Annotated in this window: 57 protein-coding genes (2 of these 57 cut by a window edge); 37 read left to right on the plus strand and 20 right to left on the minus strand. The window is 67.0% G+C overall.

The genetic code is table 11. The features are described 5' to 3' along the window. Positions 1-334 carry the 5' portion of a metallopeptidase family protein gene (locus AU185_RS05500; protein ID WP_059099093.1) on the minus strand. 89 nt of this gene lie to the left of the window's left edge, so 334 of the gene's 423 nt are visible here — the first part of the coding sequence; its start codon is at positions 332-334; its stop codon lies off the left edge, out of view. A 156-nt stretch (positions 335-490) separates the two neighbouring features. Between AU185_RS05500 and AU185_RS05505 the strand changes: the two genes are divergently transcribed. The 4 genes from AU185_RS05505 (at position 491) to manA (ending at position 4709) form a co-directional block, all read left to right on the plus strand. Next, positions 491-910, plus strand: a complete 420-nt coding sequence (locus tag AU185_RS05505; RefSeq protein ID WP_059099030.1) for a DUF3499 domain-containing protein — start codon at positions 491-493, stop codon at positions 908-910. A 64-nt stretch (positions 911-974) separates the two neighbouring features. Further along, positions 975-2372, plus strand: coding sequence for a phosphomannomutase/phosphoglucomutase (locus AU185_RS05510; protein WP_059099029.1), 1398 nt, complete (start codon positions 975-977; stop codon positions 2370-2372). Continuing rightward, positions 2369-3478 carry a hypothetical protein gene (locus AU185_RS05515; protein ID WP_059099028.1) on the plus strand — a complete coding sequence of 370 codons (1110 nt, stop codon included), beginning with the start codon at positions 2369-2371 and terminating at the stop codon, positions 3476-3478. Before AU185_RS05510 ends, AU185_RS05515 begins: the two co-directional genes overlap by 4 nt. Before the next feature lie 4 nt (positions 3479-3482). Continuing rightward, positions 3483-4709, plus strand: a complete 1227-nt coding sequence (manA, locus tag AU185_RS05520) for a mannose-6-phosphate isomerase, class I (RefSeq protein WP_059099027.1) — start codon at positions 3483-3485, stop codon at positions 4707-4709. A gap of 10 nt (positions 4710-4719) precedes the next feature. Here manA and AU185_RS05525 read toward each other — a convergent pair whose 3' ends face one another. Together AU185_RS05525 and AU185_RS05530 are read right to left on the minus strand one after the other, a co-directional pair. Next, complete coding sequence (locus AU185_RS05525; RefSeq protein WP_059099026.1) at positions 4720-5679, minus strand: DUF808 domain-containing protein; 960 nt, start codon at positions 5677-5679, stop codon at positions 4720-4722. Positions 5680-5733: 54 nt separating this feature from the next. Continuing rightward, a complete protein-coding gene (locus AU185_RS05530; protein WP_059099025.1) occupies positions 5734-7104 on the minus strand; it encodes an FAD-dependent oxidoreductase in 1371 nt (456 codons plus the stop codon). Positions 7105-7159: 55 nt separating this feature from the next. On the opposite strand from AU185_RS05530, the gene AU185_RS05535 reads away from it, so the two are divergent. The 6 genes from AU185_RS05535 (at position 7160) to ahcY (ending at position 12742) form a co-directional block, all read left to right on the plus strand. After that, positions 7160-8629 carry an amino acid permease gene (locus AU185_RS05535; RefSeq protein ID WP_059099024.1) on the plus strand — a complete coding sequence of 490 codons (1470 nt, stop codon included), beginning with the start codon at positions 7160-7162 and terminating at the stop codon, positions 8627-8629. A 322-nt stretch (positions 8630-8951) separates the two neighbouring features. Further along, positions 8952-10109: an alkane 1-monooxygenase gene (locus AU185_RS05540; protein WP_231740291.1), complete on the plus strand. Its 1158-nt coding sequence runs from the start codon at positions 8952-8954 to the stop codon at positions 10107-10109. After that, a complete protein-coding gene (locus AU185_RS05545; RefSeq protein ID WP_059099022.1) occupies positions 10106-10267 on the plus strand; it encodes a rubredoxin in 162 nt (53 codons plus the stop codon). Before AU185_RS05540 ends, AU185_RS05545 begins: the two co-directional genes overlap by 4 nt. A 35-nt stretch (positions 10268-10302) precedes the next feature. Further along, positions 10303-10482, plus strand: a complete 180-nt coding sequence (locus AU185_RS05550) for a rubredoxin (RefSeq protein ID WP_059099021.1) — start codon at positions 10303-10305, stop codon at positions 10480-10482. Between the two features lie 47 nt (positions 10483-10529). Next, positions 10530-11168 carry a TetR family transcriptional regulator AlkX gene (gene alkX / locus AU185_RS05555; protein ID WP_059099020.1) on the plus strand — a complete coding sequence of 213 codons (639 nt, stop codon included), beginning with the start codon at positions 10530-10532 and terminating at the stop codon, positions 11166-11168. Between the two features lie 116 nt (positions 11169-11284). Continuing rightward, positions 11285-12742, plus strand: a complete 1458-nt coding sequence (ahcY, locus tag AU185_RS05560; protein ID WP_059099092.1) for an adenosylhomocysteinase — start codon at positions 11285-11287, stop codon at positions 12740-12742. A gap of 74 nt (positions 12743-12816) precedes the next feature. On the opposite strand, the gene AU185_RS25295 is transcribed toward ahcY, so the two are convergent. From AU185_RS25295 to AU185_RS05585, 4 genes are all read right to left on the minus strand, one after another. Next, positions 12817-13662 carry a hypothetical protein gene (locus AU185_RS25295; protein ID WP_156428040.1) on the minus strand — a complete coding sequence of 282 codons (846 nt, stop codon included), beginning with the start codon at positions 13660-13662 and terminating at the stop codon, positions 12817-12819. Between the two features lie 391 nt (positions 13663-14053). After that, entirely contained in the window at positions 14054-16636 is a 2583-nt protein-coding gene (locus tag AU185_RS05575; RefSeq protein ID WP_059156947.1) for a WXG100-like domain-containing protein, read from the minus strand. 66 nt (positions 16637-16702) lie between these two features. Then, positions 16703-16990 (minus strand): WXG100 family type VII secretion target, encoded by a 288-nt coding sequence (locus AU185_RS05580; protein ID WP_059099016.1) that lies wholly within the window; start codon positions 16988-16990, stop codon positions 16703-16705. Next, the gene (locus tag AU185_RS05585; RefSeq protein ID WP_059099015.1) at positions 16990-17292 is read right to left on the minus strand and encodes a WXG100 family type VII secretion target; all 303 of its coding nucleotides are present in this window, start codon (positions 17290-17292) and stop codon (positions 16990-16992) included. Before AU185_RS05585 ends, AU185_RS05580 begins: the two co-directional genes overlap by 1 nt. A gap of 265 nt (positions 17293-17557) precedes the next feature. Here AU185_RS05585 and AU185_RS05590 point away from each other — a divergent pair, with 265 nt between their 5' ends. Beyond that, complete coding sequence (locus AU185_RS05590; protein ID WP_059099014.1) at positions 17558-18814, plus strand: lipase family protein; 1257 nt, start codon at positions 17558-17560, stop codon at positions 18812-18814. Positions 18815-18834: 20 nt separating this feature from the next. Here the strand turns inward: AU185_RS05590 and AU185_RS05595 are convergent, their stop codons facing one another. Then, a complete protein-coding gene (locus AU185_RS05595) occupies positions 18835-19740 on the minus strand; it encodes a DUF1028 domain-containing protein (RefSeq protein WP_059099013.1) in 906 nt (301 codons plus the stop codon). A gap of 199 nt (positions 19741-19939) precedes the next feature. On the opposite strand from AU185_RS05595, the gene AU185_RS05600 reads away from it, so the two are divergent. Next, on the plus strand, positions 19940-20419 hold the full coding sequence (locus AU185_RS05600; RefSeq protein WP_059099012.1) for a YflT domain-containing protein: 480 nt from the start codon (positions 19940-19942) through the stop codon (positions 20417-20419). Between the two features lie 142 nt (positions 20420-20561). On the opposite strand, the gene AU185_RS05605 is transcribed toward AU185_RS05600, so the two are convergent. Beyond that, a complete protein-coding gene (locus AU185_RS05605; protein ID WP_059099011.1) occupies positions 20562-21278 on the minus strand; it encodes a DUF899 domain-containing protein in 717 nt (238 codons plus the stop codon). Positions 21279-21366: 88 nt separating this feature from the next. Between AU185_RS05605 and AU185_RS05610 the strand changes: the two genes are divergently transcribed. From AU185_RS05610 to lpqB, 4 genes are all read left to right on the plus strand, one after another. Beyond that, positions 21367-21999 carry a dTMP kinase gene (locus AU185_RS05610; protein WP_059099091.1) on the plus strand — a complete coding sequence of 211 codons (633 nt, stop codon included), beginning with the start codon at positions 21367-21369 and terminating at the stop codon, positions 21997-21999. 78 nt (positions 22000-22077) lie between these two features. Next, positions 22078-22764 (plus strand): two-component system response regulator MtrA, encoded by a 687-nt coding sequence (mtrA, locus tag AU185_RS05615; protein ID WP_059099010.1) that lies wholly within the window; start codon positions 22078-22080, stop codon positions 22762-22764. Between the two features lie 153 nt (positions 22765-22917). Continuing rightward, complete coding sequence (gene mtrB / locus AU185_RS05620; RefSeq protein ID WP_059099009.1) at positions 22918-24564, plus strand: MtrAB system histidine kinase MtrB; 1647 nt, start codon at positions 22918-22920, stop codon at positions 24562-24564. Beyond that, positions 24561-26318, plus strand: a complete 1758-nt coding sequence (gene lpqB / locus AU185_RS05625; RefSeq protein ID WP_059099008.1) for an MtrAB system accessory lipoprotein LpqB — start codon at positions 24561-24563, stop codon at positions 26316-26318. The genes mtrB and lpqB overlap by 4 nt, the downstream gene beginning before the upstream one ends. A gap of 14 nt (positions 26319-26332) precedes the next feature. Here lpqB and AU185_RS05630 read toward each other — a convergent pair whose 3' ends face one another. After that, positions 26333-29155: an MMPL/RND family transporter gene (locus tag AU185_RS05630; protein ID WP_082683748.1), complete on the minus strand. Its 2823-nt coding sequence runs from the start codon at positions 29153-29155 to the stop codon at positions 26333-26335. Between the two features lies 1 nt (position 29156). Beyond that, on the minus strand, positions 29157-29534 hold the full coding sequence (locus AU185_RS05635; RefSeq protein ID WP_059099007.1) for a hypothetical protein: 378 nt from the start codon (positions 29532-29534) through the stop codon (positions 29157-29159). Positions 29535-29669: 135 nt separating this feature from the next. On the opposite strand from AU185_RS05635, the gene AU185_RS05640 reads away from it, so the two are divergent. Continuing rightward, positions 29670-30878, plus strand: a complete 1209-nt coding sequence (locus tag AU185_RS05640) for a sensor histidine kinase (RefSeq protein WP_059099089.1) — start codon at positions 29670-29672, stop codon at positions 30876-30878. Next, a complete protein-coding gene (locus AU185_RS05645) occupies positions 30875-31537 on the plus strand; it encodes a response regulator (RefSeq protein ID WP_059099088.1) in 663 nt (220 codons plus the stop codon). Before AU185_RS05640 ends, AU185_RS05645 begins: the two co-directional genes overlap by 4 nt. Here AU185_RS05645 and AU185_RS05650 read toward each other — a convergent pair. Beyond that, the gene (locus AU185_RS05650) at positions 31534-32841 is read right to left on the minus strand and encodes a DUF2252 domain-containing protein (protein ID WP_059099006.1); all 1308 of its coding nucleotides are present in this window, start codon (positions 32839-32841) and stop codon (positions 31534-31536) included. The two genes, AU185_RS05645 and AU185_RS05650, sit on opposite strands and share 4 nt — an antisense overlap. A 52-nt stretch (positions 32842-32893) precedes the next feature. On the opposite strand from AU185_RS05650, the gene AU185_RS05655 reads away from it, so the two are divergent. From AU185_RS05655 to secA, 3 genes are all read left to right on the plus strand, one after another. After that, positions 32894-33523, plus strand: a complete 630-nt coding sequence (locus AU185_RS05655; RefSeq protein WP_059099087.1) for a ComF family protein — start codon at positions 32894-32896, stop codon at positions 33521-33523. Between the two features lie 317 nt (positions 33524-33840). Then, positions 33841-34476, plus strand: coding sequence for a ribosome hibernation-promoting factor, HPF/YfiA family (hpf, locus tag AU185_RS05660; RefSeq protein WP_502687790.1), 636 nt, complete (start codon positions 33841-33843; stop codon positions 34474-34476). Positions 34477-34591: 115 nt separating this feature from the next. Then, positions 34592-37450, plus strand: a complete 2859-nt coding sequence (gene secA / locus AU185_RS05665; RefSeq protein ID WP_059099004.1) for a preprotein translocase subunit SecA — start codon at positions 34592-34594, stop codon at positions 37448-37450. A gap of 80 nt (positions 37451-37530) precedes the next feature. Here the strand turns inward: secA and AU185_RS05670 are convergent, their stop codons facing one another. Next, positions 37531-38013: an Rv3235 family protein gene (locus tag AU185_RS05670; protein WP_059099086.1), complete on the minus strand. Its 483-nt coding sequence runs from the start codon at positions 38011-38013 to the stop codon at positions 37531-37533. 235 nt (positions 38014-38248) lie between these two features. Here AU185_RS05670 and AU185_RS05675 point away from each other — a divergent pair, with 235 nt between their 5' ends. The 5 genes from AU185_RS05675 (at position 38249) to AU185_RS05695 (ending at position 44492) form a co-directional block, all read left to right on the plus strand. After that, the gene (locus AU185_RS05675; RefSeq protein ID WP_059099003.1) at positions 38249-39658 is read left to right on the plus strand and encodes a WS/DGAT/MGAT family O-acyltransferase; all 1410 of its coding nucleotides are present in this window, start codon (positions 38249-38251) and stop codon (positions 39656-39658) included. Positions 39659-39719: 61 nt separating this feature from the next. Then, on the plus strand, positions 39720-41468 hold the full coding sequence (locus tag AU185_RS05680; protein WP_059099002.1) for a BCCT family transporter: 1749 nt from the start codon (positions 39720-39722) through the stop codon (positions 41466-41468). 21 nt (positions 41469-41489) lie between these two features. Continuing rightward, positions 41490-41990 carry a DUF6912 family protein gene (locus AU185_RS05685; RefSeq protein WP_502687791.1) on the plus strand — a complete coding sequence of 167 codons (501 nt, stop codon included), beginning with the start codon at positions 41490-41492 and terminating at the stop codon, positions 41988-41990. Positions 41991-42053: 63 nt separating this feature from the next. Next, a complete protein-coding gene (locus tag AU185_RS05690) occupies positions 42054-43190 on the plus strand; it encodes a ferredoxin reductase (protein WP_059099000.1) in 1137 nt (378 codons plus the stop codon). A 69-nt stretch (positions 43191-43259) separates the two neighbouring features. Continuing rightward, positions 43260-44492, plus strand: coding sequence for a fatty acid desaturase family protein (locus AU185_RS05695; protein WP_059098999.1), 1233 nt, complete (start codon positions 43260-43262; stop codon positions 44490-44492). A 62-nt stretch (positions 44493-44554) separates the two neighbouring features. On the opposite strand, the gene rsgA is transcribed toward AU185_RS05695, so the two are convergent. Together rsgA and aroA are read right to left on the minus strand one after the other, a co-directional pair. Then, positions 44555-45532: a ribosome small subunit-dependent GTPase A gene (gene rsgA, locus AU185_RS05700; RefSeq protein ID WP_059098998.1), complete on the minus strand. Its 978-nt coding sequence runs from the start codon at positions 45530-45532 to the stop codon at positions 44555-44557. Continuing rightward, positions 45529-46842, minus strand: a complete 1314-nt coding sequence (gene aroA, locus AU185_RS05705) for a 3-phosphoshikimate 1-carboxyvinyltransferase (protein WP_231740290.1) — start codon at positions 46840-46842, stop codon at positions 45529-45531. Before aroA ends, rsgA begins: the two co-directional genes overlap by 4 nt. Positions 46843-46893: 51 nt before the next feature. Here aroA and AU185_RS05710 point away from each other — a divergent pair, with 51 nt between their 5' ends. From AU185_RS05710 to AU185_RS05740, 7 genes are all read left to right on the plus strand, one after another. Further along, positions 46894-47652: an SOS response-associated peptidase gene (locus AU185_RS05710; protein WP_059099085.1), complete on the plus strand. Its 759-nt coding sequence runs from the start codon at positions 46894-46896 to the stop codon at positions 47650-47652. Between the two features lie 72 nt (positions 47653-47724). Then, a complete protein-coding gene (locus AU185_RS05715) occupies positions 47725-48324 on the plus strand; it encodes a TetR/AcrR family transcriptional regulator (RefSeq protein WP_059098996.1) in 600 nt (199 codons plus the stop codon). Beyond that, entirely contained in the window at positions 48321-49157 is an 837-nt protein-coding gene (locus AU185_RS05720) for an enoyl-CoA hydratase/isomerase family protein (protein WP_059098995.1), read from the plus strand. Before AU185_RS05715 ends, AU185_RS05720 begins: the two co-directional genes overlap by 4 nt. 92 nt (positions 49158-49249) lie before the next feature. Continuing rightward, positions 49250-49471 carry a hypothetical protein gene (locus tag AU185_RS05725; protein WP_231740284.1) on the plus strand — a complete coding sequence of 74 codons (222 nt, stop codon included), beginning with the start codon at positions 49250-49252 and terminating at the stop codon, positions 49469-49471. Further along, positions 49468-50328: an oxygenase MpaB family protein gene (locus AU185_RS05730; protein WP_059098994.1), complete on the plus strand. Its 861-nt coding sequence runs from the start codon at positions 49468-49470 to the stop codon at positions 50326-50328. Before AU185_RS05725 ends, AU185_RS05730 begins: the two co-directional genes overlap by 4 nt. Further along, positions 50325-50573 (plus strand): hypothetical protein, encoded by a 249-nt coding sequence (locus tag AU185_RS05735; RefSeq protein ID WP_059098993.1) that lies wholly within the window; start codon positions 50325-50327, stop codon positions 50571-50573. Before AU185_RS05730 ends, AU185_RS05735 begins: the two co-directional genes overlap by 4 nt. 27 nt (positions 50574-50600) lie before the next feature. After that, positions 50601-51359 (plus strand): YqjF family protein, encoded by a 759-nt coding sequence (locus AU185_RS05740; RefSeq protein ID WP_059098992.1) that lies wholly within the window; start codon positions 50601-50603, stop codon positions 51357-51359. A gap of 6 nt (positions 51360-51365) precedes the next feature. Here the strand turns inward: AU185_RS05740 and AU185_RS05745 are convergent, their stop codons facing one another. Together AU185_RS05745 and AU185_RS05750 are read right to left on the minus strand one after the other, a co-directional pair. Then, entirely contained in the window at positions 51366-52214 is an 849-nt protein-coding gene (locus AU185_RS05745; protein WP_059098991.1) for an SDR family oxidoreductase, read from the minus strand. A gap of 111 nt (positions 52215-52325) precedes the next feature. Next, complete coding sequence (locus AU185_RS05750; protein WP_059098990.1) at positions 52326-52814, minus strand: YbaK/EbsC family protein; 489 nt, start codon at positions 52812-52814, stop codon at positions 52326-52328. Between the two features lie 165 nt (positions 52815-52979). Here AU185_RS05750 and AU185_RS05755 point away from each other — a divergent pair, with 165 nt between their 5' ends. Continuing rightward, the gene (locus AU185_RS05755) at positions 52980-53738 is read left to right on the plus strand and encodes a sigma-70 family RNA polymerase sigma factor (protein WP_172800348.1); all 759 of its coding nucleotides are present in this window, start codon (positions 52980-52982) and stop codon (positions 53736-53738) included. Beyond that, the gene (gene rsrA / locus AU185_RS05760; RefSeq protein WP_059098988.1) at positions 53735-54040 is read left to right on the plus strand and encodes a mycothiol system anti-sigma-R factor; all 306 of its coding nucleotides are present in this window, start codon (positions 53735-53737) and stop codon (positions 54038-54040) included. The genes AU185_RS05755 and rsrA overlap by 4 nt, the downstream gene beginning before the upstream one ends. A gap of 26 nt (positions 54041-54066) precedes the next feature. Here rsrA and AU185_RS25870 read toward each other — a convergent pair whose 3' ends face one another. After that, the gene (locus AU185_RS25870; RefSeq protein WP_090355725.1) at positions 54067-54159 is read right to left on the minus strand and encodes a 50S ribosomal protein bL37; all 93 of its coding nucleotides are present in this window, start codon (positions 54157-54159) and stop codon (positions 54067-54069) included. Positions 54160-54316: 157 nt separating this feature from the next. On the opposite strand from AU185_RS25870, the gene AU185_RS05765 reads away from it, so the two are divergent. Both AU185_RS05765 and AU185_RS05770 read left to right on the plus strand, forming a co-directional pair. After that, positions 54317-54532, plus strand: a complete 216-nt coding sequence (locus AU185_RS05765) for a biotin/lipoyl-binding carrier protein (RefSeq protein WP_059098987.1) — start codon at positions 54317-54319, stop codon at positions 54530-54532. 41 nt (positions 54533-54573) lie between these two features. Next, on the plus strand, positions 54574-56061 hold the full coding sequence (locus AU185_RS05770) for a sensor histidine kinase (protein WP_059098986.1): 1488 nt from the start codon (positions 54574-54576) through the stop codon (positions 56059-56061). A gap of 107 nt (positions 56062-56168) precedes the next feature. Here the strand turns inward: AU185_RS05770 and whiB1 are convergent, their stop codons facing one another. Then, on the minus strand, positions 56169-56423 hold the full coding sequence (gene whiB1, locus AU185_RS05775) for a transcriptional regulator WhiB1 (RefSeq protein ID WP_014208822.1): 255 nt from the start codon (positions 56421-56423) through the stop codon (positions 56169-56171). A 246-nt stretch (positions 56424-56669) separates the two neighbouring features. Next, positions 56670-57315 carry the 3' portion of a diacylglycerol/lipid kinase family protein gene (locus tag AU185_RS05780; RefSeq protein WP_059098985.1) on the minus strand. Its footprint extends 323 nt past the window's final position, so only the last 646 of its 969 coding nucleotides appear in the window; its start codon lies beyond the right edge, outside the window; the stop codon is at positions 56670-56672.

Below are 57315 nucleotides of genomic sequence, written 5' to 3' on the forward strand. Positions count from 1 at the left end.
CTTCGAGTTCGACAACATCCTTGGCGCGCCGCTCGATCGGCTTGCGGAACAACACAATCCGCGCCCTTGTGGCGTTACCCCGAACATCGACACCAGCCGGGATCAGCCGGGCCAGCGCAATCGGCCCGTCGGCGATCACCTCCGGCGGCCACTGCACACTGTCGGGATCTTTCGGCGCGATCCGCGGAATCTCGTCGACCGCCACATCCAGCGCCGTCAGCCGGTCCTGCCAACGCCGTTCGATCGGCTCGTAAGCCTCGAGCACCGCCATGTCGAACCGCTCGGCGCGACTGCGCCAACCCGGCACCGTGGGAGGAAGCAACGGTCCGCGCATGTCGCGGCCCCGGCGCGAGCGCAGATATTGCCGCTTGACCACCGCCTCGGTGCTCCTCTCGTGCGGGTGAACAAGATCGTAACGGTTCGAGATCGGCCGTCGGCGGGCTGCGCGTGTCCGGCGACGTGCGGCGTGCGGCCACGATAGCCTTCCGCTGTGAACGTTCCCCGTCGCTGCTGCCGGCCCGGGTGCCCGCATTATGCGGTCGCGACGCTGACATTCGTCTACGCGGACTCCACCGCGGTGGTCGGGCCGCTGGCCACGGTGGCCGAACCGCACTCGTGGGACCTGTGCGTGGTGCATGCCGGTCGGGTCACCGCGCCGCGCGGCTGGGAACTGGTTCGGCACGCGGGTCCACTGCCGTCTCATCCCGACGAGGACGACCTCGTCGCGCTCGCGGACGCGGTCCGCGAGGGCCGCGACCTCGCTCCGCCGGTCAACGGGGTGGCGACCGGCTTCTCCGATCCGGTCACCGGCGCGCACGGCGGCTCCCTGATGGCACCGCCGGCCAGGCGTCCGGAGTCCAACGGCCGTCGCCGGGGCCATCTGCGGGTGTTGCCCGACCCCACTGACTAGTTCACGTGTACGCCTTCACGGACGGTTAGGCTGGCGCCAGCAGTACCACGTCACAAGGAGTTCTATGTCACGGCCCGCCGCGGCTGTTCATCGCGTCATCAAGGCCTATGACGTGCGTGGCCTGGTCGGATCCGAACTCGATGAGCGGTTCGTCGCCGACGTCGGCGGTGCCTTCGCCCGCCTCATGCGCGACGGCGCGTCGCAGGTGGTGATCGGTTACGATATGCGGGCGAGTTCGCCGGCGCTGGCAGCGGCCTTCGCCGACGGCGTGACTGGGCAGGGCCTCGACGTGGTGCGGATCGGACTCGCCTCGACCGACCAGCTGTACTTCGCCTCGGGTCTGCTGGACTGCCCCGGCGCGATGTTCACCGCCAGCCACAACCCGGCCGCCTACAACGGCATCAAGCTCTGCCGTGCCGGCGCGAAACCGGTGGGCAAGGACACCGGCTTGTCGAGCATCGCCGAAGAGGTCATCGCCGGTGTCCCCGGCTACGACGGTGCGCACGGCAGCATCAGCGACCGCGACGTATTGGGCGAATACGGCGAGTTTCTGCGCTCGCTGGTGAGCCTGGCGGAGTTGCGACCGCTGAAGGTCGCCGTCGACGCGGGCAACGGGATGGCCGGCCACACCGCCCCCGCGGTGCTGGGCCCGATCCCCGGGATCACGTTGTCGCCGCTGTACTTCGAGCTCGACGGCACCTTCCCGAACCACGAGGCCAACCCACTGGACCCCGCCAACCTGGCCGATCTGCAGGAGTACGTCGTCCAATCCGGCGCCGACATCGGGCTGGCCTTCGACGGCGACGCCGACCGGTGTTTCGTCGTCGACGAGAAGGGGCATCCGGTGTCGCCGTCGGCGGTGACCGCGCTGGTGGCCGCACGGGAACTCGGTAGGGAGATCGGCGCCACGGTGATTCACAATCTGATCACCTCGCGGGCAGTGCCCGAGCTGGTGACCGAGCGGGGCGGTACGCCCGTGCGCAGCCGTGTCGGGCACTCCTATATCAAGGCGCTGATGGCCGACACCGGTGCGATCTTCGGCGGCGAGCATTCGGCGCACTACTACTTCCGCGACTTCTGGGGCGCCGACTCCGGCATGCTGGCCGCGCTGCACGTGTTGGCCGCGCTGGGCGAGCAGGACCGCCCGTTATCGGATTTCATGGCCGACTACCAGCGCTACGAGGCATCCGGGGAAATCAACTTCACGGTCACCGATGCCGAGCGATGTGTGGACGACGTGCTCAAGGCGTTCGGCTCCCGGATCCACTCGATCGACCACCTCGACGGGGTCACGGTCGACCTGGGTGAGGGGATTTGGTTCAACCTGCGCATGTCGAATACAGAACCGCTGCTGCGGCTCAACGTCGAAGCCCGCAGCACCGAGGAGGTCGATGCGATCGTCGGCGAGATCTCCAGGACCGTTCGCGCGCAGGTTCCCTCCGAATCCGAGGCCGCGACGTGACTGCGGGTCCGCCGTCCTCGGCCGCGGTGGTGAACCTCGACGACGTCGACGGCCTGCTGCGCGCCGACCGCGACGGCCTGCTGCGCGCCGCTTCAACAGCCGGTGCCCAAGTGCGGGCCACCGCCGCCGCGCTGGACGAGGGAGAACTCGAATCGTTACGGGCGGACGGCCCGCCCCGCACCCTGATCTGGGTTGCCGGTCGCGGGAACTCCGAGACCGCGGGATCGGTGCTGGCCGCGGCGTTCGGCGCGTCGGTGGCGGCGCCGATCGTCGTCGCCGCGGAGGTGCCGCCGTGGATCGGTCCGTTGGACGTGCTGGTCGTCGCGGGCGACGATGCGGGGGATCCCGCGCTGGTGAACGCCGCCGCGACCGGGGTGCGACGCGGCGCCCGGGTGGTCGTCGCCGCGCCGTACGAAGGCCCGTTGCGCGACGTCGCGGCGGGCAGGGCCGTGGTGCTGGCGCCGCGGGTCTGGGTGCCCGACGAATTCGGTCTGGTGCGCTACCTCGCCGTCGGGCTGGCGACGCTGAGCGTCGTCGATCCGGCCATGCACGTCGACCTCGCGGCGCTGGCCGACGAACTCGATGCCGAGGCGCTTCGCAACAGCGCGGCGCGCGAACTGTTCACCAACCCGGCCAAGACGCTGGCCGAGCAGATGTCGGACCGCGATGTCGTGCTGTCCGGTGACAGCGCGGCGACGCTCGCGATGGCCCGGCACTGTGCCGCGATTCTGCTGCGCATCGCCCATCGAGTGGTCGCCGCGGTCGGCTTGGCCGACGCACTGGTGGCGATGCGCGGCGGCATGGGGGACACCTCGGCGGCCGACCGGGAACGGTCGATCTTCCACGACGAGCAGATCGACGGTCCGCTTCCACCGCGGGTGCGCACATTCGTGCTGACCACCGACGCGGAGCGGCCAACCGTCGTCGCCCGAGCCGTGGGCCTGGACGACGTCGACGTGATCAGCGCCCAGGACGTGCCCGAACTGCCGGAGGGAGCGGCCGTTCCGGATGCGTCGTCGGCGGCCGGACGTCTGGAACAACAGCTGGCGATGCTCGCCGTCCGGCTGGAGATGACCGCCGTGTACCTGAAACTAGTTCGAGGTTAGCCAAGTGCACCTGCTACGCGGAGCGGTGCGGACCTATGCCTGGGGTTCGCGCACCGATATTGCCGAGTTCACCGGAAGGGCTTGTCCCACAGCGCATCCTGAAGCGGAGTTGTGGTTCGGTGCGCACCCCGGCGATCCGGCCATGCTGGTGACCGAGGACGGGCAGCGCTCGCTGCTCGCCGCACTGCGCGACGATCCCGAGGGTCAGTTGGGTGCGGCGGTGTGTGCGCGGTTCGGCGACACGCTGCCCTTCCTGGTGAAGGTGCTGGCCGCAGACGAGCCGCTGTCGCTGCAGGCGCACCCCAGCGCCGAACAGGCGCTGGAGGGTTTCGAGCGGGAGAACAGACTGGGCATTCCCGTGTCGGCGCCGAACCGCAATTACCGCGATCCCAGCCACAAGCCGGAATTGATCGTCGCCCTGAGCCAGTTCGAGGCGCTGGCGGGTTTCCGGCCCGCCGCGGGGAGCATCGAGTTGATGCGGGCGCTCGCGGTCACCGATCTCGATCCGTACGTCAACCTGCTTTCCGGCCAACCCGACGCCGGCGGACTGCGCGCGTTGTTCACCACCTGGATCACCGCGCCGCAACCCGACCTCGACGTGCTGGTGCCCGCCGTGATCGACGGCGCCATTCACTATGTCCGGTCCGGCAGAAGAGAATTCGCGGCTGAAGCCAAGACGGTGCTGGAGCTCGGCGAACGTTATCCCGGCGACGCGGGTGTGCTGGCCTCGTTGCTGCTCAACCGCATCACGTTGAAGCCGGGCGAAGGAATCTACCTACCCGCGGGCAATCTGCACACTTACCTCAACGGCGTCGGCGTGGAGGTGATGGCCAACTCCGACAACGTGTTACGCGGTGGGCTCACCCCAAAGCACGTCGACGTGCCGGAGTTGTTGCGTGTTCTCGACTTCACGCCCGCCGCTGACGTGGTGGTCCGGCCCGAGGAGGTCGAGGACGGCATCGAGTCGGTCTACCGCACCCCGGCGCCCGAGTTCGCGGTGTCGGTGCTGCACATCGACGGGGACCGGACCGGCCACGAGATCGACGCGCCCACGCGACACGACGGTCCGCAGATCCTGTTGTGCACCGAGGGCTCGACCGTCGTGCACGCCAAGGGCGGCACAGTCACGCTGAACAAGGGATCGGCGGCGTGGGTGTCGGCCGACGAGGGACCGATCCGGCTCGCCGCGACGCAGCCGACGAAACTGTTCCGCGCGACCGTCGGAATCTAGCGCGCGCCGCTCAGTGCGGCGTGTCTTCCTTCGTGCGCCTGCCGAAGGGCAACACATGCATGATCGCCACGATCACGGCGCCGACGGCCAATCCGATGACGGCCGAGGCCGCGGTGTTGGTGAGCCACGCCAACACGCCGCCGACGCCCTGCACGGCGTGGTGGATGAAGTCCTCCGCGTGGTGCACCAGCCCGTACGGAGCGTGCCAACCCACGTCGTCGGTTCCGACGAGCAGGATGTGACCGCCCACCCACAGCATCGCGACCGTCCCGATGGTCGACAGCGCGGCGAGCAGTTTGGGCATCCCCACGACCAGTCCCCGGCCCACCTTCTGTGCGAACGATGACGAGCGCTGGGTGAGGCGCAGCCCGATGTCGTCCATCTTCACGATCAGCCCGACGACGCCGTAGACCGCAAGGGTGATGACGATCGCGACCACGATCAGGATGATCAACCTCGGCCAGAACCGTTCGCTGGCCACCTCGTTCAACGCGATCACCATGATCTCGGCGGACAGGATGAAGTCGGTGCGGATGGCGCCCGCGGCCATCTGTTTCTCGGCGTCCACGCCGATGGCGGCGGTGGGGACGGCGTGCTGGTCGTGCCCGCCGTGTTTACTCAAGCGGCCCCACACCTTTTCGGCGCCCTCGTAGCACAGGTATGTGGCGCCGAGCATCAACAGCGGGGTCAGGAGCCACGGCGCGAACTGGCTGAGCAGCATGGCGGCCGGCAGGATGAACAGCAGCTTGTTGCGCAGCGATCCGATGGCGATCCGTTTGATGATCGGCAGCTCGCGGTCGGCGGTGAGGCCGTGCACGTACTGCGGCGTCACCGCGGTGTCGTCGACGACCACCCCGGCGGCCTTGGCTGTCGCCCGGCCCGCTGCCGCGCCGATGTCGTCGACCGATGCCGCCGCCATCCGCGCCAGCACCGCAACATCGTCGAGAAGCCCGAACAGACCCGCGCTCATCGCGTCCTCGTCATGGCTACCAAATTACCGGGGCAGGTACCGCGCACCGGGTCCTCATGCCGATTGCGGGACCCGAACCGGTTTCTCGGCCGCCCGTTTCTCGGCCCACCACAACCGCATGTTGTGGCGGATGGTGCGACCGACAAGGCGCGGCGACGGAACCATGTAGAGGCTGTCGAGCAGGCTGAACCGGCGCAGAAACCACTCGGCCAGAACGGGGTCGGTCTCTGCCGCGCCGAGGAACTGATCGAACAGCCCGCCCACCGGCTTGTACCACCATTTCGACTTGCCGGTCGCGTTGTGCAGGGTGAGGTCGCCGATGGCCGTCATCATCCAGACCGGCCAAGTCGTCTTCGCCGTGGCTTTGGCCAGTCGGCCCGCGACATCGGCGATTCCCGATTCCAGCACCGTGCGCAGATTGCCGGCCTGGATAGCCGTCATGGTCATGCCTTGGCCGAAGGTCGGGTTGAAGCTGACGACGGCGTCGCCGAACGGGAAGATGCCCGCCGGGAAGCGTTCGAGATCGTCGTAGCGACGCCAACGACTCGTCGGGTACCGGTGAAACGCCATCTCGCCCAGCGGCGTCCCTTGACGCAGCGCGGCCGACACGTGCGCGGGCAGGATCTCGCCGGCCAAGTCGAGGATTTGCCCGACGTTCTGCGGCGGTGCCACCTTGCCGACGCCGAAGGTCGTGACGTTCCAGTTGCCGTCCTCGTAGAACAACATGCCGATGCCGAGCGGTTGCGCCCGCGAAGCCCCTGCGACCACCACCTTTTCGGCGAGCAGACCCTCGGGGACATGGAACTGGTGGCTGGCGTAGCCGATGCCGACGTCGACGGTTTCCTCGGCCGGACGTTCATAACCCCATTTTTCGAGCCACCCGGGCAGCCGGGTACCGCGGCCGGTGGCATCGACGACGAGATCGGCGACGACGGTCTGACCGGAATCGAGCAGCACGCCGGTCACCCGTTCGCGCGCGGCATCGTAGGTCGGCTCGGTGACGGCGGCGTGCACGATCCCGACGTTGTCGACGTTCTTCACCCGCTTGCGGATCTGCCATTCCAGTTGTGGGCGGCTCGGCACGTAGGCGGTGAACTCCTTCTGCAGCCGGTGCGCGGTGCCCAGGACATGGCCGGCGGCGCCGAAGTGGATGCAGTCCGGCCGGTTCTCCAGGATCGGCACACCGTCGGCCACCATGTCGGCGAGCAGCCCCGGGAAGAGCTTTTCGAACTCGTCGGCGCCGCGCGCCATCAACAGGTGGACATGGCGGCCCTGCGGTACCGCGGCGCGATTCGCCGGGCCGTCGGGCAGGTCGTCGCGCTCGTAAACCGTGACCCGCTCGCTGACGTCGGAGAGTACCCGCGCCGCACACATTCCCGCCAGACTTCCCCCGATGACGGTGACGTGTTTATAACTCCGCCCCATCGGGTGCACAGTACTAGCTACATTGCGGGCCACAGCCCAAACAGGAGGAAGCGTCATGGCTCGTCGGACCAAGTCGGTGGAGCAGTCGATCGCCGACACCGATGAACCGGACACCCGGTTACGCAAAGACCTGAACTGGTGGGACCTCACCGTGTTCGGCGTCTCCGTGGTGATCGGCGCCGGCATCTTCACCATCACCGCGTCGACCGCGGGTAACCTCACCGGCCCGGCGATCTCGGTCTCGTTCGTGCTCGCCGCGATCGCCTGCGGTCTGGCGGCGCTGTGCTACGCCGAGTTCGCCTCGACGGTGCCGGTCGCGGGCAGCGCCTACACGTTCTCTTACGCGACGTTCGGCGAGTTCGTCGCCTGGATCATCGGGTGGGACCTGATCCTCGAGTTCGCCGTCGCGGCGGCGGTGGTGGCCAAGGGGTGGTCGAGTTATCTGGGTGCTGTGTTCGAGTTCGGCGGTGGCACAGCGGATCTCGGTGCACTGCGATTGGATTGGGGTGCGCTGCTGATCATCGCGTTCGTCACGGTCATTCTTGCCTTGGGTACCAAGCTCTCCGCGGGGGTCAGCCTGGCGATCACCGTGATCAAGGTGGCGGTCGTGCTGCTGGTGGTCGCCGTCGGTGCCTTCTACATCAAGGCGGCGAACTATTCCCCGTTCCTGCCGCCGGCCGAGCGCGGCGAAGGCGGTAGCGGCACCGATCAGTCGTTGCTGTCCCTGCTCACAGGTGCCGAGGGCAGCAGCTACGGCTGGTACGGCCTACTGGCGGGCGCCTCGATCGTCTTCTTCGCCTTCATCGGATTCGACATCGTCGCCACCACCGCGGAGGAGACCAAGAACCCGCAGCGCGACGTGTCCCGGGGCATTCTGGCCTCACTCGCGATCGTGACCGTGCTCTACGTCGCGGTGGCGGCCGTGTTGACCGGCATGGTGCACTACAGCGTCTTGCGCGAGGCGGGGGAGAAGGCCAATCTCGCGACGGCCTTCAGCGCCAACGGAATCGACTGGGCGGCCAAGGTCATCTCGATCGGTGCGCTCGCGGGGTTGACCACCGTGGTGATCGTGTTGGTGCTCGGGCAGACCCGCGTGTTGTTCGCGATGTCGCGCGATGGGCTGTTTCCGCGCGCTCTGGCCAAGACCGGGCGGCACGGCACGCCGGTGCGCATCACGCTGATCGTCGGCGCTCTCGTGGCAATCACCGCATCGGTGTTCCCCATGGACAAGCTCGAGGAGATGGTCAACATCGGAACGCTGTTCGCGTTCGTTCTGGTGTCCGCCGGCGTGATCGTGCTGCGGCGCACCCGGCCGGACCTCGAGCGCGGCTTCCGGGCGCCGGGGGTGCCGTGGCTGCCGATCGCCTCGATCGTGGCCTGCGTTTGGCTGATGCTGAACCTCACGGCGTTGACCTGGATTCGCTTCCTCGTCTGGATGGCGATCGGTGTGGTCCTCTACTTCGTCTACGGCCGCCGTCACTCGGTGCTGGGCAGGCGGGAGTCGGAAGCGATCCCGGTGCGCTGACAGGGCTCGGCGGTCGCGTGCCGAGCGCTCATCCTGCAATCCGCGGTGGGTGCCGAGCGCTCATCCTGCTACGCAATCCGCGCCGAGCGCTCATCCTGGTACGGATTCGGGGGCTGAAACCGTACGTGGCTGCGCGCTCGCGGTCGCGCACGCTCTACGCCGCTTTACAAAATATGCCTCTGCGTCTAGACAGCCGACAAATGTGGCTCTATAGTCAAGTGGAGAACGTGATGGTACTCACTTCAGGAGGCACGTAGTGACCACGCAATTGCCCGAGCAGGAAGTCGCTCAGTGGCGCGACAGGAAGCGCTATCTGTGGCTGATGGGACTGATCGCACCGACGGCGCTGTTCGTGATGCTTCCGCTGGTCTGGGCGTTCAACCAGTGGAACTGGCACGTGGCGGCTCAGGTGCCGTTTTGGATCGGACCGATCCTGCTCTACATCCTGTTGCCCGCCCTCGACTTGCGGTTCGGGCCGGACGGGCAGAATCCGCCCGACGAGGTGATGGAGCGGCTCGAGAACGACAAGTACTACCGCTACTGCACCTACATCTACATCCCGTTCCAGTACGCCAGCGTGATCATGGGCGCCTACCTGTTCACGGCGTCGGACCTGAGCTGGCTCGGGTTCGACGGCGGTCTGGGCTGGCCGGCCAAGATCGGGCTGGCGCTGTCGGTGGGGGTGCTCGGAGGGGTGGGCATCAACACCGCGCACGAGATGGGACACAAGAAGGACTCGCTGGAGCGGTGGCTGTCGAAGATCACGTTGGCGCAGACCTGCTACGGCCACTTCTACATCGAACACAACCGCGGCCACCACGTCCGGGTTGCCACGCCCGAGGATCCCGCGTCGGCCCGCTTCGGTGAAACGTTCTGGGAGTTCCTGCCGCGCAGCGTGTTCGGCAGCCTGCGCTCGGCGTGGGAGCTGGAGGCGCAGCGGTTGCGTCGTGCCGGTAAGAGTCCCTGGCACTGGTCCAACGACGTGCTCAACGCGTGGGCGATGTCGGTGGTGTTCTACGGCGCGCTGATCGCCGTGTTCGGTTGGGGACTGATCCCGTACGTCGCGATCTCGGCGGTGTTCGGCTTCACGCTGCTGGAGACGGTGAACTACCTCGAGCATTACGGCCTGCTGCGGCAGAAGCGTGAAAGCGGCCGCTACGAACGCTGCGCGCCGGTGCACAGTTGGAATTCCGACCACATCGTGACCAACCTGTTCCTGTATCACCTGCAGCGGCACAGCGACCATCACGCCAACCCGACTCGGCGTTATCAGACGCTGCGCAGCATGGCGGGCGCCCCCAATCTGCCGAGCGGTTACGCGTCGATGATCGCGCTGACGTACTTCCCGCCGCTGTGGCGTCGCGTGATGGACCACCGGGTGCTCGAGCACTACGACGGCGACATCACCCGGGTCAACGTGCACCCGCGGGTACGCGACAAGGTGTTCGCGAAGTACGCGGCCACTGGAGTCTCCCAATGAGCACTTACCGCTGCCCGGGCTGTGGCTTCGTCTACGACGAGGCGAAAGGCGCTCCGCGGGAGGGCTTTCCGGCCGGCACGTCGTGGAGCGAGATTCCCGACGACTGGGCCTGCCCGGACTGCGCGGTGCGCGAGAAGGTCGACTTCGAACCCGTTTGAACCACAGAGCCAAATCCACGAGAAAAGGAAGGGTCATGGATTACAAGCTGTTCGTCTGCGTGCAGTGTGGATTCGAGTACGACGAAGCCAAGGGTTGGCCGGAAGACGGCATCGCCCCGGGCACCCGCTGGGACGACATCCCCGACGACTGGAGCTGCCCGGACTGCGGCGCGGCGAAGTCGGATTTCGAGATGGTGGAGGTCGCCCGGCCGTGACGGTGGTCTGGGCGAATGCCGGGGCTGGACCGACTAACGTCGCGCGTGTGAGTAGCCCGCGCCGAACCGCACAGCGGGTCCCGTACGCCGAGGCGTCGCGGGTGCTGCTGCGCGATTCGATTCTCGACGGCATGCGTGAATTGCTGCTCACCCGTGACTGGTCGGCGATCACGCTGTCGCACGTGGCCAAGGCCGCGGGCATCAGCCGCCAGACCATCTACAACGAGTTCGGCTCCCGCCAAGGCCTGGCGCAGGCGTATGCCTTGCGGCTCGCCGACCGGCTCGTCGACCAGATCGACGACGCCATCGAAGGCAACATCGGCGACGTCTACGCGGCGTTCTCGCAGGGATTTCGTGACTTCTTCGCCGAGTCCGCCGCCGACCCGCTGGTGATCTCGTTGCTGACCGGTGAGGCCAAACCCGATTTGCTGCAGCTCATCACCACAGACAGCGGGCCGATCATCACGCGCTGCAGCCAGCGGCTGACGTCCACCTTCATGGACAGCTGGGTGCAGGCCAGCGAGGAAGACGCCGGAGTGCTGGCCAGGGCCATCGTCCGGCTCGCCATGAGCTACGTGTCCATGCCACCCGAGGCCGACCACTTGACCACCGACGTGGTGGCGCGCGACCTGGCCAGATTGATGACGCCGTTCGCCGAACGCTACGGTGTTATCGATACCCCTTAGCTGTCAGAGCGCCCAGCGCCTGTCCCGCGAGCCCGCAGGCTAGGGGTTTCGCACGGCCGTCGCCGATGTGCCCGTCCGTGCGCCCATGAGCAATGACGAACGAAAAGGGGCTCTACATGACTGAGCTGAAGGCCGACTCCCGCAAGGGGATCGACTACAAGGTGGCCGACCTGTCCCTGGCTGACTTCGGCCGCAAGGAGATCCGGCTCGCCGAGCACGAGATGCCCGGCTTGATGGCGCTGCGCCGCGAGTACCACGACGTGCAACCGCTCAAGGGCGCACGAATCTCGGGATCGCTGCACATGACCGTGCAGACGGCTGTGCTGATCGAGACCCTGACCGCGCTGGGCGCTGAGGTTCGATGGGCTTCCTGCAATATCTTCTCCACCCAGGACCACGCGGCCGCGGCCGTCGTCGTCGGCCCCAACGGCACCCCCGAGGACCCCAAGGGCACCCCGGTCTTCGCGTGGAAGGGCGAGACGCTCGAGGAGTACTGGTGGGCCGCCGAGCAGATGCTCACCTGGGAGGGCGAGCCGGCGAACATGATTCTCGACGACGGCGGCGACGCCACCATGATGGTGCTGCGCGGCGCGCAGTACGAGAAGCAGGGCGTCGTTCCGCCGGCCGAGGACGACGACCCGGCGGAGTGGAAGGTGTTCCTCGGCGTGCTGCGCGAGCGCTTCGAGACCGACAAGGACAAGTGGACCAAGATCGCCGAGTCGGTCAAGGGCGTCACCGAGGAGACGACGACGGGTGTGCTGCGGCTGTACCAGTTCGAGGCCTCGGGCGAACTGCCGTTCCCGGCGATCAACGTCAACGACTCGGTGACGAAGTCGAAGTTCGACAACAAGTACGGCACCCGGCACTCGCTGATCGACGGCATCAACCGCGGCACCGACGTGCTGATCGGCGGCAAGAAGGTGCTGATCTGTGGTTACGGGGACGTGGGCAAGGGCTGCGCGGAATCGCTGGCCGGTCAGGGCGCACGCGTCGCGGTCACCGAGATTGACCCGATCAATGCGCTGCAGGCGCTGATGGACGGCTTCGATGTGGTGACCGTGGAGCAGGGCATCGCCCAGGCCGACATCGTGATCACCTCGACCGGCAACAAGGACATCATCACGCTCGAGCACATGCGTGCGATGAAGGACCAGGCGATCCTGGGCAACATCGGTCACTTCGACAACGAGATCGACATGGCTGCGCTGGAGCGGTCGGGCGCCAAGAAGCTCAACATCAAGCCGCAGGTCGACCAGTGGATCTTCGATGACGGCAAGTCGATCATCGTGTTGTCCGAGGGCCGGCTGCTCAATCTGGGCAACGCGACGGGTCACCCGTCGTTCGTGATGAGCAACAGCTTCTCGAATCAGGTGATCGCGCAGATCGAGCTGTGGACGAAGAACGACGAGTACGACAACGCGGTCTACCGGTTGGCCAAGCACCTCGATGAGAAGGTCGCGCGCATCCACGTCGAGGCGCTCGGCGGCACGCTGACCAAGCTCACCAAGGAGCAGGCGGAGTACATCGGCGTCGACGTCGAGGGCCCGTACAAGCCGGACCACTACCGCTACTGATTTGTTGCGTCGAGACTGCGGTCAGATCGCGTTCAGCACGAAAATCGCGATCTGGCCGCAGTTTCGGCTGTGCGCTATTGGAGCGACTCTAGGCAGTACAACCGCGCGGGACGAGGGTACGAGATCGGTTTCGTAGCGGTGGGGCATTGCGTCGCATCGGTAGTGTCATCGAACCGCTGGACAATCCTGATGGTCGCGCTTGACCCGGCGCAGTCTTCGCGGATGAAGGGTGCCTCAAACCTATTCTCCATATTGATCGCATAACATTCGCCCTCAACGAGATTGGCGAGAAAGCACATCGTCGCGTTGTCCCAGAACAGAGTGGTGTAGTCGGTGGCGTCGCGCCGCTTTCCGTCTGGACACTCGGCATCCGGTCCGCCGAGAGAGGCCAGCTCCATGGTCGCTGTGGGATCACTGCAATCGGTCGATGTCGGTGCGCCGTCACCGAATTCGTCCTGGGCGACACATTGGCCGACCGCGAGGCTCTCCCCGGAATCGAGGTGGCCGATGCCGGTCGACTCGTCAGCCGCGGTGCCCGACCCCGCGGCTCTGAGGCCGCCGACCAACAAAGACAAAACAAGGATCACCGCGCCCGTGATGATCAGCCCCATACCGCGCCGCTTGGGGCGGGGCGGAGGCCAATAACCAGCGGGCGGCGGATAGGCCGGCGCGCCCGGTGGCTGTGCGTACGACGGATAACCCTGCGGTCCGAAACCGGGCGGGGGCGGAAATTGCGGCGGCCCGAACTGAGTCGGAGGTTGCGGATGTCCGCCATATGGCTGAGGCGGCGGGGGCGGCTGTTTCTGCGACCGGGTCAGCTGAACAAGACCGATTATCAGAAGGATCAGACCGATGAGCGGAATCATCAGCGAGCCCATGGCGTAGCCGAGATCGTAGGCGTCGAGCGCGTTAACAGTCATGAAGTGCCCCCGGTATGTATTCAGACGTGGACGAGTTTGTGGTTATACGTGGAACAACGGTTCGCCAGAAGGGCTTTCATAAGACCGCTTGATATCTTCAACCGACGATTCTTTACGCTCATACGGGCGTGCCGCGGTCGGACCCCGGCCGCATGAAAAGACGATCGTCCTGCTCCCGTCGACGGCAGGACTCGATGAATTCGAGCGCAAGATCGGGGTCTCTGAGAAAGGACTCGTACTCATCATCACTTATTCTGTATGACTCGATATAATCAACCATCTGATTGGCGACAGGGATAGCGGCAAAGTGATCGCCCGTCTCTGTTTCAACGCCCAGAGAATACCGGTGCTCCCTCGATACAAACGCATTCTCAAATCTCACCTTGTCCTCCTATTCGGGTATGTCGGTCACCAAGTAGTCGTCGTCCGGAATATCGCGCCCGTCGACGACCGCTTCTGGCATGCCTTGCGGAAGCAATCCGCCGGGAATCCATTGATCGTTAGCCCCAGCTTCGTTCCCAGACGGAATACGAAGTCCGTGATTTTCGGGGTCGGGAATGTCGATACGTACCACTTCATATGACTCAAAATAACCTTCAGGCAATCCCAACGCCCTTTCAAGGGCGCGCCGATCTCCCGCCGTCTCATTCATAAGGGCGTCGAGCTCACTGGTCGGAAACACGAAGGTGGTGCCGTCTCGTTGCCCAATGCCATAATCCCGAAGGTTGTCAGCGGTCATGAACCGGCTTGCGCCGTCTTCGAAGAACCGAAGATGTTCCTCAATGTACTCGGGCGTCAGATATTCCGATGGGTCAGGTCGGCTGCCCTTTTCTGCCGCCAATATTTCGTTGCGTTGCGCGTCGCTCAATCCATGGTCATGTCGCTGAGATACGTCGTTATCTGCAAAGGCTTCACCCGAATGGTCGGTACCCAACGGGGGTCCACCATTATTTTCCGTGGAGCGTACTCCGGCTGGCCCATCGTCGTACGGAGATGAGCCTGTAGCGTCGGATTCCGGTGCCGCGCTAGACGGTGGATCAGCCATACCAGCGCCACTTCGGTTGCCCGAAGCTGAGTAATCGGAAGAAGCTGAATCCGGTGCGGGCGAACCTTCTGTTGTCGCAGGCGACGGCCCGATGCCTGCCGAACCTCCCTCCAGGGAGTTGCTCGGGGCCTGAGCCCCAGCCCCAACCGAGCTTGGGCTAGCGGACGATGCTGTCTGAGATGGAGCGGATGGCGCATCGACCTCTCCCAGCGCGCCGGCGCCGGGAAGCTCACCTGCCGGCAAATGTGCCGGAGGGTTAGACGCCGCCGAGGAATGCGGCGCTAACGGTTGATCGCCAGGCGCGCCACCCGACGACTGCGGCGAAGTTCCTACGGGCGTCGAAATTTGAGGTTCCTGCGATCGGTCAACCGGCGCTGACGACTGCGGCGCTGGTGACCGATCGCCGGGCGCCGAGTCCGGTGTCAGTGGCGCCGCCGCGCCGGGCGCAGACCGTGAGTCCGGAATGCGTGGTGCCTCAGGAGTACTCGTCGGGTTGGCAAGCTCGTCTGGAATGCGCGGCCCGCTGCCCGGAGTGGACATGGGCGCTGTTCGAACGTCATTGCCCAGTTCGTCGAGCGACTGCGTGATGTCGTCGACGCGCTGGGTGGCCGACGTGAAATTGCTGGCCCCACCCGGGCCGTCAACCGTCCTCCCGGGCGACGGCGCGTCGATGCCCGCGTCCACGGCAGCCTTGGTGCCGCGCGCCGCAGCACCACCCGGGATCGCGGCGGCACCGACATCGAAAAGAATCTTCCCGAGGCCGAAGCCCGACCGCTCCGACGACCAGTCCTCGGCGTGCACCACATCCGCGGCTTGGTCTTTGTAATGGTTGAACGCTCCAACGGGATTCGACATGATTCCCGTCGGGGTCGCATACAGGAGGCTTTCGCCCAGGCTCTCAGCCATCCCCGCCCAGGCGTCTTTGGCCCCCTCGGGGTCGTACGCGAACCGCAACGGATCGAGCTGTCCGAAGCTGTCGATCGTGTCGACCGCTCCCGCCAAAATGCCTTGGCGCAAAGTCAATTGGAAGTCCAGCGACGTCGCCAAGGCATTGCCCACGTCGTCGCCGAGGTACTTGGGGAACTCGCGCCGCGCCCACTGCTCCACTGAAACGATCGCGTCATCAACGGCGCCCATCGCGATCTGCAGCACGTCGCGCCGCGCCTCTGCCTGGCGTCCGTACCCGCCGAGCACCGTCTTGACGTCGTCGGCGACTTCCTTGAGCTCTTCGAGGGCGTCGCCGGAGAACACCGCTTTCAGACCGTCGAGGAATCCCGACGGTGAGACCCGGTCCAGCAGGTCCCGGATGGCGTTCTGCGTGTTCTCGACGTCATCGGCGAATTCCAGCGTCTGCGTCGCCAAATTCCCCGCCTCGGTGGCGATGTTGTTGAGGCTTTCCGTCAGCTTGGTGATGGCCGTCGTCATCGCGCCGCCCTCGGGAATCTGTTGGCTGCCAACAACTCCCGACGGTCCAGTGAGGTGTCCAGCGATGCCGCCAATAGCGGTCGCGAAGGTCTGCCACGCATTGCCGGTGCTGCGCAGCGAGGCCGGATCCCCGTCCGGCCACACATCGGGGATGAACGACTGGATCACCGACCACAACAACGGTGGCGGAACCCCACCGCCTTGTGCGGACGGTGCGGCGGGCGCACTGAATTCTGCAGGCGTATCGGGCGGAGCCAATGCGGTTGCAGCACCGCCGATTGTCGACGCTGCATCGGCACGCGAATAGTTCGTTGCCGACATCTGCACACCGAAACCCACGCTGCGACCCGCGTTGACCGCCTCCGCGCCCGCATCCAGCAGCCCCTGGGCCAGTTGCTGATAGGAATGCCCGAACACCGCTCCAGCCGGATCGGTTCCAGACCGCGCGCCACCGGACAGGCTCGCTGTCAATGTGCTCACCGCTGTGGCGATTTCGTCGCCCACCGAGCTGATCGACTCGCCGGCACCCGAAAGTACCTCCGGATCAACAGTTATCGGTGCCACGCGAACCTACGACCACATCTGGGTATTCATCCTCGCGGCCTCTGAATAGTTGCCGTGCGCTTGTTCGGCGATGTCGCGCAGCTGCGCCAACGCTGCACGCAACTCCTCGGCCCCGCTGTTCCACTGGGCTTGCGCCGACTGCTGCGCGCTGGCCGCGTCCCCGTGCCACGACAGCCCGAGCGACTCTGCCGACGCCCGGACGCGCGACAGCGACTGCTCGAGCTGACCATGAAAGGCCGACATCTGGTCGACGGACGCCAGCAACGCCGGCAGGTCCACGCTGAAGCTCGCCATCACATACCCGCCGAATCGATCGCGTCCCCGCCGGAGGTATCGGTCTGGTGGTACGCCTCGGCGGCGTCGTCGAGCAACGCCGCCATCTTGTCCAGGCCGCCCAGCAACTGCGCCGCGCCCTCGTGCCAGCGCTGCCACACGTCACCGAACGCCGAGCCGGCCTGACCGGTCCAGCCGGAACCGAGCAGGCGCGACAACTGCCCGTCGAGGCCAGACAGGCCTGACCGCGTCTCCTCTGCAACCGCGCGCAAATCGCCAGCTACCGCAGCGACGGTCGCCTCATCAACTTGCAACTCGCTCAAAATCGCCCCTCAACAGCACAAATGCCGGATCGACCACAGGTAGGGGAGGCCCGGCACGGACACAGCCAGCTAAACGCCACCAGTATCTCACACGCGGGCAATGGCTCTTGACACCAATTTGGTCGCCCCGCCGTTGTGCTCGCCCAGGCTCCGTTTCGGTGCTCGTCTTCGCGCCCCCGGCCGTTGCCGAACTGTTAACGTTCGCGCCGTGGGTCGGGGATTCCGGGTTGTCGTCGCACTGTTGAGCTTCTTCCTCACTACGGGAATGGCGACGGCGGCAGCCGACGACCCGACCATCGACGACCATCATCCGTACTTCAACGAGGACGAGTACCAGGCGTTCTACACTCCGCCAGATCCGTTGCCGCCGGGCCAACCTGGCGACGTCGTCCGCTCGGAGCCGTCCCGGCTGGTGTTGGAGCCATCGGGTCAACTCGGCATGATCATGGCCGACGGGACACGAATCATGTACCGCAGCAACGACGCTCGCGGAAACCCGAACGTCGTCACCGGCACCTACTTCGAGCCGCACGTCCCCTGGCCGGGGCAGGGGACGCGCCCGCTGATCGTCTACGGTCCCGGAACGCAAGGGCAAGGCGACCAGTGCGCACCGTCTCGACAGTTCAATCAGGGCATCCATTGGTCGCCTTACCTCGATTTGGCTTTCAACTACGAAGAGCTGTTCGTCGCGACGATGGTCGCGCGCGGCTTCGCGATCGTCATGACCGATTACGAGGGCTTGGGCACCCCGGGGCTGCACACCTATGCGAATCGGGTGTCGCAGGGCCACGCGATGCTCGACGCGGCGCGCGCCGCCAAGCGTTTACCCGGCACGTCGCTGACTCAGCATGGGCCCGTTGCGTTCTGGGGCTACTCGCAGGGCGGGGGCGCGGCGGCATCTGCAGCCGAGATGGCGTCGTCATACGCGCCCGAACTCCACGTGGTCGGCTCCTACGCCGGCGCGCCGCCGGCCGACCTCAAGGCGCTGTTCCCGTTCATCGACGGCAGCATGTTGATCGGAGCCGTGGGTTATGCGCTGAATGGGGTGATGGCGGCCTACCCCGAACACGAGGAAGCGATCAGGGCGACGCTGACCCCGCGCGGCGCTGACATGCTCTTCAAGGTGCAAGACCAGTGCGTCGCCGAGACGCTCACGAAATTCATGTTTCGACACCTGCAGCCCTACTTCAACCAGGACATATTCGCGCTCGTCGAAAAGGAGCCGTTCAAGTCGCTGTTCGACGAACAGAGGCTGGGGCGCATGAAACCCAATGCCCCGGTGCTGATCAACGCGAACCGGTTCGATCCGCTGGTTCCTTGGGCGCCGGCGATGCAGCTCGGTCGCGACTGGTGCGCCCAGGGCGCCGACGTCGAGGCGCGTACCAACGAGCAACCGCCGTTTCTGAACAAAGCGATGGTCAATCACGCGCTGCCGATGCTCGTCGACGGGGAACCGGCGATGCAGTGGATCGCCGACCGGTTCAACGGCAAACCGACCGCTTCCAATTGCGGGCGCTTCTAGAGCGTCGTGTCCGCGGGACGCTAGCGCTGTAGTTCGTCGAGCAACCGGATGACGGGCGTGTTCGGGGGAAGAAGCCGCACCTCGTCGAAGCGGCGAGCAGCTTCGAGAAACTGGGGTGCAGCCGACGACAACCCGGCCAGCACACGGGCGGCGTCGTCCTCACGGCCGGCCAGTGCCAACACAAGTGCGGTCCACAACGCGATGTCGGGATCCCGCAAGGGATCCGGAGCAGGTGCCCCGTCGAGTCTGGCGAGCGCGTCTTGGGTGTTGCCGCCAAGTGCGAGATCGAATGCTTCCACGGCATTGTGGTAGCGAGTATTGAGCGCGAGAAGCTGATCCAGCATGCCGAGCGGATCCTCGTGGTCGTCGACACGCAGATCGACCAGGCGGTCGTGCCACGGCCGACCGGTCGTGGTCGGATCGACTACGACCATCGCCGCTGAGCGCTTGCCGCGAATGTCACCGCCTTCGTCTTCTGCCGCATGTAGTGCCCGGGCCAGCCGCGCCGGCACCGATGCCTCCGTGTGCTCCCAAGCGTCGACCATGGCCTCCCAGACGGCTTCTGACACAACCATGTTCGCGAGGGCCACGCAGCCATTGCCCTCGAGGTGACCGGCCGCGGGGACACACGCTTCGCCGGTGTAGACAGCGATGTTGCCGCAGGTGTCGATCATTGCCACCTGGCGGCGTTCAGGATTCGCGTCCACGCTGCGCAACGCGGTCAGCGCCTCGCCTGCGGTCAGCCCCGAGCGCAGGATGTCCAGACCTAGTTCGCCGTACATGGGTTCACCCATCGACTGGGTAGCGATCGCCCCGCTGCCGGACATCGCCCACGGAACGCTGCTGCCCACCGCGAACGCCTGAGATTGGCAGGCGACGCCCATCAGGCCGGTCCGGGCGTCACGAGCGACGATGGAGTAGGTCATTCGGCGACCATACGGCGCACTTCATGCAGGGCACCATCGCTGTCGGCCGGTCGGCGGAGTTTCTCTGTCCCATGGGTGAAGCGGGATGGCGCGTCAACCGCGATGGACCGCTCGGCAATCTGCCCGTCCCCATGACGAATACGCGTTCACGGCGGCGGGTACCCGTTCGCGGTATCCACACGTCTGGAGGGACAAGACAATGACCACCCCACACCGCCCGTCCGATCAACCCGCCGCCGCGTCGGCCAGGCGCGAGGTCATCGCGTCGTTCGACAACTACCCCGACGCGCAACACTTGGTGGACCGCATGTCCGACGGCGGCTTTCCGGTGGCCCACGTCAGCATCGTGGGCGACGGGGTACGAACGGTCGAGCGCGTGACCGGCCGGATGACGAACGGGAAGGCCGCGCTGGCGGGCGCCGGCAGCGGTGCATGGTTCGGCCTGTTGATCGGCCTGCTCTTCGCGATCTTCGCGGTTGGTCCGTTATGGATATGGGTCGTCTTGATCGCGCTGGTCATCGGCGCGTTCTGGGGTGCTGTGTTCGGCTTCGTCGCCCATTGGTCCACTCGGGGCAGCCGGGACTTCTCGAGTATTCAGACCTTGGAAGCCCAACGCTACGACGTATACGTCGCTGCCGACCATGCTGCAGAGGCCGCACGTTACGTCACGCCGGCGTAACCCGCTGTGACCTAACTTTGCTCTACGCTCGGAGCACGGCGGCTCACGAATCTGCAACGGTTGCAACGACTTCGGACGCGACCGCCGCCGATCCGGCGGAACACGAGGTTTGACTGCGGGCGCAACGCCCGCGGAGCCGCTGCTACGCCGGATATTCGTCGCGCTTGCGCGGCCAGTCAGAGAAGTCCTCGCCACGCCCTTTCGGCGCCCGGTCCAAGAGTTGCCACGTCGCGTTAAGGGCCTCGGTGCCGCGGTCGTAGGTCGAGTACGTGTGGTAGACGACTCCATCCTCCAGCGCGAAGCAGCTCAGCGCCATCAACTCCATGACGTCGAGCATGCTCCCGCTACCCGACCCGTAGTCGCGGCGTGCCGTCGGAACATGCATGTACTCGAAGAAGTCGGCGTCGAAGTCGGTGCCGCCAGAGGACACCCACTCGATGTCCCAACCCATCCGCTGCTTGTACGCGGTGAGGACAGGCAGCGGCGACCGCGACGAGAGGATGAACGTCACGTCCCGGTGCGCCAGATGCGGCACCGCGCCGACCAGGTTGTCGGTTTCGAACGTGCACCCCGGGCAGCCCTCCGGAGTCTTCGGCCCATGCATGAAGTGCCGCACGATCAGCTGTGAACGACCGTCGAACAACTCGGCGAGCGTTCGCTGCCCGGCCGTGGTGTCGAACAGATACTGCTTGTCGACCCGCACCCAGGGCAGTGCCTGACGTTCCCGGGCGAGCTCAGTGGACCGTCGGGTCAGCTCCTTCTCCTTCGCCAGCTGCCGCTCGTAGGCGGCTCGCCACTGTTCGCGCGTGCTCACCGCGTGTGTCGCCGGACTGTCGCCGGCAATCCGGTTCCGTGTCATCTTTCTTCCTCCCGGATGTGTCGATGCTCATCTGAACAGACCATCGGTGCTGACGGAACTCATCGGCGGGTCCGGCTACGCTCGCCGCGTGCTCATCGTGATCGAGGGTGTCGACGGTGCCGGCAAGCGGACGCTGACCAACGGCCTGCGCACGGCATTCGAGGCCGCCGGCCGAACGGTGACCAGCCTGGCGTTTCCGCGCTACGGCCACTCCGTCGAGGCCGATATGGCCGCTGAGGCGCTGCACGGAGCCCACGGTGACCTGGCGGATTCGGTCTACGCGATGGCGGTGCTGTTCGCGCTCGACCGGGCGCGCGCCCGTGCCGAGATCGAGCGCCTGCAGGCCGCCTACGACGTGGTGCTCCTCGACCGCTACGTCGCGTCCAACGCCGCCTACAGCGCTGCGCGCCTGCACCAGGGTGCCGACGGGGAGGTCGTCGACTGGGTGCGGGTCCTCGAGTACGAGCGGCTCGCACTGCCGAGACCGGATGCCCAGGTGCTGCTGGCCGTCCCGACCGAACTGGCGGCAAGGCGGGCCGAACACCGCGCCAACACCGAGGCCGACCGGCCCAAAGACGCTTATGAACGCGACGGCGGGCTACAGCAGCGGACCTCCGACGTCTATACCGCGCTGGCCGCCGGTGGCTGGTGCGGCCGCTGGGAGACCGCCGGACCCGACGTCGATGCCGCTGCGCTCGCGGCGCAACTGGCCGGCCGATAGGCCGCACCGACCCTCTTCGCCGGTCAACTGCGAAACGCGCCGTGTGGTAGCCGGGGTTTATCGCAATTCGGTGACACCATGGACTCCATGAGGCAAAGGATTCTGGTTGTCGACGACGACCCTTCGCTGGCCGAGATGCTCACCATCGTGCTGCGGGGCGAAGGCTTCGACACCGCGGTCATCGGTGACGGCACCCAAGCGCTCACTGCAGTCCGCGAACTGCGGCCCGACCTGGTGCTGCTCGACTTGATGCTGCCCGGCATGAACGGGATCGACGTGTGCCGGGTGCTGCGTGCCGATTCCGGTGTGCCGATCGTCATGCTCACCGCCAAGACCGACACCGTGGACGTGGTGCTGGGGTTGGAGTCGGGCGCGGACGACTACGTGATGAAGCCGTTCAAGCCCAAAGAGCTCGTCGCCCGCGTCCGCGCCCGGCTGCGGCGCAACGAGGACGAGCCCGCCGAAATGCTGTCCATCGGTGACGTCGACATCGACGTGCCGGCGCACAAGGTCACCCGGCAGGGCGAACAGATCTCGCTGACGCCGCTCGAGTTCGACCTACTGGTGGCGCTGGCACGCAAACCGCGGCAGGTGTTTACTCGTGATGTGCTGCTCGAACAGGTGTGGGGATACCGGCACCCCGCCGACACCCGTTTGGTGAACGTGCATGTCCAACGCCTGCGCGCCAAGGTCGAGAAGGACCCGGAGAACCCGCAGGTGGTGCTGACTGTTCGAGGAGTGGGATACAAGGCCGGACCGCCGTGATCTCACACGGCTCGGCCGTGGCCGTGATCCCGCACGGCTCGGCCGTGGTCATGAGATTCACCGCCCGGCGGTGGCCGTGATCCTTCACCGCTCGGCGGTGACGATCTCCACCGCCAGGGTGGACCCCGTCATTTTGACCGCTCGGCGGTCGCCGTGATCTTCAGCTCGAGGCGACGCATCCATCGTCGATCGGCACCGCTGGTACGTGGCCTGGGCGCGCTGGGTCGGGCGCTGAGCCTCGCCTGGCGGCGCTCCCTGCAGCTGCGCGTGGTGTCGTTGACGCTCGGGCTGTCGCTGGCGGTCATCCTGGTGCTCGGCTTCGTGCTGACCAGCCAGATCACCGACCGCATTCTCGAGGTGAAGGTGCGCGCCGCCACCGAGGAGATCGACCGCGCCCGCTCCACGGTCAGCGGCATCGTGGGCGGCGAAGAGACCCGATCGCTGGACAGCAGCCTGCAGCTCGCGCGCAACACCTTGATCGACCGCACCGCCGACGCCGACCCTGGGCTGGCGGGCACCTTCGACGCCGTTCTGTTGGTGCCGGGGGACGGCCCGCGCGCGGCGACCGCGGCTGGGCCGGTCCAGCAGGTGCCCAACGCGCTGCGCGAATTCGTCAAGGCCGGCCAGGTCAGCTACCAGTACGCGACCGTGCACACCGACAGCTTCTCGGGACCTGCCCTGATCGTCGGCAGCCCGACGTCCTCGCCGGTGACGAACCTGGAGCTGTACCTGATCTTTCCGCTGAACAACGAGGAATCCACGATCGCGCTGGTGCGCGGCACGATGGCCACCGGCGCGGTGGTGCTGCTCGGCCTGCTCGCCGCGATCGCCTTGCTGGTCGCACGCCAGATCGTGCTGCCGGTGCGCTCGGCGTCGCGGATCGCCGAGCGGTTCGCCGAAGGCCATCTCACCGAGCGCATGCCGGTGCGCGGCGAGGACGACATGGCCCGCCTCGCCGTGTCCTTCAACGACATGGCCGAGAGCCTGCACCGCCAGATCACCCAACTGGAGGAGTTCGGCAATCTGCAGCGCCGGTTCACTTCCGACGTCAGCCACGAGCTGCGCACCCCGCTGACGACGGTGCGCATGGCCGCCGACCTGATCCACGACCACAGCGAGGACCTCGACCCCGCGCTGCGCCGGTCCATCGAGCTGATGGTCAGCGAGCTCGACCGATTCGAGACCCTGCTCAACGACCTGCTCGAGATCTCGCGCCACGACGCCGGCGTCGCCGAACTGTCCGTCGAGTCGGTGGACCTTCGGTCGACGGTGCAGAGCGCGCTGGACAACGTCGGGCACCTCGCTCAGGATGCCGACGTCGAGCTCATCGTCGACATGCCCGCGCGGGAAGTCATCGCCGAGGTCGATCCGCGGCGCGTCGAGCGCATCTTGCGAAACCTCATCGCCAACGCCATCGACCACGCCGAGCGCAAGCCGGTCCGGATTCGCATGGCCGCCGACGCGGACACCGTCGCGGTCACCGTCCGCGATTACGGCGTCGGACTGCGACCGGGCGAGGAGAAGCTGGTGTTCAGCCGGTTCTGGCGGTCGGATCCGTCGCGGGTACGGCGTTCCGGCGGCACCGGTCTCGGCTTGGCGATCAGCATCGAAGACGCCCGCTTGCACCAGGGCAGGCTGGAAGCCTGGGGCGAGCCGGGCAAGGGCGCGTGTTTCCGCCTCACGCTGCCGCTCGTCCGGGGGCACAAGGTCACGGCCAGTCCACTGCCGATGAAACCTGTTGCCCCCGAGGCGTCGTCGCGACGCACCCGCGATCGCGAACCCGCCCAGGAGTCCGTGTGAGGCGGCTGCTGGCCGTCGTGTGGCTGCTCGCGGTGGTGCTTGCCGGCTGCGCGGGCGTCCCGAGTTCGTCGTCGCCGCAAGCCATCGGCACGGTCGATCGCCCCGCCCCGCCCAGCCTGCCCAAACCGACGCCGGGCATGGACCCCGATGTGCTGCTGCGCGAATTCCTCAAAGCCACGGCCGACCCCTCGAACCGGCACCTGGCGGCACGCCAGTTCCTCACCGAATCCGCGTCTCGTACTTGGGATGACGCGGGCAGCGCGCTTTTGATCGACAACGTGGTGTTCGTCGAAACCCGTGGCCCCGAGCGGGTTTCGGTGACCATGCGTGCCGACATCCTGGGGTCACTGTCGGACATGGGAGTTTTCGAGACCGGGGAGGGTGCGCTGCCCGACCCTGGCCCGATCGAGCTGGTGAAGACGCCGGACGGCTGGCGCATCGACAAGTTGCCCAACGGCGTTTTCCTTGACTGGCAACAGTTTCAGGCCACTTACAAGCGCAACACCCTGTACTTCGTCGACCCGACGGGCAGCACCGTGGTGCCCGACCCCCGTTATGTCGCGGTGTCCGATCCCGACCAGTTGGCCACCGAACTGGTGAGCAAGCTGATCGCCGGGCCGCGTCCGGAGATGACCAAGACGGTTCGAAACCTGCTCGAGCCGCCGCTGAAACTTCGCGGTCCGGTGACCCGAGCCGACGGCGGCAAGACGGGCGTCGGCCGCGGATACGGCGGGGCTCGGATCGATCTGGACAATCTGTCCACCACCGACCCGCACAGTAGGCAACTGCTTGCCGCGCAGCTGATCTGGACACTGTCCCGCGCCGGTATCAACGGGCCGTACGTGATCAACGCCGACAGCGTGCCCCTCGACGAGCGGTTCGCCGACGGGTGGGAGACGTCCGACGTGGCGGCCACCGATCCGGGAGCGGCCTCCGGCGTCGCGGCGGGTCTGCACGCGCTGGTGGGCGGCTCGCTCGTCGCCCTCGACGGTCAGCGGGCGCCCCGAGTTCCCGGGCCGTTCGGGCAGATGCCGAACCAGACCGCGGCTGCGGTGTCCCGCACGGGGCAGGAGGTCGCGTCGATCGTCACGTTGCGCGCCGGCGCACCCGACATGGCGTCGTCGATGTGGGTGGGTGCGCTCGGCGGGAACGCCTCACAGGTGCTCGACGCCAGAGAGCTCTCGCGCCCGAGCTGGGCTCTCGACAACGCGGTGTGGGTGGTGATCGACGGCAACAACGTGGTGCGCGTCATCCAGGACGCCTCGGGCCAGCCGGCGCGCATCCCGGTCGACTCCACGCTGGTGTCGACCAAGTTTCCCGGCCCGATCACCGAATTGCAGCTCTCCCGCGACGGCACCCGCGCCGCGATGGTCATCGAGGGCCGGGTGATCCTGGCCGGCGTCGAGCAGACGCCGGGCGGTGGCTTCGCGCTGACCTACCCGCGGCGGCTCGGCTTCGGCCTACGCGACACGGTGGTTTCGCTGTCGTGGCGCACCGGCGACGACATCGTGGTCAGCCGGACCGATCCCCAGCATCCGGTGTCCTACGTCAACCTCGACGGCGTCAACTCCGACGGGCCGAGCCGCAACCTGCTGATGCCCGTCACCACCGTGGCGGCCAACCCGTCGACCGTGTACGTGGCCGATGCGCGCGGGATCATGCAACTGTCCGGCTCGGTGGCCGAGGACGACCCGGCGTGGGCCGAAGTGCGTCCGCTGATGGTGGCGGGTGCCGAACCCGTGTTGCCCGGCTGACCCATTCGAGACGCTCACGACCCTGGTGCAGAAATCGGCGAAGGTCGCGGGTTGACCAATCGCACGGTCGGCCACCAGAACCACCGGCCGAGCAGCGCCACCAGCGACGGCAGCACGAACGTACGCACGACGAGCGTGTCGAGCAGCAGACCCACGCCGATGGTGATGCCGATCTGCGCGATGCTCAGCACGCTGCTGCCGGCCAACGCGAACATCGTGATACCGAAGACGAGGCCCGCCGTCGTGACCACGCCGCCCGTGGCGCCGAATGCCCGCACAATCCCGGTGCCCGGCCCGGCATGCGCCTCCTCGCGAATCCGCATGGCCAGCAACAGGTTGTAGTCAGCACCGACCGCAACCAGCGCGATGAAAGAAATCGGCGCCACCGCCCAGTGCAGGTCGTGGTGCAACAGGTGTTGCCAGATGACGACGCTGGCGCCGAGCGCGGCCGCATACGACACCGCGACGGTGCCCACCACGACGATGCCGGCGACCGGACTGCGCAACAGCAGCGCAACGATTCCGAAGATGAGTGCCAACGTCACCGCCATCAGCATGGTCGTGTCGCCGTCGACCAGTCGCTGCAGATCGGCGGTCGCCGGACCTACGCCGGTGATGTGCACGGCAGTGGGTTTGAGCGTGCCTTCCTTGGTTGCCTCCCGGACGGCCGTCTCGATCTGCGTGGCCCGGTGGGCGCCGTCGCCGCTCCATTCGTGCCCGTCGCCGTAGACCAGAAGGTAGGTGGCGCGCCCGTCGTCGGACATCAGTTGGTCCAGCGCCGAACGCAGCGCCGGATCGGCGAGCGCGCGCTGCGGCATATAGAACCCGCCTGCTGCGCTACCCCGAAACGCGGTGGCGACCTCTTGCAGATAGTCGGTCAGCTCGCGCAACTGCGGACCCAACGACGTCGTCAGCGACGCGAGATCGGCAGTCGCGGCGCGGGCCTGTCGCAACTGGGCGCTCATCGCATCCACTGCCGGCGGCAGAGCCGTCAGCGCCTGAGTGGCATCGGCGGACCCATCGGTGAGTTTGGTTGCCCCGGTGGTCAATTGGGCCGAACTTCGGATGACGTCGTCGGCGGGTTGCACCACTCGGGCGACAACAGAACAGATCGGATTGGCCGGACAGTTCGGTGTCGATGACACGAAACCACGGAGCGGGTCGAGGTATCCCGACACCGTCGTGACGTTTGTCTGCAAACCCGACATTCCCGCCCGCATGTCGGCGGCTGCCGCCCCCATCCGGCGCAGCCCCGCGGCGCTGCCCTGCAGACCGTGTGACAGCTGATCGACCGCGGTGCTCATCGATGCCAGCGCATTGTCGAGCTCCGCTATGCCGCCCAGCCGTTCGGTGAGGCGATCGATCATGGCGGCGAATTGTTCACCGATGATGCCCGCCTGCCCGCTGAGCGTGGCCTCGTCGGGCACCGTGCCCGCCGGGCGACTCGCCGACTGCACCATCCGCACGCCCGGTATGGCCATGATCTGCCGGGTGATCCGCTCGACGGCGATCAGCCCAGCGGGGTTGCGGATGTCGTGTGGGGCGGCGACGTTGACAACCGTGGCCAGCAGGTGGTTGGCCCCGAAGTGGCGGTCGGCGGCGGCGTAGCCTTGGTTCGATTCGGTCTCCGCCGGAGTCGCCGCCGGCTCGTTCCACCCGATCCGCAGCCCCGCAACGGGAATGGCGGCGACGACGATCAGTGCGGCACTGGCGATCAGGATCGGAGCGGGCCAACGTGCCACGTGCACACCGATCCGCCGCCACCGCCGTGCGCTCGTTGAGGGGCGGGGTTCCAGCCGGGCACGGCGGCCGGCGAGCGCGATCAATGCCGGGGTCAGCGTCATCGACGCCAGCATGGCCACCAGAACGCCGACTGCACAAGGGAGTCCGGTGCTGCGAAACATCCCGATCTCCGCGAAACTCAGACTCGTCAGCGCCGCTGCGATGGTCAGCGCCGAACCCACGATGACGGGCGCGACCCCCCGGTAGGCGTTCACCAGTGCGGCCGTCGACGGATCACCACGCCGCCTGCCCTCGTGATAGCGCCCGATCAGAAAGATCGCGTAGTCGGTGCCCGCGCCCAGCATCATCGCGGCCAGCAACGCAACGGAGAACAACGACACCTCGGCGAGTCCGGCGTCGCCGAGTGCGGCCACGATCGGTCGCGCCACCGCGAGGGCGAGGCCCACCGATATCAGCGGAATCGCGGCGCCGACCGGTGATCGGTAGACGATCAGCAAGAGAAGCAGAATCAGCGCGACGGTCGCCGCGGTGATGCCCAGCATCTGCCGGTCGATCGCGCGGAACTCATCGGCGATGGTGGCACCGGGACCGGTGACGTAGACCCGCAAGCCGTCCGGCGGGTCGAGTCCCGTCACGATGCTGCGCAGTGCGTCTACGGCGTCGGCCGCTCGAGAGGTCCCGAGCATCCCCGATAGCCGCGTCATGACAGTGACTGCGCGACCGTCCGCGCTCTGGGCTCCGGCGGCCGTTGCGGGGTCGGACCACAGGTCGGTCACCGCATACACATGCTCGTCGTCGGCGCGCAGGCTTGTGACGAGCCGGTGGTAGAACTCGCGATCGTCGGCGCCGAGGGGTCGTTCAGCCTCTAGGACAACGTAATTGAGGTTGTTGCTGGGTCTCTCGCCGAGCAGCGTGGCGCCTTGCACCGCGGCGACCGAACTGGGCGCCTGGGCGGGCATGAAGGAACGGGAGTGAGTTTGCACCACCCGTTCCAGCTGCGGCACCGCGAGGTTTGCGGCGCCCGCGGCGACGACCCAGACGACGATGACCCAGATGGCGTAGCGGCTCGTGAGATGTGCCAGCCGCTCCGCCACCTCAGGCCACCGTCTGAGCACTGCCCGGAACGGTGTAGAGATCGACGATGCGCTGCTCACCGTGTTCGAGGGCACGCACCCGCACCGATCGGCGCGCCGCCGCATCGAGCAGCGCCCGCAATCCGGGATGGGCGGCGGCCAGGTCGGCACGTGCTTGTGCGGCCGAAATGTCGTCATGGGCGGCTTGATCCAGCTTCGCCGTCAGCATCGTGATCCACCGGTGGCGCAACGAGAGCAACAGGCCCTCTTCGCCGCCGAAGAGCCGATCCACCTCGGAAGCCCTGCCGTTCAACACAAGAGCACCCTCTGGATCGGTGCCGGCGTGGTCGATCATGTCGGCCATGAAGGCCATGCGTTCGTGCAATGTTGACCATGTCATGGCTTCGACGCTACGAAGGTGCGGTGTCTTCGCGCGTCGTGCCAGGGGCCGGTTCTCGTCTCCTACCAGGGTCGGAAGCCGGGTACCTACCGCGGGATGATGTACCAGGTAGGTGGGGTCTTCTACGATCGAACGATGCTGCGCGCGGCGACGGCCTACGTGCGAGAGTGGATTCGCCGAAGGGGTGAGCTGGTCCCGCTCGGTTTCAATTGGGCCTTCGTGATCTTCACCGATGTCAGCATCGTCGGCATCGTGTTGATCGCGGCGCTGCAACGGCCGGCCACGGATCTACCGGCGACGCTGCTCGCGATCGCGGTCGCCGTCGCACCGTTCGCCCTTTTCATTCTCCTCGGCGCCCAGACAACGTTCAAAGCTCCGGTGCTTTGTGCTTCCGGGACAGCGGCCACCGCGATCTTCCTGTTTGCCACCTCGACGCCGGTCCCCGCCGACTTCTCGCCGCTGCTGCTGGTGCTGACGGTCGGGGTGGTCGGGGCGCTCACGAACATGCTCGGTGGTCTCGTGGCGACCGCAGTCGCAGCCGCGGTGCTCGTCACCGCGTCGGCGTTGGACCGACTCGACGTCATCGCGCTGTATCTGAGCTTTGTCGGAATGGGTTGGCTGGTGGGCTTTCTCATGCACACCCAGCAGCAGCTGATCATCAAGCAACAGCAGGCACAGGATCAGCTCGCCGAGCACGCCGCGGCCGACGAGCGGCGGCGCATCGCGCGCGAGGTGCACGACGTCATCGCGCATTCCCTGTCGGTGACGCTGCTGCACACCACCGCGGCCCGTCGCGGACTGCAGCAAGACCGGGATGTCGATGACGCGATAGACGCTCTCGAGCAGGCCGAACAACTCGGCCGCCAAGCGATGGCCGACATCCGCCGCACCGTCGGCCTGCTCGACGGCGCACCGATGAAGCCCGCACCGGAGCCGGGTGCGATCGAGATCCCAAGCCTTGTCGAGGAGTTTCGACGCGCGGGACTTCAGGTGGACCTTGACGTCGATGGCAGGCTGGATCGGGCGTCGGCAGCGGTGGGTTTGGCGCTGTACCGGATCACCCAGGAATCGCTTGCCAACGTCGCCAAGCATGCCCCTGACGCAAAATCTACGGTCTCTCTGGCGATCTCGCGAACCTCGGCGGCGTTGACCGTCGTCAATCAACTGCCTGTCGCAGTCGCCACCCCGGCGGGCGAAGGGCGGGGGCTGCGGGGAATGCGCCAGCGCATCGAATTGCTGGGCGGGCGCATCGAAATCGGACCGTCGCAGGACGGGTGGACAGTGCACGCCGACATCCCGCTCGATGAAGTAAGTGGTTGGCGTCCACCCTGGTGTCCATCGTGACCGGGGACGTCGCACCGATCGCGGTCCTGCTGGTCGACGACCAGGACCTGGTGCGGTCGGGCCTGCGCCGCATTCTGCGCCGCAAGGACGGCTTCGTGATCGTCGCGGAATGCTCCGACGGCGACGAGGTGCCCGCCGCCGTCGCCCGCCACAGTCCCGACGTCGTCGTCATGGATCTGCGGATGCGGCGCGTCGGCGGAATCGAGGCCACCCGGATGCTCTGCGCCGGCGGCGGTCCACCGGTGCTCGCGTTGACCACCTTCAACGACGACGAACTGCTTTCGGGCGTGCTGCGCGCCGGCGCTTCAGGTTTCGTGCTCAAGGACTCGTCGGCCGAGGAGCTGATTCGCGCCGTCCGGGCCGTCGCCCGCGGGGACAGCTACCTCGACCCGGCGGTGACCGCCCGGGTATTGGCGACCTACCGCAGTGCCGCCCAGCCGCCGCGCGGCACCGCGCTCGCGGAGCTGACCGCACGCGAGGCCGATGTCCTGACCCTGATCGCCAAGGGCCGCTCCAACTCCGAAATTGCCGAGGAGCTGTTCATCTCGGGCGTCACCGTCAAGAGCCACATCGGCCGCATCTTCGTCAAACTCGGTCTGCGGGACCGCGCCGCGGCCATCGTCTACGCCTACGACAACGGGATCGTCGCCCCGCGTTAGGTCGACGACACCCCCGGGATGCGGCCTTCCCGGAACGCCTCGACGAAATGCCGGTGATCGTCGCGCACGGTGGCCGCGTACTCGAGCCCGAACCTCACCATGTCCGAGGCGAATTCGTCGACTCGGTCGCCGATGGCCGCATCGATGGCGTCCTCGGTCTGGAACTCGACCACCTTCTGATCGCTGTCGACGTCACCGACACAGTGCACCTTGGCCACCGCCCGGCCCAGCTGCTCGATCACTTCGGCCAGTTCGTCCGGCTCGGTCAGCTCGCTCCAGTCCAGATCGGCTTCGTAGGGCGATATCTCGCTGACGACGAAGCCGACGCCGTCGATGTCGGTGTAGCCGAGCAGCGGATCGGCGTGTGCCTGCAGCGCGCGTTGAGACACCGCGGTGCGGTGGCCGTGATGGTGGAAGTGCTTCCCCAGGCTGCTGGCGTCGACGACGCGACTGGGCGCAGCGACGTTGCCCTGCTTCATCGACAGCACCGCGTCATTGTCCAACGCCTGGTTGAATCCTTCTATCAGCAGCGTGTAGGTGGGCAGGCCGGCGCTGCCGATTCCGTGGCCGGTCTTGCCGATCACGTCCTTGATGTCGTAGGTGATGCCTTGAAAGCGCTTGGTTTTCGGGATGGTGTCGAGATACGTGGCGAAGGCGGCCTCCACTTTTTCGCGTTCGGCGTCGTCGAGCCGTCGCACGCCTGCGGCGTCCCGGAAGCGTCGGTCCCAATCGTCGACCGCGGTGAGACGGTCCAACATCTCGGCCCTGGTGGACAACCGGGCGCTCTGCAACGCCGACAGCACGGCACCGCGCGCGGTGTCGAGATTCAGCGAGAAGCTCGAGTCGTCGTCGGCGCCGAGGAACCACCGCACCTGGTCGACGTAGGAGCGCACGAACGTGTCGATGAGACTGCTGATCTGATGATCCGACAGCGCCTTCTGCCAACACATCAGCGCCACGCTGGCGGCGAAGCGCATCACGTCCCAGGTGAAGTGCCCGATGTAGGCCTCGTCGAAGTCGTTGACGTCGAAGATCAACTTGCCTGCGCCGTCCATGTAGGTGCCGAAGTTCTCGGTGTGCAGATCGCCTTGTATCCACACGCGGCTCGTGCGTTCGTCAGCCCACCGATCATCGCGGCGCGCCACGTCGGCGTAGAACACGCAGGCGCTGCCGCGGTAGAACGCGAACGGATCGGCCGCCATCTTGCGGAACTTCGTGCGGAACGCATCCGCGTCGGCCTCCATCAGATCGGCGAACGCCGTCGACAGGCAATCAACGATGAACGACTCCCGCTGGTCTTGCATGACCGACGGAGTACCCCATCTCGATGTCACCGATAACCGCCACACTGCCGACATGCTGGATCTGGTGCTACCGCTGCAGTGCGGTGGATGCGGCGCCCCGTCGACGCGGTGGTGCGACGCCTGCGCCGCGACGTTGACGGTCAGGCCCGAGGACCCGCACGTCATCGTGCCGCGAGTGGACCCTGGCGTACCGGTGTATTCGCTGGGGCGCTACGCGGGACCCCGGCGGTCGGCCGTCATCGCGCTCAAGGAGCACGGCCGCGTCGACTTGTTGCAACCGCTCGCAGCAGCGCTCCGGGCCGGTCTCGTTCACCTGCTCACGTGGGGACTGGTCGACACCCCGCTGACGGTGGTCCCCGCACCCACCCGAAGGTGGGCGGCCCGGCGGCGCGGCGGAGACCCGGTCACCCGGATGGCAAGGACGGCCACGGATGACCTGCCGGGCGTGGCCGTCGTCCCCGCGTTGCGGACCCGCGCGTTCGTCGCCGACTCGGTGGGCTTGTCCACGGCCGACCGCCAGCGAAACATCGCGGGACGGGTCAAGGCGGTCCGGCCGGTCACCGGCGAGGTGCTCGTCGTCGACGACATCGTCACCACCGGCGCGACCGCCACCGAATCGGTCCGCGTGCTGCATACCGGTGCGGCACACGTGACGGCAGTGTTGGTTGTGGCCCACGCCTGACCGGCCGCCTGCCCGCCCCATATCAGACCGATGTGAAGAACTGAAAACAGGTCGGCGGATTCACTGGCACTACCGGGTGAACGCGGCTACCGTCGGCTTCAACACCCGTGAATGACTCACGGCCGGCGCTCAGGATCGAGGCGCCACCATCGCCGACGCGGTAGGAGGTGAGTAGACGACACCTTGCACCGGCGAGCGGCAAGACATGCAAAGCGCCGTCGGTGCGGATTCCACGACAACCCGGGCACGCTGACGCGTGCGGACCGCGAAGAAACGAGTTGCCAAGCATGTCAAGCCAATCCCTGGACTCCCGCACGATGGTGATCGAGGACGAGACACCCGAACCCCGACCGCGCGCCGAGGTTGCAGTCACCGGCCGCAACGTCGAGATTCCCGACCACTTCCGCAACTACGTCGCAGAGAAACTGTCACGCCTGGAACGATTCGACCGCACGATCCATCTGTTCGACGTCGAGCTCGACCACGAGCGGAACCGACGTCAACGTAAAAACTGTCAGCACGTAGAGATCACCGCCCGCGGCCGCGGCCCGGTGGTCCGTGCCGAAGCCTGCGCGGACAGCTTCTACGGCGCGATGGAGTCGGCGGTGGACAAGCTCGCCGAACGGCTGCGCCGTGCGCGTGACCGCCGAAAGATCCATTACGGCGACAAGACCCCGGTGTCGGTCGCCAAGGCCACCGCGGTCACCCCGCCAACGGACTCACAGACCACGGCGACGTCCGAAAACGACGGCGCGGCGCTCGACGAGCATGCCCCCGGAGGGATCGTGCGAGAAAAGGAGCACCCGGCCACGCCCATGACCGTCGACGATGCGTTGTCGCAGATGGAGCTGGTCGGCCACGACTTCTTCCTGTTCCACGACAAGGAGTCCGACCGGCCGTGCGTGGTGTACCGCAGGCACGCCTATGACTACGGTCTGATTCGGCTCGCCTGAGCCGGGGCTTGATTCGGGTCGCCTGGGCCGGGGCTTGGCCTAGCTCGGCCGGGTCCGGCCGCATGTCACCTACCATGGGTTGAGCTCAAGACTTTCAACCCATAGGGGAACTAGCGTGCTGCAAAAGTTGCTGCGTCTCGGCGAGGGCCGCATGGTCAAGCGCCTCAATGGAGTGGCCGACTACGTCGACTCCCTGGAAGGCGATATCGAGAAGCTGACCGACGCCGAGCTGCGGGCCAAGACCGCCGAGTTCAAGAAGCGCGTCGACGACGGCACGAGCCTCGATGACCTGCTACCCGAGGCGTTCGCCGTCGCCCGCGAGGCGGCTTGGCGCGTGCTGAATCAGAAGCCGTTCAAGGTGCAGTTGATGGGCGGCGCGGCACTGCACTTCGGAAACGTCGCGGAGATGAAGACCGGTGAAGGCAAGACCCTCACCAGCGTGTTGCCCGCCTACCTCAACGCGCTGTCGGGCAAGGGCGTGCACATCGTCACCGTGAACGACTACCTGGCCCGGCGCGATGCCGAGTGGATGGGACGTGTGCACCGGTTCCTCGGCCTGGAGGTCGGCGTGATCCTGGCGCAGATGACCCCGGACCAGCGGCGGACCGCCTACGGCGCCGACATCACGTACGGCACGAACAACGAGTTCGGCTTCGACTATCTGCGCGACAACATGGCGCACTCCCTTGCCGACCTGGTCCAGCGCGGCCACAACTTCGCGATCGTCGACGAGGTCGACTCCATCCTGATCGACGAGGCCCGCACCCCGCTGATCATCTCCGGCCCGGCCGACGGCGCGTCGAACTGGTACACCGAGTTCGCGCGCCTGGCCCCGCTGATGGAGAAGGACGTCCACTACGAGGTCGACATCCGCAAACGCACCGTCGGCGTGCACGAACTGGGCGTCGAGTTCGTCGAAGACCAACTCGGCATCGACAACCTGTATGAGGCCGCCAACTCGCCGCTGGTCAGCTACCTCAACAATGCGCTGAAGGCCAAGGAACTGTTCCAGCGCGACAAGGACTACATCGTGCGCGACGGCGAGGTGCTCATCGTCGACGAGTTCACCGGCCGCGTACTGGTCGGCCGCCGCTACAACGAGGGCATGCACCAGGCCATCGAGGCCAAGGAGCACGTCGAGATCAAGGCCGAGAACCAGACGCTGGCCACGATCACGCTGCAGAACTACTTCCGGCTCTACGACAAGCTCGCAGGCATGACCGGCACCGCCCAGACCGAGGCGGCCGAACTGCACGAGATCTACAAGCTCGGCGTCGTACCGATTCCGACCAACAAGCCGATGATCCGCGCCGATCAGTCCGACCTGATCTACAAGACCGAAGAGGCCAAGTACATCGCGGTCGTCGACGACGTCGCCGAACGGTACGAGAAGGGCCAACCGGTGCTGATCGGCACCACCAGCGTGGAACGCTCGGAGTACCTGTCGCGCCAGTTCACCAAGCGTCGCATCCCGCACAACGTGCTCAACGCGAAGTACCACGAGCAGGAGGCGTCGATCATCGCCGAGGCCGGCCGGCTGGGCGCGATCACCGTCGCCACCAACATGGCGGGCCGCGGCACCGACATCGTGCTCGGCGGCAACCCGGACTTCCTGACCGACAAGCGGCTGCGCGAACGCGGCCTGGACCCCGTCGAAACGCCCGAGGAATACGAAAAGGGCTGGCACGAGATGCTGTCCCAGGTCAAGGGCGAATGTGCGCAGGAGGCCGAAGACGTCATCGCCGCGGGCGGCCTCTACGTGCTGGGCACCGAACGACACGAATCGCGGCGCATCGACAACCAGCTACGCGGCCGCTCGGGCCGCCAGGGCGATCCGGGCGAGTCGCGGTTCTACCTGTCGCTGGGCGACGAGCTCATGCGACGGTTCAACGGCGCGACGCTGGAGGCGCTGCTGACCCGGCTGAACCTGCCCGACGACGTGCCGATCGAGGCGAAGATGGTCACCCGCGCGATCAAGAGCGCGCAGACCCAGGTCGAGCAGCAGAACTTCGAGGTCCGCAAGAACGTCCTCAAGTACGACGAGGTGATGAACCAGCAGCGCATGGTCATCTACGACGAGCGGCGGCGCATCCTCGAGGGGGAGAACCTGGCCGAGCAGGCCCGCAAGATGCTCGTCGACGTGATCACCGCGTACGTCGACGGAGCGACCGCCGAGGGCTACGCCGAGGACTGGGACCTCGAGCAGCTCTGGACCGCGCTCAAACAGCTCTACCCGGTCGGCATCGACCACCACGACCTGATCGACTCCGATGCAATCGGTGAGCCCGGCGAGCTGACCCGCGAGGAACTGCTCGAAGCACTGATCGCCGACGCCGACCGTGCCTACGCCGAGCGGGAGAAGCAGATCGAGGCGATCGCCGGCGAGGGGGCGATGCGCCAGCTGGAGCGCAATGTGCTGCTCAACGTGCTGGACCGCAAGTGGCGCGAACACCTCTACGAGATGGACTACCTCAAGGAGGGCATCGGCCTGCGCGCGATGGCGCAGCGCGATCCGCTCGTCGAATACCAGCGCGAAGGCTACGACATGTTCATCGGCATGCTCGAGGGCCTCAAGGAGGAGTCGGTCGGCTTCCTGTTCAACGTCGCGGTCGAACCCGCGCCGCAGCCGACGGTCGCCCCGGTCGCCACACCGGCCGGACTGACTGAGTTCGCCGAGGCTGCCGCCGCTCAAGCGCAGGACGGCGGCCAGGGAAGCGTCGCGACCAAGGAGCGGCCGGTCCCTGCTGGAGCTGGATCGCCGGCTCAGCCGGCGGCCCTGCGCGCCAAGGGAATCGGCGACGAATCACGACCGCTGACCTACAGCGGGCCGTCGGAGGACGGTTCGGCACAGGTGCAGCGTTCGGACAACGGCGGCGGCGCACCGCGGCGTCCGGTCGGTGGCGGCAGCCGCAAGGAGCGCCGCCAAGCCGAACGCCAGCGGGCCCGCGAAGAGAAGGCGATGCGCAGGCGTTAAGTCTCGAAACTGAGCTTGTGCTCGAGAAACCGATGAAACCTCGTGCACAGGCTCAGACTCGGCGGCTGAGAACATGGCGCTCAACCGATCTGCAGCGCGACAATGCGCCAGCGGTCGCCCTCGAGCGCGATCCGCGCCGCGATCGCCCGAATGCGCTGCCCGCGGCTGTAGGTGCCGAACACTTCGGCGGCCGGGCCTCCGTCATCGACCATGCGCAACCGGATACGGCGCAGCGTGGCGGCCGCCGAATGCGGGCAACGGGTCATCGCGAGCACCGTTTCGATCAGCGCGGGCGCCAGCAGCGGTCGCAACTGGGCCACCGGGCGACGCCGGTCGATCACCTCGAGCACCCGGCGCAACGCCGCGTCGGCGAAGGCGACCGCGGCTCGCGACGGGGCGGGTTCCCGGACGGGCGCAATCGGTACCGGCCGCTGCGGATGCACCGCCCGCCCACCGGGCCCGCCAGACTGCCTGCGGCGCAGGGCTTTCGGCATCGGCGGCGGACAGGCGCCGATTCCCACGGGCGCGGGTTCGCAGTCGACGACGGGCTCGATGACCCCGATTCGGACCCCTGCCCGTCGGGCGGATGGAGCTTCCCCGGCGGGGGTACGCGATGGTGGCACCACAACTTCTCCAGCAAGTCGACGAGATGGGACGCGTCCACTGGAGAGTCGCAGACCCCATCATGATCGCACGGTTCGCAGGAGGTCCGGCGCACCCGTGATGCGCACCCCCGGGGTCGGGCTATAGCGTGGCGGGGTCTTTTCACGCGGACCACAGGGGAGGAGCGGCGTCGCGATGGTCACCCGGTTGTCGGCAGCAGACGCGTCGTTCTATCACCTGGAGAACACGTCGACGCCGATGTACGTGGGGTCACTGGCGATTCTGCGGAAACCTCGCGGCGGCTTGAGTTATGAAACATTGCTCGCCACGGTCGAACAACGGCTGCCGCAGATTCCGCGCTACCGCCAGAAGGTCCGCGAGGTCACGCTCGGCCTGGCGCGGCCGGTGTGGGTGGACGACCGTGATTTCGACATCACCTATCACATCCGCCGATCGGCGTTGCCGTCGCCGGGCAGCGACGCCCAGTTGCACGAGCTCATCGCCCGGCTGGGGTCGCGGCCGCTGGACAAGTCCCGGCCGCTGTGGGAGATGTACCTGATCGAGGGCCTGGCCAAGAACCGCATCGCGCTCTACACCAAGTCACATCAGGCGTTGGTGAACGGGATGACCGCGCTGGAGATCGGGCACGTCATCGCCGACCGCACCCAGAAGCCGCCGGAGTTCGGCGAGGACATCTGGATCCCGTTGCGCGAGCCCAGCGATCGGCAGTTGTTGCTCGGCGCCGTCGGCGAGTGGATCATGCGCCCGGCCGACCAGTTCGGTGCGCTGCGCTCCGCCGTCGTCGACGTCGCAACCAACGCGGGCCAGTTGGTCGATATGGGGCGCCGGTTCGTCGAGGTGGTCCGTACGGTCGCGCGCGGCACCGCGCCGAGCAGCCCGCTCAACACCACCGTCTCACGCAACCGCCGGCTCACGGTGGCCAGCGGACGACTCGAGGACTTTCGCACGGTGCGGGCCCGTTACGACTGCGATGTCAACGACGTTGTGCTGGCCGTGGTGGCCGGCGCATTGCGCAACTGGCTGATGAGCCGCGGTGAGCCGGTGACCGCCACGACGAGGGTGCGCGCGATGGCGCCGATGTCGGTGTATCCCGACGCCGAACTCGACGCGGCCGGTCCCGGCCAGGCCATCAGCGAGGTGTCGCCGTTCCTCGTGGACCTGCCCGTGGGCGAGGCCAACCCCGTGGTGCGGCTCTCTCAGATCGCGCACACCACCGAATCGGCGTCCACCGCCGCCAGCCTGGTCGACGCCAGGACCATCGTGACCCTGTCGGGATTCGCGCCGCCGACCCTGCACGCGATGGGCATCCGCGTCGCGACGACGTTCTCGGCCCGCCAGTTCAACCTCCTGATCACCAACGTGCCGGGCGCACAGCATCAGATGTACATCGCCGGCACCAAGCTGCTGGAGACTTACGCCGTGCCGCCTTTGCTGGCCAACCAGGTACTGGCGCTCGGGGTGACGTCCTACAACGGCATGGTCTACTTCGGAATCAATGCCGATCGCGACGCGATGAGCGACGTCGACGTTTTGCCGAGCCTGCTGCGAGAATCGCTGGAAGAACTGCTAGAGGCCGCTCAGTGACCCAGTTGTCGCCTTTGCGGGATTGACTCGCTCACCGCCACCGGGGTCGAATTGGCTCACCATGACCACCAGTGCCGAGAACGAGACGACCGGAAAAGTCAAAGCAGCGACGCGGCGGGCGTTCAAGTCGCCCACGGAGGATGTAGTCCCCCATCCCGTGCTCGATCAGCCGATCGAAGAGGAGGCCATCACCCGCTCGCGCGGAGTGGACTGGATCGTCTTCGGCGTCACCGCGGTCGTCGCGATCGCGTTTCTGGTGTGGGGCTTCCTCAGCACGCGAACCCTGGCCACCGCGTCGGACAGCGCCCTGACATGGGTGATGAACAACACGGGATGGTTGTTCGTGCTGACGGCCTCGGGGTTCGTGGTCTTCATCCTGTGGCTGGCGGTCGGCCGCTACGGCGCGATTCCGCTGGGCCGCGACGACGAGGAGCCCGAATTCAACGGGGTGTCGTGGGTCGCGATGATGTTCAGTGCCGGCATGGGTATCGGCTTGATGTTCTTCGGGGTGGCCGAACCGCTGTCGCACTTCGCGTCGCCGCCGCCCGGCACCGGCCGGCAGGGCGATCCCGAGGCCGTGCAGACCGCGATGGCCACCACGTTGTTCCACTGGACGCTGCACCCGTGGGCCATCTACGCGGTCGTCGGCCTGGCGATCAGCTACGGCGTCTACCGCAAAGGCCGGCGGCAGCTGATCAGCGCGGCCTTCGAGCCTCTGCTGGGCTCCCGCGCGAACGGGCGGTGGGGCAAGGTCATCGACATGCTTGCGATCTTCGCCACGCTGTTCGGTTCGGCCGCCTCGCTGGGCTTGGGCGCGTTGCAGATTCGCAGTGGTCTGCAGATCGTCGGCGGCATCGGGGAAGCCGGAAACGCCGTCCTCGTCATGATCATCGCGGTGCTCACGGTGGCCTTCGTGTTGTCGGCGGTATCGGGGGTCGCGCGCGGCATCCAGTGGCTGTCCAACATCAACATGGTCCTGGCGGTGCTGCTGGCCGTATTCGTATTCGTGGTGGGCCCAACGGTTTTCATCCTCAACCTGCTGCCGACATCGATGGGCAGCTATCTGGCCGACCTCGCGATGATGTCGGCGCGCACGGGTGCAGAGGGCGCCGAGGTCAACCAATGGCTGCAGTCCTGGACGATCTTCTACTGGGCCTGGTGGGTGTCGTGGACGCCGTTCGTCGGCATGTTCATCGCACGAATCTCGCGGGGCCGCACCATTCGTCAGTTCGTCACGGGTGTGCTGCTGGTGCCGAGCCTGGTGTCGCTGGTGTGGTTCGCGGTGTTCGGCGGCTCGGCGATCAGAGAACAGCAGGGCGGCGTCGACCTCGCGGGGGAGGGCAGCATCGAGGCGCAGCTGTTCGGCCTGCTCGAGCAGTACCCCGTCGCCACCGTCGCCAGCGTGGTGGTGATGGTGCTGGTGGCGATCTTCTTCGTCTCCGGTGCGGACGCCGCGTCGGTGGTGATGGGTTCGCTGTCCCAGCACGGCACGATCAAACCCAGCAGATCGACGGTGATCTTCTGGGGCGTCGCGACCGGCGCCGTCGCGGCGGTGATGTTGTTGGTCGGCGGGGAGGACGCCCTGACCGGCTTGCAGACCATCACGATCATCGTTGCGCTGCCGTTCGTGCTCGTGATGGTCGGTATGGCGGTGGCGTTGGTGAAGGATCTACGCCGTGACCCGCTGATGGTCCGCAGGGAGTACGCGGCGGAGGCCGTCGACACCGCCGTCATCCACGGTGTCATACAACACGGCGACGACTTCATCATCTCGGTGGAGAAGGATCCCGCGAGCGGCAAATCCCAGTAGTTCCCGACCGGCTAATCTCGCCTGGTGCGCGTGTACATCCCGGCGACCCTGGCCATGCTGCAGCAGCTCGTCGCCGACCGGACGCTGTACGCCCGCAGCGGCACCGCGTTCGCGGTGACGCCCGCGCTGCGCGAGTCCTACGCCGAGGGCGACGACGACGAACTCGCCGAGGTGGCGCGACGGGAAGCCGCGCTGGCCTCGCTGCGCTTGCTCGCCGGCGAAGGCACGTCCGGCCTGCCGCCGCGGCGCGCGGTGGTGGAGGCGGAGGTCGACGGGGCGATACCCCGGCCCGATCTCGACGACGCCGTGGTGCGGCTGCCCGGTCCGCTCGCATTCGACGACGTCATCGCCGCATATGTGGACAACGCCGAAGCCGAGTCCGCGGTCCTGCCCGCGATCGAGGCCGTCGACGAGGCGGACCTTGGCGATGAGGATGCGGACTTCGTCGTCGGTGACGCCCAGGACCACGACCTGGCCTGGTACGCGCCGCAGGAACTACCGTTCCTGCTCGAGCTGCTCTGAACGTTTCAGCTGTTCACGGGGGTAAAGTAGGTACGGAGGCGTAGGTTACGGTACCGTAGGTTCATGGCCAAGAACTACGTCAAGGTCTCGGCCAATGTCGCCGATACGGTGCGGCCGACCGTCGCCGGGGCCAAGCAGCATCCGGGACTGAACGCCTTGCGAACCATTGCCGGGCGTATCACGACGCCGCTGCTGCCCGACGATTACCTCAAGCTCGCCAACCCGCTCTGGTCGGCGCGCGAGCTGCGCGGGCGGGTGCTCGACGTCCGCCGGGAGACCGAGGACTCGGCGACGTTGGTCATCAAGCCCGGGTGGGGCTTCACGTTCGACTACCGCCCCGGCCAGTACATCGGGATCGGTGTGCAGATCGAAGGCCGCTGGCGGTGGCGGTCGTACTCGCTGACCTCGACGCCGTCGCGAACCACCCGCACGATCACGATCACGGTCAAGGCGATGCCGGAGGGGTTCCTGTCGACGCATCTCGTCGAGGGGCTCGCACCGGGCACGATCGTGCGGTTGGCCGCGCCCCAGGGCAACTTCGTGATGCCCGACCCGGCACCGGCGAAGGTGTTGTTCCTCACCGGCGGCTCCGGCATCACGCCGGTGATGTCGATGCTTCGCACCTTGGCTCGCCGCGACCAGATCACCGACATCGTCCATTTGCATTCGGCGCCAACGGAATCGGAGGTCATGTTCGCCGGTGAGCTGGGTGAGCTGGCCCGTGCGCATGACGGCTATGAGTTGCGGCTGCGCTCGACGCGCACACAAGGCCGGCTGGACGTCTCGCGGCTGGATGACCAGGTGCCCGACTGGCGGGAGCGCCAGACGTGGGCGTGTGGTCCGGCGGGCATGCTCGACGCCGCCCAGCGGGCGTGGTCGGCGGCCGGCCTCGAAGACCGGTTGCACCTCGAGCGCTTTGCGGTGTCCAAGGCCGCCGTGCACGGGCAGGGCGGCACGGTCGAGTTCGCGCGGAGCGGCAAGACGGTCACCGTGGACGCCGCGACGCCGTTGATGGATGCCGGCGAGCAGGTGGGCATCCGGATGCCGTTCGGCTGCCGGATGGGTATCTGCCAGTCGTGTGTGGTGGGCCTGGTCGAGGGGCATGTTCGCGACTTGCGCACGGGCGACGAGCGCGAGCCGGGGTCGCGGATACAGACGTGTATCTCCGCAGCATCGGGCGATTGCGTGCTCGATGTCTGAGGTTTACTGGCTGGTAACCTACGGGTACGTAGGTTACGTTAGCGTAGGCATGCGAGAGGAGGCTTGACGGTGGCAATCACTGACGTTCCCGAATTCGCGCATCTGACCGAGGCGGACATCGAGAGCCTGGCCGTGGAATTGGATGCGATCCGCCAGGACATCGAAGACTCCCGCGGTGAGCGCGACGCCCGCTACATCCGCCGCACCATCGCGGCCCAGCGTGCGCTGGAGGTGGCCGCGCGACTGATGCTGGCCGCAAGCAATCGTCGCTCGGCGTGGTGGGCCGGCACCGTCACGCTCGGCGTGGCCAAGATCATCGAGAACATGGAGATCGGCCACAACGTCATGCACGGCCAATGGGATTGGATGAACGATCCCGAGATCCATTCCTCGACGTGGGAGTGGGACATGAGCGGAGCGTCCAAGCACTGGCGCTTCACCCACAACTTCATGCACCACAAGTACACGAACATCCTGGGCATGGACGACGATGTGGGCTACGGCCTGATCCGCGTCACCCGGGACACCAAATGGAAGCCCATGAACCTGTTGAACCTGGTGTTCAACACGGTCTTGATGGCGCTGTTCGAATGGGGAGTCGGACTGCAGCACTTGGAGATCGGCAAGATCTTCAAGGGTCGCGACGACCGCAAGGCCACGTTCGTGCGGCTACGGGAGTTCGGCGTCAAGGCGGGCAACCAGGTGGCCAAGGACTACGTCGTCTACCCGGCGCTGACCTCGTTGTCGCCCGGTGCGTCGTTCAAGTCGACGATGAAGGCCAACGCGGTCGCCAACATCATCCGCAACGTGTGGGCGAACGCCGTGATCTTCTGCGGCCACTTTCCGGACGGTGCAGAGAAATTCACCAAGACCGACATGGTCGGTGAGACCAAGGGCCAGTGGTACCTGCGTCAGATGCTGGGCAGCGCCAACTTCGAGAACGGCCCGGTGCTGCGGTTCATGAGCGGCAACCTGTGCCATCAGATCGAACACCACCTGTTTCCCGATCTGCCGAGCAACCGGTATTACGAGATCTCGATCCGGGTGCGCCAGTTGTGCGACAAGTACGACCTGCCGTACACGACGGGTTCGTTCCTGCTGCAGTACGGCAAGGCCTGGCGGACCATCGCCAAGCTGTCGCTGCCGGACAAGTACCTGACCGACACCCGCGACGATGCGCCGGAGACCCGCAGCGAGCGGATGTTCGCCGAGTTGGAGCCGGGTCAGCGGCGTGGGCTGAAGTCGGCGATCGCTGCCGCGCGGGCCCGCCGTCGCGTGCGTCGTACCACAACGTCAGTCTGAGAGCGTCACCGCGCATATATAGCCACGACGACGCTCTCAGCGCGACATTGTGTCGGGACGACCTACGAGTGGAGCGCGGACAGCAGTCGCCGGGCCGCGCCGACACGGCCGACCGCCGGGCCGCTCAGCGCGTCGAGGGCGCATTCGGGATCGGCGGGCGGACCCATGTGCCCGCAGCCGCGCGGACAGTCCTTGATCGCCTCGGCCAGGTCGGAGAAGGCCAGCAGCACGTCGTCGGGTTCGATGTGGGCCAACCCGAACGACCGGATGCCCGGCGTATCGATCACCCAACCCCCCAAGCTCAGCGGCAGCGCCACCGACTGTGTCGAGGTATGCCTGCCCTTGCCGACGTCGGTGACCTCTCCGGTAGCCCGTTCGGCTTGCGGCACAAGGCGATTCACCAACGTCGACTTTCCGACCCCGGAGTGGCCGAGCAGCACGGTGACCCGGTCGACCAGTAGCGGGGCGACCACGTCGAGCGGGTCGTCGCGGCCCGCGGTGGTGACCGTCAGATCGAGGTCGGCGAACTGCGCCGCGAACGGTTCGGGCGAAGCGAGATCCGTCTTGGTCAGGCACAGGATCGGCTCGAGCCCGCCGGCGTAGGCGGCGATCAGCGCGCGCTCCACCAGGCCGGCACGCGGCGGCGGGTCGGCGAGCGCGACGACGATCAACAACTGGTCGGCGTTGGCGACGACGACCCGCTCGCTGGGATCGGTGTCATCGGCCGTGCGGCGCAACACTGTTCGTCGTGCACCGCGCCGCACGATGCGGGCCAGCGTGTCGGGCCGGCCCGACAGATCGCCGACGATCCCGACCTCGTCGCCGACGACGATCGGCGTGCGGCCCAACTCCCGCGCCCGCATCGCGATGACCCGGCGGTCCGGGTCGCCGCCGAGCGCGCAGCCCCACCGTCCCCGGTCGACGGTCACCACCATCGCCTCCTGCGCGTCGGCGTGGTCGGGCCGAATCTTGGTCCGCGGCCGAGAGCCCCGGCCGGGTCGCACCCGGACATCGGACTCGTCGTACTCGCGCCGACTCAAGCCGGGTCGACCTCCGTCGCCTGTCCGGCCAGCATGTCGGCCCAGAGCTGCGGGAAGCCGGGCAGTGTCTTGGCGGTGGTCTCGATGTCCTCCACCGCGACACCGGGAACCCGAAGTCCCACAATGGCTCCCGCGGTGGCCATCCGATGGTCGGCGTACGAGTGCCACAGGCCGCCGTGCAGCGGTCGGGCGGTGATCATCAGCCCGTCGGCCGTCTCCTCGCAATCTCCGCCGAGGGCGTTGATCTCGGTCGACAGCGCGGCCAACCGGTCGGTTTCGTGTCCGCGCAGATGCGCGACACCCGACAGTTTCGACACCGAGCCGGGGGAGGCCAGCGCGGCGAGCGCCGCAACCGCCGGTGTCAGTTCACCGACCTCGTGCAGGTCGACGTCGATGCCGTCGTAGACCTGGGCGCCGTGCACTTCGAGGTACGAGTCTGCGTGGTGGACAACCGTTCCCAGCTTCTTCAGGATCGCGATGATCACCTCGGCCGGTTGTGTGCTGACCCGCGGCCACCCGGTCAGCCGGACGGTACCGCCGCTGACCACGGCCGCGGCGAGGAACGGCACCGCGTTGGACAGGTCGGGCTCGATGACCCAGCGCCGGGCGGCGACCGGCCCCGGCGCCACCCGCCACCTGTTGGGCTCGCTGTCGTCGACGTGGACGCCGGCGTCGCGCAGCATCGCGACTGTCATCGCCACATGCGGCGCCGACGGCACCGACTCACCGGTGTGCACGATCGTCAGTCCGTCGCTGAACCCCGCACCGGAGAGCAGCAGGCCCGAGACGAACTGCGAGGACGCTGACGCGTCGATCTCGACGGTGCCTCCGGCGACCGCGCCGGCGCCGCGCACGGCGAACGGCAGGCCGTCGCCGTCGATGTCGACCCCGAGGCCGCGTAGCGCGTCGAGCAGCGGCGTGATCGGGCGGGCGCGGGCCTGCTCGTCGCCGTCAAACGTCACCGTCGCGCTGCTCAGGGCGGCGACGGGCGGAACGAACCGCAGCACCGTGCCCGCCAGCCCGCAGTCGATGCACGCTCCGTCGGGCGGCGCGAGTTCTCCGCCGACGCTCAGCTCGTCGCCCCCGCCGCCGACCGTCACGCCGAGCGCCTGCAGCGCGCCGACCATCAGGTCGGTGTCGCGGCTGCGCAGCGCGCCGCTGATCGTCGACTCACCGTTCGCGGTGGCCAGCGCGGCCAGCACCAACGCCCGGTTCGTCTGCGACTTGGAGCCCGGCACGGTGACCGTCGCATCCACCGGACTCGACGTCGACGGGGCCGGCCAGGCCGCCGGCTCTCGGTCTCCGCGCACGCTCACGGCTCCCATCTTCCCTTGTCGGCTTCGCGTGCCACCATGGGATTCATGTGTGGACGTTTCGCGGTGACCACCGACCCGGCGCTGCTGGCCGAGAAAATCAAGGCGATCGACGAAACGACCTCCGGTAAGGAGCCGACGCGACCCAACTACAACGTCGCCCCGACCACCACGATCAGCACCGTGGTCAAGCGGCACACCGAACCCGACGACGACGCCACCCGGCGGCTGCGGTCGATGCGCTGGGGGCTGGTGCCGCCGTGGGCCAAGTCCACCGAAGAGGGCGGCCCGGAGACCAAGGGGCCACTGTTGATCAACGCCCGCTCCGACAAGCTGACCACCTCGCCGGTGTTCCGCAGCTCGGCCAAGAGCAAGCGCTGCCTGGTTCCGATGGACGGCTGGTACGAGTGGCAGAAGAAAGGCGAAGGGAAGGGGGCGAAGATTCCCTTCTTCATGTACGCCGGCGACGGCGAGCCACTGTTCATGGCGGGGTTGTGGTCGACGTGGCGGCCCAAGGACGGCCCCAAGGATGCCCCGCCGTTGCTGAGCTGCACCATCATCACCACCGACGCCGCCGGTCCGCTCGCCGAGATCCACGACCGGATGCCGCTGACCGTCAGCGCACGCGACTGGGACCGCTGGCTGGACCCCGACGCGCCGATCGACGAAGGCCTGCTGCGCGGCCACGGCGACCTGGACCGCATCGAGGTCCGGGAGGTCTCCCGGCTGGTGAACAACGTTCGCAACAACGGTCCTGAGCTGATCGAGCCGGTGGAACCGCAGGCCGAGCAGGGCACCCTGCTCTGACGGTCCCGGGCGCCGCGCTCAGGCGCAGTCACACTTGACAGAGGATTCCTCGGTACAGATAGAGTAATCCTCGTGCCCTCGAGGAACCGGGCCGGACCCGATGCGCGGACCCGACTGCTCGACGTCGCGCGGCGCCGGTTCGCGGCTGACGGTGCGTTGTCGGCCACGCTGGACGAGGTGCGTCGCGAGGCGGGTGTCAGCGTCGGCGCGCTGTATCACCACTTCCCGGACAAGCTTTCGCTGGCGACCGCGGTGTTCGCCCAGACACTCGGCGAGTACCAGGAGGGTTTCGTCGCGATGTTGCGCCGGCATGACACCGCCGAAGGCGGCATTCGCGGCGGGGTCGCCCATCACCTGCGGTGGGTGGCCGCTCATCGCGGCGAGGCGGCCTTCCTCCTCGGCCCCCGGCTCGACAGTCTCGAACTTCGCGAGCGCAACGACGGGTTCTTCGCCGCGGTCCGCGACTGGTGGCGCCCGCATCACAGCTACGGGGCGCTACAGCCGATGCGGGACGGGGTGACGGCCGCCCTGTGGCTCGGCCCAGCCCAGGAGTACAGCCGGCACTGGGTCGCCGGACCGGCGAAGCGGATGCCTTCGGCAACGGTTGAGATCTTCGCGGATGCCGCATGGGCGGCGTTGCGCGCCAACAACATCGAGGAGGATGTGCCATGACCGACAGGGCCGATTCGCTGTACCGGACGATGGTCGCCGCCGGCGACGACGTCGACGCGCCGGTGCGGTTGCGCGTCGAGCGCAGTGACGACAGAGCGGTGGTCACGCTCGACGAACCGCAGCGGCTCAACGTGCTGTCGGCCCCACTGGTGCGGCAGTTGCGGTCCGCGCTCGTCGAACTGGACGCCGACCCCGACGTGCGCGCTGTCGTGCTCACCGGTGCGGACCCTGGTTTCAGCGCTGGAGGCGATCTGCAGATGATGGATGCGGCGATCGGCCAGCTCGACGCGCCCGAGGGCACAGCCGACGTCTGGCGCTGGATCCGCCGCGAATTCGGCGGCATCGCGAGGCTGATCGCCGGATCGGACACGATCTTCGTGGCGGCACTCAACGGAGCGGCGGCCGGCGTCGGGCTGGCCTGGGCGCTGACATGTGATCTCGTGATCGCCAGCGAGCGTGCCGTAATCGTGCCGGCATTCGGCCGGCTGGGGCTGATCCCGGAGGTCGGCACGAGTTGGGCGTTGACCCGGCGACTGGGTTATCAGGGGGCGCTCGCGTTCTACCTGCGCGGCGCGCACATCGACGCCCGCCAGGCCCAGCGCCTCGGTCTGGTCCAGGAGGTGGTCGAACACGATCGACTGCTGGCCGCCGCCGACGAATGGTGCTCGCGCATCTGCGCGATGCCGCCGCACACGGTCGCGATGGCCAAGCCGCTGCTCCGCGCGGCCGCCGACGCCGACTGGGCCGACGCGCTCACGCTCGAAGAGTTCGCCGAGCCGACGTGCTTCACCACCGCCGCCTTCGCCGAGAGCGTGCGTTCGATGCTGAAGTGAACCCGCGCCGCCTTCACATCGGCGAATCGACCTGCTCACGCCTGAATGGTCATTAACATAGTGACCGCATCGGGAAAGTGGAGGGAGTGAGCGTGCTCAGCGCAGTGAGGAAGGTCTTGACCTTCGAGATGACCGTCGCCGAGTGGATCGGCACCGCGCTCATGCTCGCCGCACCCTACCTCGTCGTCGGCGTGGGCTGGACGGCGCTGAACCTGGACCAGCTGGACGGTACGGGCCTTGCGTGGCTCGGCCAGCTCATCGCGGCGATCGCGTTCTGGCCGGCAATGGTCTTCTCGGCGGTGTGCCTCGCATGACCGACCCCTACCGCATCACCGTGCGCCGTCGCACCGCGCGATGGGACACCGAGCCGGTCACCGCCGCGGAGGCGATGGACTTCTGGGCCTTCGCCGCGGGCGCGGCCAACGTCGTCATGCAGTTGTCCTGGCCGGAGGTGGGTTACGGCGTCGCCGAGAGCAAGGTCGATTCCGGAAATCTGCTCAAGCATCCGTGGAAGCGGGCGAGGACGACGTTCCAGTACCTCGCCGTGGCGGTGCTCGGCACGCCCGACGACCGCGCCGCGTTCCGGGAGGCGGTCAACTCCTCACACCGGCACGTCAAGTCGACCGCCGAAAGCCCGGTCCGGTACAACGCGTTCGACCGTGATCTGCAGATGTGGGTCGCTGCTTGCCTTTTCGTCGGTCTGGAGGACACCTATCAGCTGCTGCGCGGTGAGCTGACGCCGGAGCAGGCCGATCAGTTCTACCGTTCCGCGTGGCCGCTGGGTACCACGTTGCAGGTGACCGAGGAGCAGTGGCCGCCGACCCGTGCCGAGTTCGACGACTATTGGCGGCGCGCATGTCAGCGGGTTTCGATCGACGATCGGGTGCGAGATTATCTGCTCCACATGGTGAACCTGCGCATGATCAACCCGCTGCTGGCGCTGCCGTTCCGGCCGCTGCTGAAGTTCCTCACCACCGGCTTCCTCGCGCCGGTGTTCCGGGAGCAAATGGGGTTACGGTGGAGCGGCTTCAGACAGTTCCTCTTCGAAATGCTCTTTCTGACAGTCGCTTTGGTCAACAGATTCCTGCCGGTGTTCGTCCGGCAAGGCGGCAGCTACGTGCTGCTCGCCGATGTGCGCCGCCGGGTCCGCACCCACCGGGCGCTGGTATGACGACGCTGCGCCGCTTGCTGAGCCGTCGGATCAGCGTCGAGGCGATGATCGAGATCGCGATGTGGCTGGCGATTCCCTACCTGCTGATCGGTTTGGCGTGGGCGTTCTTCGACGCCGAACAGGTGCAGCTGATCGACACCGCGCTGCGTACCCGGATACCGGCGGGCTCGGACATCGCCGCGTTCATGCTCACCGCGGCGTTCTGGCCGGCCAACCTGCTCGGCGTCGAACTCTGCATGGCGTGAGGTTGGCAGCAGTGCCACGATGAGGCGATGACGGGCCGTCCCGACGAAGATCGTGAGCCGGGGCTGGCCGGCTATCCCGTCGTCGCCCCGCCGGTGCGCCGCCCCGTCATCTCCGAGCAGCTCTGGTGTGACCTGACATTCGTGCACTGGCCGGTGCGGCCGGAGGGCGTCGCGCATCTTCTTCCACCTGGTACCCGCCCGGACGTCTTCGCCGACGGGCTCACCTACGTCGGGCTGGTGGCCTTCACGATGCGCAGCACCACGCTCGGCCCTGCGCTGCGCGTCCCGTACTTCGGTACATTCGCCGAGACCAACGTCCGGTTGTATTCCGTCGATGACGCCGGTCGTCACGGCGTCGTGTTCATGTCACTGGAAGCCGAGCGCCTGGCCGTCGTTGCGGCCCTTCGTATCTCGCTTGGAATTCGGTATACCTGGGCCAGGATGCGCGTCGAGCGGTCAGGGGAGCGGGTGCGCTATCGCAGCGTGCGCCGATGGCCTCGTCGCGGACTGCGCAGCACGCTCGCCGTGCGGATCGGAGCCGAAGTGACCCCGACGCCGCTGGAGGTCTGGCTGACTGCGCGGTGGGGTGCGCACACCCGCAAGGCCGGCAGGACCTGGTGGGTGCCCAACGAACACGACCCCTGGCCACTGTGCGCGGCCGAGATCGCCGAGTTCGACGACGATCTCGTCGCTGCCGCCGGTGTCATCCCCGCAGGCCCGAGACTGCGGGCGCTGTTCACGAACGGTGTGCGCGCGCGGTTCGGGCGCCCCTGCATCGTCGCCTGACCGGCGTTACGGACCCGTGTACCCCGGCGGGTTGGGCGTGTCGACCCAGAGGTCGACACCGAGTTCGGCGCCGGGCACGCAGTTGTATACCGACAGGTCGGTCACGCCCGACTCGAGCAGCACGTCCTCGCACAGCGCCGAGTTCCCGGTGTACTCGCGGGCGGCCTTGTTGAGGATCACGTACGCGGCGTCGGCGTAGACGTCGGGCTTCCGCGCACGCCCCATCGCCTCATCGCCGCCGAGCAGGTTCTGCACCGCGGCCGTGGCCACCAGTGTCCGTGGCCACAGGGTGTTGGAGGCGACGCCCTCGTCGCGCAGCTCCTCGGCGATCGCCAACGCGCACAACGACATCCCGTATTTGGCCATCATGTAAGCGGTCGGTTTGAGCCACTCCGGCTCGAGCCGCACCGGCGGGGACAGCGTCAGGATGTGCGGGTTCTCCCGGCCCACCATGTGCGGAATGCAGGCCTGCGAAACGGCATACGTACCTCGCACCTGGATGCCGTTCATCAGGTCGAACCGCTTCAGCGGCACCTCGGTGATCGAGCCCAGGTTGATCGCCGAGGCGTTGTTGACACAGATGTCGATGCCACCGAACTGCTCGACGGTCTGGGTCACCGCAGCGGCGACCGAATCGCCGTCGCGGATGTCGCCGACGATGGGCAGCGCCTGCCCGCCGGCGTCCTCCAGCTCCTTGGCCGCGGTGTAAACGGTGCCGGGCAGCTTCGGATGCGGTTCGGCGGTCTTGGCGATCAATGCGATGTTGGCGCCGTCGGCAGCCGCCCGCTTGGCGATCGCCAGGCCGATCCCGCGACTCGCGCCGGAGATGAACATGGTCTTTCCCGAAAGCGACATGGCCTCACCCTAACCGCCGGGCGGGCGCATCCGACGAGACCGAGTGTGACCTTTTGTCACGCGTTCAGCGCTCGACACGTGTCGATAACCCACGTCCGGCCCGGGAAACGTTCATGCGCAGATGTCGGCGGTGACCGCGTCGGTCAGCCGGACCAGGTCCTGCGGGGGGACGGCGACGTCGCACCCGCGCTTGCCCGCGCTGCACAACACCCGGGCCCAACCCAGAGCGGACACGTCGACGACGGTCGGTAGCGGCTTGCGCTGACCCAACGGCGAGATTCCGCCGACCACATAGCCGGTCGACCGTTCGGCCGCCGCCCGCTCGGCCATGGTGACCTTGGACACGCCGAACGCAGCGGCCGCCGCCTTCAACGAAAGCTTGGCCGGTACCGGTAGCACCGCGACGCCGAGGCCTTCGGGCAGCGCCAGCACCAGCGTCTTGAAGACCTGAGCGGCCTCGATACCCTGTGCCCCCGCCAGCGCGTCCACGGCCTCCTCGCCGAACGACTCGGTGCGGCGGTCGTGGTGGTACTGCAGAACCTCGTGTGGGACCTCCGCGGCGATCAGGGCTGCGATGGCAGGAGTAGCTGCGCGCGCCACCGCGCCAGACTAATGCGCGCGCCGACGCCGGTATTCCGGGAACAACCACGCCCCCGGCCGCTGTTATTGACGGCGACTGTGGCGTCGCGGACGCGGCGGCCGGAAAACATGTCGGTCTCAACCTCTAGGATTGGCTGAAGGGAGTCACTTGTGCCAACGCTGGCGATGGACTTCCCGATGCGCCCGGTGGATGTGCCGGGCTTGTTCGGTGGCACCGCGACAGAAGGGACGGTGTTCCCCACAGTGACCGATTCTGAGACCGACTCCGACGGGTCGACGCGCGATACGGCGCCGGAGACAGGGCCGGAAACCCCGCCGTCGCAGGAGACCGACGCCGAGCTGACCGCGCGCTTCGAACGCGATGCGATTCCGCTGCTCGACCAGTTGTACGGCGGCGCGCTGCGCATGACGCGCAACCCCGCCGACGCCGAGGACCTGCTGCAGGAAACCATGGTGAAGGCCTACGCCGGCTTCCGCTCGTTCCGCGAGGGCACCAACCTCAAGGCGTGGCTGTACCGCATCCTGACCAACACCTACATCAACAGCTACCGCAAGAAGCAGCGCCAGCCCTCGGAGTATCCGACCGAGGAGATCACCGACTGGCAGCTCGCCGCCAACGCCGAGCACTCGTCGACCGGGCTGCGCTCGGCCGAGGTCGAGGCGCTCGAGTTGCTGCCGGACAACGAGATCAAGGAAGCGCTGCAGGCGCTACCTGAGGATTTCCGGATGGCGGTCTACTACGCCGACGTCGAGGGCTTCCCCTACAAGGAGATCGCCGAGATCATGGACACGCCGATAGGCACGGTGATGTCCCGGTTGCACCGGGGCAGGCGCCAGCTGCGCGAACTGCTGGCCAATGTGGCCAGGGAGCGCGGTTTCATGCGGGGACAGCAGATGGACACACCCGAGGAGGTCTCGTCATGAGCTCGTTCTCGGACGACGAGCGCTGGCGGCCCCCGGTCGGCCCCGTCGATCCCGAGCACCCCGAATGCGCGGCGGTCATCGCCGAGGTATGGACGTTGCTCGACGGAGAATGCACGCCCGAGACGCGTGACAAACTGCGCCAGCACCTCGAAGACTGCCCCGCGTGTCTACGCCACTACGGCGTTGAGGAGCGGGTCAAGAAGCTGATTGCGAAAAAGTGCAGCGGCGACAAGGCGCCAGAAAGCCTGCGAGAGCGGCTGCGCATCGAGATCAGCCGCACGACGATCATTCGGCGCGGCTAGCGCGCTGCGGCCAACACCGGGCGCGGTCAGCGCACCGACTTCGAACCGGCGTTCGGCCGCTTACCGTGGTTGGCCTTGGTGTGCTTGCGGTCGCGCTTCTTACGGCCACGCTTGGCCATGGTCTACCTCCGAATGGTCTGGTGGATTTCTCGGCCCGCATCCGGCGGGCACGTCGGAGCCATTGTCTCATGGCCCTGCGACACCGCTGACGGGCCTGTCGTGTGGTTCGATGTAGGCCGATAGGCATTCACAGCAGCGGAGTGGAATGGGGTGAGGATGGCCGAGGACGTTCGCGCTGAGATCGTGGCCAGTGTGCTCGAGGTCGTGGTGAGCGAGGGCGATCAGATCGGCCAGGGCGACACCCTGGTGCTGCTGGAGTCGATGAAGATGGAGATCCCGGTGCTGGCCGAGGTGGCGGGCACCGTGAGCAAGGTCAGCGTCTCCGTCGGCGACGTCATCCAGGCCGGTGACCTCATCGCGGTGATCAGCTGATCACCGCGTCCGTGTGATCCGCCGCCGGAGGTAAACCCGCGATGTCCACGCTCGGTGACCTGCTCGCCGAGCACACCATGCTGCCCGGCAACGCGGTCGATCATCTGCATGCGGTGGTGGGCGAGTGGCAGCTGCTCGCCGACCTGTCCTTCGCCGACTACCTGATGTGGGTGCGCCGCGACGACGGCTCCCTGGTCTGCGTGGCGCAGGTGCGACCGAACACCGCCCCGACCGTGCTGCTGGCCGACGCGGTCAGCACGCTGGCCGCGGCGGACGCGCTGCCCGTCGTCGCCGCGGCGTTCACCTCAGGTGAGATCGCCGTGGGAGACGGTGCTGGACAACAGGTTTCACCCGGTCTCAATGTCGAGGCCGTGCCTGTGCGGTACAAGGACGAGGTCGTCGCGGTGTTGACCCATCAGACCGCTCTGGCCGCTCGCAAAGCCAGTCCGCTGGAAGTCGCGTATCTCGACTGTGCTCGCGATCTGCTGCACATGTTGGCCGAAGGCACCTTTCCCAACGTCGGAGACCTTGCGATGTCGCGGTCGAGCCCACGCGTCGGTGACGGGTTCATCCGGCTCGACGAGACGGGGGTGGTCACCTTCGCCAGCCCGAACGCGATCTCGGCCTACCACCGGATGGGGTTGGCCGCCGAACTCGGCGGCCACAACCTCGTCACTGTCACGCGCCCCTTGATCGGCGACCCGTTCGAGGCGCAGGAGCTGGCGAACCATGTGGGCGATTCGCTGGCCGGCGGGTCCAGCATGCGCATGGAGGTCGACGCCGGCGGTGCCGCCGTGCTGATGCGTACGCTGCCGCTGGTCGTGCACGGCAAGGCCGTTGGCGCCGCGGTGTTGATCCGTGACGTGACCGAGGTCAAGCGTCGCGACCGGGCATTGCTGTCGAAGGACGCCACGATCCGTGAGATTCACCATCGCGTGAAGAACAACCTGCAGACCGTCGCGGCACTGCTGCGCCTGCAGGCCCGGCGCACCAACAACGACGAAGGCCGCGAGGCGTTGATGGAGTCGGTGCGACGGGTGTCGTCGATCGCGCTGGTGCACGACGCGCTCTCGATGTCGGTGGACGAGGAGGTCAACCTCGACGAGGTCGTGGACCGAATCCTGCCGATGATGAACGACGTTGCGGCGGTGGACAGTCCGATCCGCATCAACCGGGTCGGTGATCTGGGTGTGCTCGATGCGGATCGCGCCACCGCGCTCATCATGGTCATCACCGAGCTTGTGCAGAACGCTATCGAGCACGCATTCGAGCCCGGGACTAGACAGGGCTGCGTGACGATCCGGGCCGAACGATCGGCCAGGTGGCTCGACGTGGTGGTCCACGACGATGGACGCGGCCTGCCCGACGAGTTCAGCCTGGAGGGATCCGACCGGCTCGGTCTTCAGATCGTGCGGACGCTGGTGTCGGCGGAACTGGATGGGTCGCTGGACATGCACGAGGTGGCCAACGGCGGGACCGACGTCGTGCTGCGTGTGCCGCTGGGCCGCCCGCGGCGCGCCGCCCAGTAGAAATTCGCTGATTGGCCATTAATGTCGCGAATTGGCCAAATTGAATTCGCACAAAGATACGGCCCCGACAAATGTCGGGGCCGTAAAGGTTGGTGCTGGACGCGGACTCAGACTCCGCTGCGAGCCTTGGTGCGAGCGTTGCGCCGCTTCAGCGCGCGACGCTCGTCCTCGCTCATGCCACCCCACACGCCGGCGTCCTGCCCGGACTCCAATGCCCAGGTGAGGCACTCGGTGGTCACCGGGCACCGGTTACAGACGAGCTTCGCGTCAGCGATCTGAGCGAGCGCCGGGCCGCTGTTTCCCACGGGGAAGAACAGCTCCGGATCTTCATCGCGACAGACCGCCTTGTGGCGCCAATCCATAAGATCAAACTCCTCGTCAAGATATGTCCAGTGTGCGCAGCGCAGCGCACGGCTTTTTCTTCGGCTGTTTAACACGTGCACATTGAATGTTTCTGCAACGTTGCTTCGATGCTTTCACAGGCTGGACAGATGTCAATACTCGTGAGTTAACAAGTGCGCAATGTCACTAGCCGGGTGGCCTCGCATATCACCCACTCGCCTGTACTAGACTCGATCCAACTCCGTCTCGAATCCTACGTCGCGAACCTATCGCCGCAGGTCAGAGGCTTTCTCCAGGGCAGGCGCGAGCACACCGAGCGCGTCCGGAACAGCGGTGAACCTCATCGAGTCCCGCAAGCCCACGTAATCACCGTCGATCTGGCAGGCCACCGGAGTCTCGCTGGTCACCTGCAACCAGGGCAGGTCATCGTCGCGGATGAGGTGTTTGGCCTCGATACGCGGTTTCTTCGCCAGCATCCGCCGCACCAACCCCAGGTTCGCCCACACGTTCATGCTGGTCGTGGCGAACACGCCCAGGCCGGTCTCGAACGTCGTGGTCGGATTCGTCCACACCGGTCTGGCGTTGGCGTAGGTCCATGGACTCGCGTTGGACACGAACGCGAAATGAACGGCGTCGACCGGTTCGCGGTCGGGGAGATGCAGCGTCAGCGACGGTTCCTTACGGGCGCTGGCCAGCATCTCCCGGATGGCGACGCGCACGTAGCGGTAGGCGGTGACCTTGCGGCCCTTCGCGCGCTGCGCCTCGACGGCAGCCACCACGTCGCCGTCGACCCCCATGCCCGCGGTGAACACCGCCCAGCGTTCACCGCAGTCCATCAACCCGATCCGCCGCCATTCCTTCCGGTGCCGGTAGCCCGACAACAGGTCGACCAGCTGATTGGTCGCCTCGATC

Origin of the sequence: Mycobacterium sp. GA-0227b, from assembly GCF_001499855.1 — a bacterium.
Classification (GTDB): Bacteria; Actinomycetota; Actinomycetes; order Mycobacteriales; family Mycobacteriaceae; genus Mycobacterium.

What these genes read in the sequence shown, in the direction of transcription:
- AU185_RS05545 (WP_059099022.1), top strand. Translation starts at nt 10,106, where the DNA reads ATGAGCACTTACCGCTGCCCGGGCTGTGGCTTCGTCTACGACGAGGCG.
- AU185_RS05525 (WP_059099026.1), bottom strand. Translation starts at nt 5,679, where the DNA reads ATGAGCGCGGGTCTGTTCGGGCTTCTCGACGATGTTGCGGTGCTGGCG.
- AU185_RS05740 (WP_059098992.1), top strand. Translation starts at nt 50,601, where the DNA reads ATGACGGGCCGTCCCGACGAAGATCGTGAGCCGGGGCTGGCCGGCTAT.
- AU185_RS05550 (WP_059099021.1), top strand. Translation starts at nt 10,303, where the DNA reads ATGGATTACAAGCTGTTCGTCTGCGTGCAGTGTGGATTCGAGTACGAC.
- AU185_RS05640 (WP_059099089.1), top strand. Translation starts at nt 29,670, where the DNA reads ATGCTGCGCGCGGCGACGGCCTACGTGCGAGAGTGGATTCGCCGAAGG.
- AU185_RS05635 (WP_059099007.1), bottom strand. Translation starts at nt 29,534, where the DNA reads ATGACATGGTCAACATTGCACGAACGCATGGCCTTCATGGCCGACATG.
- AU185_RS05530 (WP_059099025.1), bottom strand. Translation starts at nt 7,104, where the DNA reads ATGGGGCGGAGTTATAAACACGTCACCGTCATCGGGGGAAGTCTGGCG.
- AU185_RS05655 (WP_059099087.1), top strand. Translation starts at nt 32,894, where the DNA reads ATGCTGGATCTGGTGCTACCGCTGCAGTGCGGTGGATGCGGCGCCCCG.
- AU185_RS05745 (WP_059098991.1), bottom strand. Translation starts at nt 52,214, where the DNA reads ATGTCGCTTTCGGGAAAGACCATGTTCATCTCCGGCGCGAGTCGCGGG.
- AU185_RS05690 (WP_059099000.1), top strand. Translation starts at nt 42,054, where the DNA reads ATGGCCAAGAACTACGTCAAGGTCTCGGCCAATGTCGCCGATACGGTG.
- AU185_RS05595 (WP_059099013.1), bottom strand. Translation starts at nt 19,740, where the DNA reads ATGACCTACTCCATCGTCGCTCGTGACGCCCGGACCGGCCTGATGGGC.
- AU185_RS05510 (WP_059099029.1), top strand. Translation starts at nt 975, where the DNA reads ATGTCACGGCCCGCCGCGGCTGTTCATCGCGTCATCAAGGCCTATGAC.
- AU185_RS05770 (WP_059098986.1), top strand. Translation starts at nt 54,574, where the DNA reads ATGTCCACGCTCGGTGACCTGCTCGCCGAGCACACCATGCTGCCCGGC.
- AU185_RS25295 (WP_156428040.1), bottom strand. Translation starts at nt 13,662, where the DNA reads ATGACTGTTAACGCGCTCGACGCCTACGATCTCGGCTACGCCATGGGC.
- mtrA (WP_059099010.1), top strand. Translation starts at nt 22,078, where the DNA reads ATGGACTCCATGAGGCAAAGGATTCTGGTTGTCGACGACGACCCTTCG.
- AU185_RS25870 (WP_090355725.1), bottom strand. Translation starts at nt 54,159, where the DNA reads ATGGCCAAGCGTGGCCGTAAGAAGCGCGACCGCAAGCACACCAAGGCC.
- AU185_RS05765 (WP_059098987.1), top strand. Translation starts at nt 54,317, where the DNA reads ATGGCCGAGGACGTTCGCGCTGAGATCGTGGCCAGTGTGCTCGAGGTC.
- AU185_RS05600 (WP_059099012.1), top strand. Translation starts at nt 19,940, where the DNA reads ATGACCACCCCACACCGCCCGTCCGATCAACCCGCCGCCGCGTCGGCC.
- AU185_RS05675 (WP_059099003.1), top strand. Translation starts at nt 38,249, where the DNA reads ATGGTCACCCGGTTGTCGGCAGCAGACGCGTCGTTCTATCACCTGGAG.
- AU185_RS05730 (WP_059098994.1), top strand. Translation starts at nt 49,468, where the DNA reads ATGACCGACCCCTACCGCATCACCGTGCGCCGTCGCACCGCGCGATGG.
- AU185_RS05650 (WP_059099006.1), bottom strand. Translation starts at nt 32,841, where the DNA reads ATGCAAGACCAGCGGGAGTCGTTCATCGTTGATTGCCTGTCGACGGCG.
- AU185_RS05535 (WP_059099024.1), top strand. Translation starts at nt 7,160, where the DNA reads ATGGCTCGTCGGACCAAGTCGGTGGAGCAGTCGATCGCCGACACCGAT.
- AU185_RS05680 (WP_059099002.1), top strand. Translation starts at nt 39,720, where the DNA reads ATGACCACCAGTGCCGAGAACGAGACGACCGGAAAAGTCAAAGCAGCG.
- AU185_RS05755 (WP_172800348.1), top strand. Translation starts at nt 52,980, where the DNA reads ATGGACTTCCCGATGCGCCCGGTGGATGTGCCGGGCTTGTTCGGTGGC.
- ahcY (WP_059099092.1), top strand. Translation starts at nt 11,285, where the DNA reads ATGACTGAGCTGAAGGCCGACTCCCGCAAGGGGATCGACTACAAGGTG.
- AU185_RS05540 (WP_231740291.1), top strand. Translation starts at nt 8,952, where the DNA reads ATGGGACTGATCGCACCGACGGCGCTGTTCGTGATGCTTCCGCTGGTC.
- AU185_RS05580 (WP_059099016.1), bottom strand. Translation starts at nt 16,990, where the DNA reads ATGGCGAGCTTCAGCGTGGACCTGCCGGCGTTGCTGGCGTCCGTCGAC.
- rsrA (WP_059098988.1), top strand. Translation starts at nt 53,735, where the DNA reads ATGAGCTCGTTCTCGGACGACGAGCGCTGGCGGCCCCCGGTCGGCCCC.
- hpf (WP_502687790.1), top strand. Translation starts at nt 33,841, where the DNA reads ATGGTGATCGAGGACGAGACACCCGAACCCCGACCGCGCGCCGAGGTT.
- AU185_RS05605 (WP_059099011.1), bottom strand. Translation starts at nt 21,278, where the DNA reads ATGACACGGAACCGGATTGCCGGCGACAGTCCGGCGACACACGCGGTG.
- AU185_RS05710 (WP_059099085.1), top strand. Translation starts at nt 46,894, where the DNA reads ATGTGTGGACGTTTCGCGGTGACCACCGACCCGGCGCTGCTGGCCGAG.
- whiB1 (WP_014208822.1), bottom strand. Translation starts at nt 56,423, where the DNA reads ATGGATTGGCGCCACAAGGCGGTCTGTCGCGATGAAGATCCGGAGCTG.
- AU185_RS05720 (WP_059098995.1), top strand. Translation starts at nt 48,321, where the DNA reads ATGACCGACAGGGCCGATTCGCTGTACCGGACGATGGTCGCCGCCGGC.
- AU185_RS05590 (WP_059099014.1), top strand. Translation starts at nt 17,558, where the DNA reads ATGGCGACGGCGGCAGCCGACGACCCGACCATCGACGACCATCATCCG.
- AU185_RS05735 (WP_059098993.1), top strand. Translation starts at nt 50,325, where the DNA reads ATGACGACGCTGCGCCGCTTGCTGAGCCGTCGGATCAGCGTCGAGGCG.